The 57,671-nt window shown below is 45.5% G+C and carries 47 protein-coding genes and 3 tRNA genes (2 of these 50 running past the window's edge); 23 read left to right on the forward strand and 27 right to left on the reverse strand.

What is annotated here, in order from left to right; genetic code table 11:
• A protein-coding gene (locus tag P0M28_RS13595) for a S41 family peptidase (RefSeq protein WP_302210450.1) crosses the window boundary here: on the reverse strand, positions 1 to 72 show its start. 1,560 nt of this gene lie to the left of the window's left edge; 72 of the gene's 1,632 nt are visible here — the first part of the coding sequence; the start codon lies at positions 70 to 72; the stop codon falls past the left edge of the window.
• A gap of 209 nt (positions 73 to 281) precedes the next feature.
• On the opposite strand from P0M28_RS13595, the gene P0M28_RS13600 reads away from it, so the two are divergent.
• Genes P0M28_RS13600 through P0M28_RS13615 form a run of 4 tightly spaced genes read left to right on the forward strand, consistent with a single transcriptional unit; the run spans position 282 to position 2,800 of the window.
• Positions 282 to 1,028, forward strand: coding sequence for a hemerythrin domain-containing protein (locus P0M28_RS13600; RefSeq protein WP_302210451.1), 747 nt, complete (start codon positions 282 to 284; stop codon positions 1,026 to 1,028).
• 5 nt (positions 1,029 to 1,033) lie between these two features.
• A complete protein-coding gene (ruvX, locus tag P0M28_RS13605; protein ID WP_302210452.1) occupies positions 1,034 to 1,441 on the forward strand; it encodes a Holliday junction resolvase RuvX in 408 nt (135 codons plus the stop codon).
• Positions 1,438 to 2,007: a peptide deformylase gene (gene def / locus P0M28_RS13610; protein WP_302210453.1), complete on the forward strand. Its 570-nt coding sequence runs from the start codon at positions 1,438 to 1,440 to the stop codon at positions 2,005 to 2,007. Before ruvX ends, def begins: the two co-directional genes overlap by 4 nt.
• Positions 2,000 to 2,800: an amidohydrolase gene (locus P0M28_RS13615; protein ID WP_302210454.1), complete on the forward strand. Its 801-nt coding sequence runs from the start codon at positions 2,000 to 2,002 to the stop codon at positions 2,798 to 2,800. The genes def and P0M28_RS13615 overlap by 8 nt, the downstream gene beginning before the upstream one ends.
• 14 nt (positions 2,801 to 2,814) lie before the next feature.
• Here P0M28_RS13615 and P0M28_RS13620 read toward each other — a convergent pair whose 3' ends face one another.
• From P0M28_RS13620 to rpmH, 5 genes are all read right to left on the reverse strand, one after another.
• On the reverse strand, positions 2,815 to 5,115 hold the full coding sequence (locus P0M28_RS13620; RefSeq protein ID WP_302210455.1) for a T9SS type A sorting domain-containing protein: 2,301 nt from the start codon (positions 5,113 to 5,115) through the stop codon (positions 2,815 to 2,817).
• Positions 5,112 to 5,942 carry a sulfite exporter TauE/SafE family protein gene (locus P0M28_RS13625; protein WP_302210456.1) on the reverse strand — a complete coding sequence of 277 codons (831 nt, stop codon included), beginning with the start codon at positions 5,940 to 5,942 and terminating at the stop codon, positions 5,112 to 5,114. Before P0M28_RS13625 ends, P0M28_RS13620 begins: the two co-directional genes overlap by 4 nt.
• Before the next feature lie 4 nt (positions 5,943 to 5,946).
• The gene (locus tag P0M28_RS13630; RefSeq protein ID WP_302210457.1) at positions 5,947 to 7,605 is read right to left on the reverse strand and encodes a S41 family peptidase; all 1,659 of its coding nucleotides are present in this window, start codon (positions 7,603 to 7,605) and stop codon (positions 5,947 to 5,949) included.
• Between the two features lie 22 nt (positions 7,606 to 7,627).
• The gene (rnpA, locus tag P0M28_RS13635; RefSeq protein ID WP_302210458.1) at positions 7,628 to 7,993 is read right to left on the reverse strand and encodes a ribonuclease P protein component; all 366 of its coding nucleotides are present in this window, start codon (positions 7,991 to 7,993) and stop codon (positions 7,628 to 7,630) included.
• A 102-nt stretch (positions 7,994 to 8,095) separates the two neighbouring features.
• Positions 8,096 to 8,254: a 50S ribosomal protein L34 gene (rpmH, locus tag P0M28_RS13640; RefSeq protein WP_302210459.1), complete on the reverse strand. Its 159-nt coding sequence runs from the start codon at positions 8,252 to 8,254 to the stop codon at positions 8,096 to 8,098.
• Positions 8,255 to 8,643: 389 nt separating this feature from the next.
• Here rpmH and P0M28_RS13645 point away from each other — a divergent pair, with 389 nt between their 5' ends.
• Together P0M28_RS13645 and P0M28_RS13650 are read left to right on the forward strand one after the other, a co-directional pair.
• Entirely contained in the window at positions 8,644 to 9,906 is a 1,263-nt protein-coding gene (locus tag P0M28_RS13645; protein WP_302210460.1) for a serine hydrolase domain-containing protein, read from the forward strand.
• A gap of 399 nt (positions 9,907 to 10,305) precedes the next feature.
• A complete protein-coding gene (locus tag P0M28_RS13650; RefSeq protein ID WP_302210461.1) occupies positions 10,306 to 11,418 on the forward strand; it encodes a WD40 repeat domain-containing protein in 1,113 nt (370 codons plus the stop codon).
• Positions 11,419 to 11,442: 24 nt separating this feature from the next.
• Here the strand turns inward: P0M28_RS13650 and P0M28_RS13655 are convergent, their stop codons facing one another.
• The 8 genes from P0M28_RS13655 to P0M28_RS13690 form a co-directional block, all read right to left on the reverse strand.
• Positions 11,443 to 12,735: a Kelch repeat-containing protein gene (locus P0M28_RS13655; RefSeq protein ID WP_302210462.1), complete on the reverse strand. Its 1,293-nt coding sequence runs from the start codon at positions 12,733 to 12,735 to the stop codon at positions 11,443 to 11,445.
• Positions 12,736 to 12,996: 261 nt separating this feature from the next.
• Positions 12,997 to 14,412 (reverse strand): RtcB family protein, encoded by a 1,416-nt coding sequence (locus P0M28_RS13660; protein ID WP_302210463.1) that lies wholly within the window; start codon positions 14,410 to 14,412, stop codon positions 12,997 to 12,999.
• 3 nt (positions 14,413 to 14,415) lie between these two features.
• Positions 14,416 to 14,973: a DinB family protein gene (locus P0M28_RS13665; protein ID WP_302210464.1), complete on the reverse strand. Its 558-nt coding sequence runs from the start codon at positions 14,971 to 14,973 to the stop codon at positions 14,416 to 14,418.
• Between the two features lie 105 nt (positions 14,974 to 15,078).
• Positions 15,079 to 16,026, reverse strand: coding sequence for a hypothetical protein (locus P0M28_RS13670; RefSeq protein WP_302210465.1), 948 nt, complete (start codon positions 16,024 to 16,026; stop codon positions 15,079 to 15,081).
• A 252-nt stretch (positions 16,027 to 16,278) separates the two neighbouring features.
• The gene (locus P0M28_RS13675) at positions 16,279 to 17,001 is read right to left on the reverse strand and encodes a slipin family protein (protein ID WP_302210466.1); all 723 of its coding nucleotides are present in this window, start codon (positions 16,999 to 17,001) and stop codon (positions 16,279 to 16,281) included.
• Positions 17,002 to 17,322: 321 nt separating this feature from the next.
• Positions 17,323 to 17,407 (reverse strand) — tRNA-Phe (locus tag P0M28_RS13680).
• A 12-nt stretch (positions 17,408 to 17,419) separates the two neighbouring features.
• Positions 17,420 to 17,506: transfer RNA gene (locus P0M28_RS13685), tRNA-Asn, on the reverse strand.
• 172 nt (positions 17,507 to 17,678) lie between these two features.
• Positions 17,679 to 17,766 (reverse strand) — tRNA-Asp (locus P0M28_RS13690).
• Positions 17,767 to 18,642: 876 nt separating this feature from the next.
• On the opposite strand from P0M28_RS13690, the gene P0M28_RS13695 reads away from it, so the two are divergent.
• Entirely contained in the window at positions 18,643 to 19,689 is a 1,047-nt protein-coding gene (locus tag P0M28_RS13695) for an aldo/keto reductase (RefSeq protein WP_302210467.1), read from the forward strand.
• A gap of 77 nt (positions 19,690 to 19,766) precedes the next feature.
• On the opposite strand, the gene P0M28_RS13700 is transcribed toward P0M28_RS13695, so the two are convergent.
• Both P0M28_RS13700 and P0M28_RS13705 read right to left on the reverse strand, forming a co-directional pair.
• Positions 19,767 to 21,134: an aldehyde dehydrogenase family protein gene (locus P0M28_RS13700; protein ID WP_302210468.1), complete on the reverse strand. Its 1,368-nt coding sequence runs from the start codon at positions 21,132 to 21,134 to the stop codon at positions 19,767 to 19,769.
• Positions 21,135 to 21,252: 118 nt separating this feature from the next.
• Complete coding sequence (locus P0M28_RS13705; protein ID WP_302210469.1) at positions 21,253 to 21,579, reverse strand: hypothetical protein; 327 nt, start codon at positions 21,577 to 21,579, stop codon at positions 21,253 to 21,255.
• Positions 21,580 to 21,670: 91 nt separating this feature from the next.
• Here P0M28_RS13705 and thrA point away from each other — a divergent pair, with 91 nt between their 5' ends.
• The 3 genes from thrA to P0M28_RS13720 are packed head-to-tail and all read left to right on the forward strand — an operon-like array spanning position 21,671 to position 25,194.
• Complete coding sequence (gene thrA / locus P0M28_RS13710; protein ID WP_302210470.1) at positions 21,671 to 24,160, forward strand: bifunctional aspartate kinase/homoserine dehydrogenase I; 2,490 nt, start codon at positions 21,671 to 21,673, stop codon at positions 24,158 to 24,160.
• A gap of 30 nt (positions 24,161 to 24,190) precedes the next feature.
• On the forward strand, positions 24,191 to 24,856 hold the full coding sequence (gene deoC / locus P0M28_RS13715; RefSeq protein WP_302210471.1) for a deoxyribose-phosphate aldolase: 666 nt from the start codon (positions 24,191 to 24,193) through the stop codon (positions 24,854 to 24,856).
• Entirely contained in the window at positions 24,853 to 25,194 is a 342-nt protein-coding gene (locus P0M28_RS13720; protein ID WP_302210472.1) for an acylphosphatase, read from the forward strand. The genes deoC and P0M28_RS13720 overlap by 4 nt, the downstream gene beginning before the upstream one ends.
• A 7-nt stretch (positions 25,195 to 25,201) precedes the next feature.
• On the opposite strand, the gene P0M28_RS13725 is transcribed toward P0M28_RS13720, so the two are convergent.
• Positions 25,202 to 30,178 carry a translocation/assembly module TamB domain-containing protein gene (locus tag P0M28_RS13725; protein ID WP_302210473.1) on the reverse strand — a complete coding sequence of 1,659 codons (4,977 nt, stop codon included), beginning with the start codon at positions 30,176 to 30,178 and terminating at the stop codon, positions 25,202 to 25,204.
• Between the two features lie 312 nt (positions 30,179 to 30,490).
• Between P0M28_RS13725 and P0M28_RS13730 the strand changes: the two genes are divergently transcribed.
• From P0M28_RS13730 to P0M28_RS13740, 3 genes are all read left to right on the forward strand, one after another.
• Entirely contained in the window at positions 30,491 to 31,384 is an 894-nt protein-coding gene (locus tag P0M28_RS13730; protein WP_302210474.1) for a DUF58 domain-containing protein, read from the forward strand.
• A 218-nt stretch (positions 31,385 to 31,602) separates the two neighbouring features.
• A complete protein-coding gene (locus P0M28_RS13735; RefSeq protein ID WP_302210475.1) occupies positions 31,603 to 32,469 on the forward strand; it encodes a hypothetical protein in 867 nt (288 codons plus the stop codon).
• A complete protein-coding gene (locus P0M28_RS13740; RefSeq protein ID WP_302210476.1) occupies positions 32,453 to 33,508 on the forward strand; it encodes a VWA domain-containing protein in 1,056 nt (351 codons plus the stop codon). The genes P0M28_RS13735 and P0M28_RS13740 overlap by 17 nt, the downstream gene beginning before the upstream one ends.
• Here the strand turns inward: P0M28_RS13740 and P0M28_RS13745 are convergent.
• Positions 33,505 to 34,704 carry an ATP-binding protein gene (locus P0M28_RS13745; protein ID WP_302210477.1) on the reverse strand — a complete coding sequence of 400 codons (1,200 nt, stop codon included), beginning with the start codon at positions 34,702 to 34,704 and terminating at the stop codon, positions 33,505 to 33,507. The genes P0M28_RS13740 and P0M28_RS13745 overlap by 4 nt on opposite strands.
• A gap of 218 nt (positions 34,705 to 34,922) precedes the next feature.
• On the opposite strand from P0M28_RS13745, the gene P0M28_RS13750 reads away from it, so the two are divergent.
• The gene (locus P0M28_RS13750) at positions 34,923 to 36,098 is read left to right on the forward strand and encodes a thiolase family protein (protein ID WP_302210478.1); all 1,176 of its coding nucleotides are present in this window, start codon (positions 34,923 to 34,925) and stop codon (positions 36,096 to 36,098) included.
• 103 nt (positions 36,099 to 36,201) lie between these two features.
• On the opposite strand, the gene P0M28_RS13755 is transcribed toward P0M28_RS13750, so the two are convergent.
• The 7 genes from P0M28_RS13755 to P0M28_RS13785 form a co-directional block, all read right to left on the reverse strand.
• The gene (locus P0M28_RS13755; protein ID WP_302210479.1) at positions 36,202 to 37,686 is read right to left on the reverse strand and encodes a TolC family protein; all 1,485 of its coding nucleotides are present in this window, start codon (positions 37,684 to 37,686) and stop codon (positions 36,202 to 36,204) included.
• Positions 37,679 to 39,034 carry an ABC transporter permease gene (locus tag P0M28_RS13760; protein ID WP_302210480.1) on the reverse strand — a complete coding sequence of 452 codons (1,356 nt, stop codon included), beginning with the start codon at positions 39,032 to 39,034 and terminating at the stop codon, positions 37,679 to 37,681. Before P0M28_RS13760 ends, P0M28_RS13755 begins: the two co-directional genes overlap by 8 nt.
• Positions 39,027 to 40,313, reverse strand: a complete 1,287-nt coding sequence (locus tag P0M28_RS13765; RefSeq protein WP_302210481.1) for an efflux RND transporter periplasmic adaptor subunit — start codon at positions 40,311 to 40,313, stop codon at positions 39,027 to 39,029. The genes P0M28_RS13760 and P0M28_RS13765 overlap by 8 nt, the downstream gene beginning before the upstream one ends.
• A 122-nt stretch (positions 40,314 to 40,435) precedes the next feature.
• On the reverse strand, positions 40,436 to 41,164 hold the full coding sequence (locus tag P0M28_RS13770; protein ID WP_302210482.1) for an ABC transporter ATP-binding protein: 729 nt from the start codon (positions 41,162 to 41,164) through the stop codon (positions 40,436 to 40,438).
• Between the two features lie 204 nt (positions 41,165 to 41,368).
• On the reverse strand, positions 41,369 to 42,370 hold the full coding sequence (locus tag P0M28_RS13775) for a multidrug DMT transporter permease (RefSeq protein ID WP_302210483.1): 1,002 nt from the start codon (positions 42,368 to 42,370) through the stop codon (positions 41,369 to 41,371).
• Positions 42,371 to 42,378: 8 nt separating this feature from the next.
• Positions 42,379 to 43,377 (reverse strand): nucleoside hydrolase, encoded by a 999-nt coding sequence (locus P0M28_RS13780; protein WP_302210484.1) that lies wholly within the window; start codon positions 43,375 to 43,377, stop codon positions 42,379 to 42,381.
• A gap of 128 nt (positions 43,378 to 43,505) precedes the next feature.
• On the reverse strand, positions 43,506 to 44,861 hold the full coding sequence (locus P0M28_RS13785) for a peptidoglycan DD-metalloendopeptidase family protein (RefSeq protein WP_302210485.1): 1,356 nt from the start codon (positions 44,859 to 44,861) through the stop codon (positions 43,506 to 43,508).
• 367 nt (positions 44,862 to 45,228) lie between these two features.
• On the opposite strand from P0M28_RS13785, the gene P0M28_RS13790 reads away from it, so the two are divergent.
• The 3 genes from P0M28_RS13790 (at position 45,229) to P0M28_RS13800 (ending at position 50,036) form a co-directional block, all read left to right on the forward strand.
• Positions 45,229 to 47,967 (forward strand): 2-oxoglutarate dehydrogenase E1 component, encoded by a 2,739-nt coding sequence (locus P0M28_RS13790; RefSeq protein ID WP_302210486.1) that lies wholly within the window; start codon positions 45,229 to 45,231, stop codon positions 47,965 to 47,967.
• Between the two features lie 12 nt (positions 47,968 to 47,979).
• Positions 47,980 to 49,599, forward strand: a complete 1,620-nt coding sequence (odhB, locus tag P0M28_RS13795) for a 2-oxoglutarate dehydrogenase complex dihydrolipoyllysine-residue succinyltransferase (protein WP_302210487.1) — start codon at positions 47,980 to 47,982, stop codon at positions 49,597 to 49,599.
• Positions 49,600 to 49,667: 68 nt separating this feature from the next.
• Positions 49,668 to 50,036: a nuclear transport factor 2 family protein gene (locus P0M28_RS13800; protein WP_302210488.1), complete on the forward strand. Its 369-nt coding sequence runs from the start codon at positions 49,668 to 49,670 to the stop codon at positions 50,034 to 50,036.
• A gap of 19 nt (positions 50,037 to 50,055) precedes the next feature.
• Here P0M28_RS13800 and P0M28_RS13805 read toward each other — a convergent pair whose 3' ends face one another.
• Entirely contained in the window at positions 50,056 to 50,742 is a 687-nt protein-coding gene (locus tag P0M28_RS13805) for a DUF2490 domain-containing protein (RefSeq protein WP_302210489.1), read from the reverse strand.
• The gene (locus tag P0M28_RS13810; RefSeq protein ID WP_302210490.1) at positions 50,743 to 51,363 is read right to left on the reverse strand and encodes a hypothetical protein; all 621 of its coding nucleotides are present in this window, start codon (positions 51,361 to 51,363) and stop codon (positions 50,743 to 50,745) included.
• A gap of 215 nt (positions 51,364 to 51,578) precedes the next feature.
• Between P0M28_RS13810 and lpdA the strand changes: the two genes are divergently transcribed.
• The 6 genes from lpdA to P0M28_RS13840 form a co-directional block, all read left to right on the forward strand.
• Positions 51,579 to 52,982: a dihydrolipoyl dehydrogenase gene (gene lpdA, locus P0M28_RS13815; protein WP_302210491.1), complete on the forward strand. Its 1,404-nt coding sequence runs from the start codon at positions 51,579 to 51,581 to the stop codon at positions 52,980 to 52,982.
• 278 nt (positions 52,983 to 53,260) lie between these two features.
• On the forward strand, positions 53,261 to 54,130 hold the full coding sequence (locus P0M28_RS13820) for a sigma factor-like helix-turn-helix DNA-binding protein (protein WP_302210492.1): 870 nt from the start codon (positions 53,261 to 53,263) through the stop codon (positions 54,128 to 54,130).
• A 99-nt stretch (positions 54,131 to 54,229) separates the two neighbouring features.
• Positions 54,230 to 54,832 carry a hypothetical protein gene (locus P0M28_RS13825; RefSeq protein WP_302210493.1) on the forward strand — a complete coding sequence of 201 codons (603 nt, stop codon included), beginning with the start codon at positions 54,230 to 54,232 and terminating at the stop codon, positions 54,830 to 54,832.
• A 59-nt stretch (positions 54,833 to 54,891) separates the two neighbouring features.
• Positions 54,892 to 56,223 carry a serine hydrolase gene (locus P0M28_RS13830; protein WP_302210494.1) on the forward strand — a complete coding sequence of 444 codons (1,332 nt, stop codon included), beginning with the start codon at positions 54,892 to 54,894 and terminating at the stop codon, positions 56,221 to 56,223.
• A 115-nt stretch (positions 56,224 to 56,338) separates the two neighbouring features.
• Positions 56,339 to 57,484, forward strand: a complete 1,146-nt coding sequence (locus P0M28_RS13835) for a C40 family peptidase (RefSeq protein ID WP_302210495.1) — start codon at positions 56,339 to 56,341, stop codon at positions 57,482 to 57,484.
• Positions 57,485 to 57,502: 18 nt separating this feature from the next.
• Positions 57,503 to 57,671: the 5' portion of a hypothetical protein gene (locus tag P0M28_RS13840; RefSeq protein ID WP_302210496.1), read on the forward strand. 83 nt of this gene lie beyond the right edge of the window; the window shows 169 of its 252 coding nt (coding positions 1-169); the start codon lies at positions 57,503 to 57,505; its stop codon lies off the right edge, out of view.

Raw genomic sequence — 57,671 nt, forward strand, 5'->3', positions numbered from 1 at the left:
TCCGGCAGCTACGGCAATGGTAAGTAAGATGGGTAGACGGATTTGAAATTTTGAATTGCTGGTTTTACTCACGGCTCTTCATTTAATGATACACAGATAATAACTCGAGGGTTAACTAGTAATTTTGGGTTGTATTAGAAAAAATAGTGGAGGTCAATATAGCGATTTGCGTACTAAAATAACATAAATAGGTGGCTTTCGTTCTTCAAAGTTGAATATAATGTTACAATACGCTAATTTTATATATTTAAAACGGTAGATTATTCTCGATATTGGAACAGATGAATATTCATACGCACAAACGTATTGCTGAGTTGGTTGACGAGAATTATGCCTACGCATCTGTTCTCTACTATTTCGGTATTAAATTCTATGATTACGACGAAAAAACCCTCGAGCAGGTTTGTCGGGAACGGGGGCTCAATGTGCTTGAAGTAATTCAAGACTTAGAAGCAATATACGAACAAGAGGAAGATCAGGTAGTAGGTCTATCCGCACTTCCGGTTGATGTTATTATTGCTTATCTTAAGCATACTCACTTTCAGTTTATTAAAGCGCGCTTACCTTACCTCAGCAAATTAATTCATCATCTGCCTACTCATCAGTATCCGGCTATCGTAGAAGATTTACAGTTCGTTTTTCCACTATTTGTAGAAGAGCTTATTCATCATATTTACGAGGAAGAAGATGATTTTTTTTCCTACGTGCTTGACTTACAGTCAGCTTATTACACCGAAAAGCCTAGCTCTGGTCTTTACTTAAACATGGAGAAACGCTCCATTCAGGAGTTTGCCATCCACCACGATATGGATGATGACGAAATGGAGGGCATCCGGCAAATTACCAATGGCTATACTACGGAAGGTATTGACAGTTTACACCTGCGAGTGGTATACGCTGAACTGCAAAAATTTGAACGTGAGCTTTGCATCCACGCCAGTGTAGAAAACGAAATTTTATTTCCAAAAGCCCTAATGCTGGAGAAGCAGGTACAGAAGATTATGCGATCTAAGGTTCGCCTCAACTAACTGGTATGGGCCGTTTAGTAGGAATTGACTACGGTTTAAAACGAGTAGGCTTAGCCGTAACCGATCCGCTTCGCATTATCGCCACTCCACTAGAAACTGTACCTACCTCCCAAACCATAGCATTTCTTAAAAAGTACTGCACCAACGAAGAAGTAGATGCCTTTGTGGTAGGCTTACCCAAACAATTAGATAACTCCGATACTCACGCTACCAAGCCTACTCAAAATTTTGTAAAGCAACTACAAAAGCAGTTTTCTCAGCCGATCTATTGGGAAGATGAACGCTTTACCTCCAAAATGGCTTTAGATGCTATGATTGCCGCTGGCACCACCAAAAAATATCGGCGGCAAAAAGGAAATATTGACAAAGTGAGTGCCACTATTATTTTGCAATCGTATTTAGAGAAAGCATGATTTATCCTGTAGTACTGTACGGCGACCCCGTACTGAAGAAACCGGCCGAAACCGTTGACTTCGAGCAAATTGACGTGAAGCAACTTAGCGAAGATATGTTTGAGACCATGTATCAGGCCAGTGGCGTAGGGTTGGCCGCTCCCCAAATTGGCAAAAGCCTTCGGATATTTGTTATTGACAGCACTCCACTGGATGAAGACGAAGGCAACGAAGGTATTCGCCGAGTGTTCGTTAACCCCGAGATTGTGGAAACGGAGGGTGATAACTGGGCTTTTGAAGAAGGTTGCTTGAGTATACCCGGAATTCGGGCTGAGGTACAACGGCCACCAAAAATTACCATTGAGTATCAGGATGAAAATGGTAAAGAGCACACGGAGACCCTAAAAGGGATGCCCGCGCGTATTGTGCTGCACGAATACGACCATATTGAAGGTGTACTGTTTGTTGACCATGTAAAAGGTCTGAAGAAAAGACTGATGAAAGGTAAACTGGCCAACATTAGCAAAGGCCAAGTAGAAGCTAACTATCGGGTAAAACTTCCTGCAAAGGCTACCCGCCGTGCCTGATAATACGCTCACCGTTTCGCTAATTCAAACTTCGCTCTACTGGCACGAAGTGGAGGCGAATTTGGCAATGCTAGAAGAAAAAATCTGGCAGATTGACCAACCCACCGACCTCATTATTCTTCCTGAGATGTTTTCTACCGGATTTACGCAGCAAGCCGATAGCTTGGCTGAACCGATGAACAGCAAAACATTTCGGTGGATGAAGCAACAAGCCGCCCAAACTAAAGCAGTAGTTACCGGTAGCTACATTGTGCGGGAACAGCAAAACTTCTACAATCGCTTATTGTGGGTGAGGCCCGATGGTACTTTTTCGTATTACGACAAACGGCACTTGTTTCGGATGGCAGGTGAAGATCGGGTATTTTCCGCTGGAGACTCTCTTCTAATCGAAGAGCTCAAAGGATGGCGCGTTTGCCCATTAATCTGTTACGACCTTCGCTTTCCGGTCTGGAGCCGCAATGTTGTACAAGCGGATGGTGCCCTCAACTACGATCTGCTTATCTACGTAGCCAATTGGCCTGCTGCCCGTCGCTCCGCCTGGGAAACACTGCTTAAAGCCCGAGCTATCGAGAATGCTTGCTACGTAGCTGGAGTCAATCGGGTAGGTGAAGATGGAAACCAAGTTTCGTACTTAGGTAATTCAGTAGCTGTTGATTTCAAGGGTGATATTGTAGCTGATTTAGAAGAGCAGGAGCAGATTATTACTATTCCGCTATCATACCAAGATTTGGAAGCCTACCGCCAGAAGTTTCCAGTACATTTGGATGCTGATAAATTTTTACTTGGCTCTTAGCTACTCAAAGAAGATTAATTTCCTACCAGTAGCTTAGCACTTGCTACTCCGCCCTGCTCAAAAAATGCGCGCATAACGTAGAGTCCCGGAGGCAGCACCCGAGTATCCACATTGAGTCGGCTAAGCGGCTGAGGCAGTGAACGTTCGTATACAACTTGACCGGCCACCGAAATTACCTGCACCTGCTTCACTGCTCGGTTAGCCTGTACGGTGGTTACGTCTGAATCAGTAGCCGGGTTAGGAAAAATACGCAGCGTAATTTCCTCCCCTGAGGCACCTTCACGGTTTAGGTTTAGTAGCGAAACCCCGCCCCGTTGACGACCAATAACTACCGTGGTGCTTCCTCCCAGAATCTGCCCGACAGCCAACCAGCTCTGTCGGTCTAGCTGAACGGCTACCGTTTCGGATAAAATAGCGTTTCGTACTACCACCGTATCAATGGATTCTGTGTTTTCTTCTAATGGCCGCAGCAGCAGGTTCCCACTAGAATTGGCACTCAATATCCCCACCGTTCCATCCGTATTGATAATGGCGGGAGCTAAAAACAAGCCTCGCGCACTTCGGTCTATTCCGGCGAATGCATCATTTTCCCGAGTCCACTGCGGAGGAAAGTCAGTGCCAGTGTCCCGATAGTAAATTAGATTACCGCTCTGCTTGCCTACCAACACATCCACGCGCTGGTCTTGGTCTACATCGTAGAAAGCCAAATTATCCTCCGACCGAAACGGCAGCGTGAGTAATTGGCGCTGTTCGGGCTGAAATTCCCAAGCATCGCCTGAGGAAGCCTGATTTAGTAACGCATACAAGCGGGTTTCCCGCGATTCCGATTCGCGCCCACTAATTAGTAAGTCCGTTCTTCCATCCTGATTAATATCCGTGAAGTACGGTTTTACTTCCTGAAGCTGCCAGTTGGCTAAGCTCAAAAAATCACTGGTAACAAACTGAAATGAAGGCTGAGCTGGACTTCCCACATTTTCGTAAAGATACAGTCCGGCGTAAAATCCATTCTCCTGTAAATTTCCTCGGTTTCCAATGAACAAATCCAGATCACCATCGGCATCGTAATCGGCCAGGGCAGGAGCTGCATTTTCGCCTACGTCGATCATCTCCTCCTGCAAAAAGCCGGAGGTTTGCCACTGCCAGTTAGGGTTTTGCGCTGTTCCGTCATTGCGGTACTGCCAACTGGAGTTTTCGAAATCGATGCTATTGCCTACGTTGGTGCTAGCGTTAGGGGAAAGTAGTAAATCGTTTATCCCGTCGGCATCAGTATCGGCTAGATAGGCTCCCGGAAAGAATACCGAAGAGGCAGGCTGGGTATTTTCAGGATAATTGGTATTTAATTGCCCAAACAAGGGTTGATTGTTCGCCGATTGATTTTCCAGAAAAGCAATTCCGTAGCAGCCTTCATCGCCCGACAATGCATCTAAGTCCTGATCGCCATCGGCATCCAATACTAACAGGGCTTTCCCTCCTACGTGCGCTAACTTCGCTTCAGTAAGCTGACGAGATTCGTCATTCCAGGAATCGCCATTCCGGGAATCGACATTCCGGGAATCTCCACTCCGGGAACCACTGTTTAGATCATCGCAAGTTTGACCGTTGAAGGCGAATATTCCGCAGTTACATTCCTCTACATCACCCCAGCGGATGTTGGTCGTTTGGTATACCAATGAATCAGCTCGGCCGAATTGCTCTACACTTTGGTTCTGATGCAGAATAAGCGTGCCACTGCCAATCACACTGTAGTTGATAACATCTAGGTCGCCATCGCCATCAACATCAACAATTGCCGGAACATCAGTAGAATTGACTTGAAGCGTCACCGTAGCTCCCGAAGCAAATGCCACCGTTCGCAAAGTTTCAGTCACCAACGTCCAGCCTAGCCCATCGCCACCATCTCGATTATTCTGATAAACAGAAATGCCTCTTCCGCCTGATGCAGTAAATAAATCCTGATCGCCATCTTGGTCGTAGTCCTTCAGCAAAACCCAGCTTTGCAGACCAGCCGGAAACAACGGCACGTATTCGGGGGCGTATACCCACTGACCGTTTTGTCGCAGAAACGGATGAAGGGTACCGGAGGATCGGTCGAACAGCAGCAAGTCATTTTGATTATCACCATTGAGTCGAATATTGTTGTACTGCACGGCGTTCAAGCCACCCACCCAGGGCATAGTAAGCTCATCTTTTCCCCTTGAAACTGGGGTAGTAAAATCCCACTCAGCTATCTCTTGACTCCAGCTTGCTACCGAAATGCCGAGCAGTAAAACTACAGTTAATAAAATAGATTTATCAGGATAGAGAAGTTGAGTCATGCAGCGCTTATCAGTTCTATTGTCTTGCGTAGAATTACTAGTATAAGAAATCCTACAAAGATATAACTGATGGTGCGAGAAGATATTTTATTAGCCACCCATACTCCGAGCGGACTACCTACCAACACTCCTAGCGACAATGGAATTGAAACCGGGAAAATAATGTACCCAATACGACCCAAGTCTACCGGATGAGCGGGCTGGTCGATCACATTGAATACCGTAATTGCCAGCGAAGCAATAAAAATCACTCCTAAAGAAATAGACTTGGCCCGCTTAATATCCATGCGTAAACCCGAATGGAGCAACGGAACAGTGATAGTTCCTCCCCCCAATCCGGACAAAGCCGAGAAAGCACCCGCTACACTTCCCGTAAATATGTACCACGCTCGCTCATTCCTTACCGGCCGATTAAACATAAGGGTAGTGCGGTTTTGTAAGTACGTAATCAAGACGATGAGGCTCAGAAAAATGATAACCGCCCCGTTGAAAAATTGCTTAGAATAAAGTGGAGTATTCACGAAGGTAAATAGGAGCAGGTAGGATGCCGCAATGGCAAATAGCCCCACTAATGCCACTTCTTTCCAGTAAAAATCTTTATTGCTAATTAGCGTGATACTGCCGAAAAGAGCCGCTGCCGCCGTTCCAAAAATAGAGTTAGCAATTACGTATTGCGCCATTTCGGTTGTGGGAATTCCTACGTACTCTAGGGCAATGGGGAGAATAAGAATGTAGATAACGCCTCCACCAATACCTAAAAAGCCGGCCAGGAATCCACCTCCCAAGCCGGCTAAAGCTATCCAGAAATATAGTGTGTTAGTGAGCAACTACTTATTGTCCCCGAAGTATTTCCGCATAACGGTCTTTGTCGTTTAACACGTCAATGGCAGCCTGCAACACATCATCATCATCAAACGAAGCTTCTATTTTTCCTTCTGATAGATGATAGTGTGCGGCAATTTCCTCTTCTAACACCTCTTTAATTTCGCTCTTGAACTTCTGCAAGTCCTGTTCTTTATTGTGCTGTACCTGCTTCCGAAGTTGAGCAATCTGCTCTTTAATATCTTGGTAGTACTGTTCATCTTTAGCAATCTCAGTTAAATCGTCAATGGTCTGCTCCACTTCGGTTACATAATCGTAATCTTTATCCGATAACCAAGCAATGAACTCATTGTATTCAGCATCACTCATTTCAAATTCTTTAGCATTTGGAGCTTCCTTATGCTCGTAAAAGTATTTGGTGGCGTAATCAAACGTTAGATTTTTAGTAAATAAACTTACCGTGATGGGTGCTAACCGCCCGGCTTTGGCTTTTATATCAGGGTTGACCCCGCCGCCATCGTAAACAATACGTCCGTTCTGCGTCTCGAAAGCGGTGCGGAGCGAATCGGGCACCCGGCCTACGCTACCGTCTTCTCCTCGGTGACTGTAGTCAATTGCCTGAATACAGCGCCCGCTGGGAGTGTAGTACTTAGCAGTAGTTACTTTCAGTTGAGAGTTGTAGGTAAGAGGGCGAGTTGCCTGTACCAGTCCCTTACCGAATGTTTTCTCTCCTACTAGCACTCCTCGATCGTAATCTTGCACCACACCCGACACAATTTCAGCCGCCGAAGCACTGCGCCCACTGGTGAGTACCGCAAGCGGAATTTCGGTATCTACCGGGCTGTGCGGAGCGCGGTATACTTTGTTCCAATCTTTCACTTTGCCTTTGGTACTTACAATCTCGGAGCCTTTAGGCACGAATACGTTAGACACGTTTACCGATTCGCTTAACAGACCACCGGGGTTTCCGCGTAAATCAAATACAATCTTTTTGGCTCCTTTTTCCTTTAGCTTAGTTAGGGCTTTCTCAACTTCCCGGCCTGCTCCCGTAGTGAAGTTACTCAATTTAATGTACCCAACGTCTTTGGTGACCATACCTGAGTAGGGCACATTGTTTACGGTGATACGCTCTCGCTTTAAGGTTACGGGTAACGTATATTCTTCGCCGTACCGCTTTATAGTTACTGTCAGATCCGTATTCGCCTGACCTTTTAGCAGTTTACTAATTTCGCTTACATTTTTATCAGTCACATCCACTCCGTCTACCTCCAGCAGTTCGTCACCAATTTTAAGCCCGCTTTTCTCCGCCGGAAAACCCCGGTAAGGCATTAGCACTAAATTTTTTCCGTTGCGCTTGCCAATTATGGCTCCAATACCGCCGTACTGTCCGGTAGTCATGGTGCGGTAATCTTCAATATCGTCTTCGGGTATGTAATTAGTGTAAGGGTCAAGCGATTTTAGCATGGCATCAATACCAATTTTCATCAGCTTGTTCGGGTTTACCTCGTCTACATAATACGTGTTCACTTCTTTATAAAGTGTAGCGAAAATATCGAGGTTCTTAGCAATGGCAAAATACTGATCACCCGGACCACGGAAGGCAACCAATCCAACAAATGCAAGGGCAACAACGGCAACTGATAGCTTGCCTACTTTTTTGGTACTCATAAGCGAAAGACGTGAGAGGGTTCTATACTTTTTTTAAACGGGTGATTGACTCTTTTATTTTGGTTTCAATGCGCTGGTACAGCGTCTTTTGTTTACCAATATAAATATACCCGAGCAAAAAATGAACATTATCTGGTGAGTTGTAAGGAATTAGATGTTTATGCAGCCGATAGGCTTCACGCATCTGTCGCTTAATCCGGTTACGGTCTACCGCTTTCTTAAAATTACGCTTGGGCACGCTAAACAAAACCTGATGGTGGCCTTGATCAGAAATCGGCAGATATATAAATCGAATAGGGTAGAGTACTACTGATTGCCCCTCGCGAAAAAGTTCTCCGATTCGCTTCTTATGCGTTAGCTTTTCCCGCTTCGGAAACGTTTTTCGCACATTGAGAAATAATTAGGCAAAGAAAAAAAATATAAAGTAAGCTCTGAGAAGAAGAAAAAAAGGGGGGCATATTCAGAGCAAGAGCAGAAAAGAAAGAAGGACTTAGTGTTTATGCCTTCTTTCGTCAGAAACCGAAAGCTTTTTCCGACCTTTAGCCCGGCGACGAGCTAATACGGCTCGACCATTGGCACTAGCCATTCTCTCTCTAAACCCGTGCTTGTTGCGCCGCTTCCGCTGCGATGGTTGAAATGTTCTTTTCATGACTGATTTTATTTGGGCTGCAAATATAATTTTCTTTTGCTGAAGTTCCAACCCTCATTCGGAAGAATAGGTTTCTTAAAGTGTTGAATTGTTGGAAACTAGAAGTCGGAGGGACGGAGCCGGAGGATTAAACTATTCATTTATTAGCTTCATTCGTATTGCCCTATTATCTACTTTATGGTGGGCTAGCTCGGTGCAGGAGTAATGGGTCTGTGTACTAAATAGGTAGCTGGTATACTCGTGTTTATTTACCATCCGAATAATATCGCTGTCTTTATTTAAAAGCGAAAGTCTCATATACCATTGGTTGATAACTCTATATGGAAGAATTCAAGTAGTCGGTACTTCACCTATAATTCCTTATTTTGCTCGCAAATAACCTACACGTTATGCTTCGTCACGTTTTCATCTTTTCTTTTTTAGTCGCTGTTTATATTTCAAATTTTTCGGTACAGGCACAAGTAACTGGCTCGTCGCTACATTTTTCATCCAAACGGCTTAACCGAGTTGATTCCTTCTTACAATCTTGGGTAGATGAAGGAAAAATTCCGCACGCGGTGTCCATGATTATTCATCGGGGCGAAACAGTTCATCATAAAGCTTACGGTTGGGCAGATGCTGAAAAGCAGAAACCAATAGCGACCGATGCTATTTTCCGCATTGCTTCTCAAACTAAACTAGTCACTTCCATTGCGGTAATGATGCTTTATGAGCAAGGGCATTTTCTGTTAGAAGACCCTATCTCTAAATACATCCCTGCCTTTGCTAATCCGAAAGTGCTGGAGAGTTACGACTCGACTACGCTAGAGTACGAAACTATTTCGGCCAACCGTGAGGTGATGATTCGCGACCTGCTTACCCATACTGCGGGAATTCCCTATGAGCACCCACTCTGGGCACGTACCGATTTTGAAATCCCATTTCTGGCTTCACTAGAAAATGTAGTATTGGAAGATGCCATTAATCAATTAGCTAACCGTCCGCTGGTGCATCAGCCGGGTGAGCGCTTTTCCTATGGGCCAAATACTGATATTCTAGGGCGATTGGTGGAAGTCATTTCGGGACAATCTTTGGCTGAGTATTTCCAAGAGCATATTTTTACTCCGCTGGGAATGAACGACACCTACTTTTATCTGCCACCGGAGAAAGCCGATCGTTTAGTGACCCTTTTCCAAAAAGAATCAGCCGATGCTTTGCTGGAAGTTAGTACCGAAGAAACTTACCAGAATTTTCCCCGCAGTGGCGAGCAATCCTACTATTTGGGCGGAGCCGGGCTGGTCAGCACTGCCGCCGATTACGCGAAGGTTTGTCAGATTATTCTAAATAAAGGAGTCTACAACAACCTTCGTTTACTCAGTCCGCTTACCGTAGAGTTGATGGCTCGCAACCACATTGGCGACTCAGAAGTGTGGGATCGGCGCGATAAGTTTGGCTACGGCCTGATGGTAATTACCGAAAATAGCCACTACGGCGACCAAGCCCCAGTAGGTTCGGTAAAATGGGGCGGAGCTTACTGCTCCGAATATACCATTGACTTTGAGAATGATCTGGTAATGCAAGTTTACACCAATGTAATGCCCATTCATAACTACAGTGAGTTTGTGCGTAAATATCGGGTGCTGGTGTATCAGGCCTTGGTGAATGAAGATTAGGTATAGTTATTCTCAAAACTTTATTCTAGTTTTTGAGTATTTTGAAGTCTGGGATAATCTTTTTATTAGCATTATTACCTACGGCGAAGTATTAGTTGAAGCCAAAAAGGGGAGGTACGAAGGACGAAAGCTTTTCTTAAATCTTTTGGTATCATTGAGCTAGAGTCCGCAATCTCGCTGCGGTTTACGTCAAATTTTTAATGAGACTTACTACCACAAGAACTTACTGGCTGATGCTTTAATTACGGCTACCGCAGTTACTTATAACTTACCACTTTGGACAGCAAATAAGGTTGATTTTCAGTACGTAGAAGGCATTCGCTTTATTAATCTCTAGTTTGTGTTTTCCTCAAATCTGCGCTATTATTACAGAACCAGAATGATAAAAAACCTAATGATATGTTTAAAAGAATAATTCTTGCCACGACGATTCTTACTTTACTTTTCCAAACCGGATACGGCCAGCAATTTCTTGATTATCAACTGCGATTAGAACCGGTTTGGTCGCGGATTGCCGATGCGCTGGGAGAACCAGGCTCAGTAGAAAGTGTGGAGTTCTCGCCGGATGGCAAATACATTATCAGCGGTACCAAGTACGATAATTCAGTAATTATGTGGCGCACTTCTGATGGTACTGAACTCTGGCGACAGTACGCCGCTGAAGAAATTGAACGGGTAGGATGGTCAGCCGATGGTAAATACGTGGCAGCCGGAAGCGAAGATTATTTGGTAACGGTCTACGATGCTACCAGTGGTGAAGTAGTAAAAATCCTCAAGCAAAACCGGGGCATCGACGGACTCACTTGGTCGCAGCAGGGTAGTTTGTTAGCAATTGGAGAAGAGAAAATTGAGGAGGAAGGCAAGCCTACCAAGGGATTTGTCCGTATTTACGAAATGCCTTCCGGCGAGGAAATAGCCTCGATGGATTTTGGTAGTACGGTGAATGAGCTATTCTTCTCGCAGGACGACCAGTACTTGTTGGCGGTAGGACACGGAGCGGTGAAAGTATACAAAACCCAAGACTGGTCGCTAGCGCAAACGCTAAAGCCTGACTACTACGTAACTTTTACCAGTGGCGTATTTTCACCCGATGACAAGTATGTGTTCGCCGTAGGCCAATCCGACCAGAACCGGGGCAATGGTTACATTTGGGAGTGGAAAGAAGGAAAGTTAAAAAAGACGTTCAATCATTTAGGTAAGAAAATCGAGTCAGTTACCTGGCACCCTGACGGTCAGTATATTGCCTACGCTGGGCATGATCCGCATATTTTCATATACCGGGCGGATGATATTTTAGAAAAGAAGAATGACCGAATTCCGGTAGCCGCTAAAATCTGGGCGGGCGACCACGCCGAGTACTTGGACTTTAACGCTGATGGCAGCTTTTTAGCTAGTGCCCACCAAAATGGCCTGATCAAAGTTTGGGCCTGGATGGGCGAAGACCCCGAACTCAACGACCGCCGCCACCGAAATGTCTCAGCTACTCAGACCGATGCGAAGTCGGAGGAATAAGATACTTATCTTTATTATGCCAAATTAAGGCACATATTCCATCATATCGAAATCAAAGGCATAGCCTCGGTTATTGACCGAAAAGCTAAGCTCTGCTCCGCTGGCTTCGGCTTTGGGTGTCCATTCCTTAGTGATTGGATCATATTCCCAGAAGTCGGTATGATCGCGGCCTCCGCCCATATAGCCTTTACCATTGGCACTAAAGGCGACGGTTTGTTCGCGAGGCTCACCCGGAAAGCGGCCTTCGGCTATCCAGGTGTCATTCGGAGTATCGTAACGCCATAGTTGCTTCTTTGTGGCTAGACTGTCTGCACTTACCACAGTTTGAGCATCTAAGCCGATATACACTTGGTCATCAATAATAAATAAAGCGGCATTGCGGTGTTCTCGTCCAGGAAAATCATTCTTTTGAGTCCACGAGCCCATCGGGTTACCGTGCTCATCGGTACCATTCGTAGCGTCTTGCGGATCGAACTCCCATACCGACGAAGATTTACCACCATACCCTCCGCTCAGGTACCCCTTACCGTTAATCCCGAAGCTAAAAGCAGCAATACCTTCCCGTCCGTAGTCCGGGAAATCAGTTTTACGAGTCCATCGGTCTTTTTGCGGATCATACTCCCAGCATTCTACATTCTGCTGGTTCTGATCAGCTACTACATACCCTTTATCATCAACTGCAAAAGCCTGAGGGTTGATACTAAGACCTCCCGGAAAATCAGCCTTCTGCATCCACTGCTGAGTGGAAACATCATATTGCCACCACTCTCGGGATGCACCTATGCTACCAGAACCTTTAGACTCTAAACTTAGGCCTACGTAGATCGCCTCATCAATGGCAAAACCTACAGGCCACTGTCCGGTATTGCCGGGAAAGCCATTTCCAACTGGGCTCCAAGCACTACCCGCTAAGGTAGTGAAAGTAGTTTCAGGACCGTACATCAAATCGTTCTTTTCGTCGACGAAGTACGGGCGTATATAATAGGTGGTATTTAGCTGTAAACCTGACATAATATCAAATATCGGGAATGGGCTAGATGAAATTGTACCTACTCCTCTAGTGCCCCACGACTGCTGTACCGAGTCAGAAGGTACGGCTCCCGGAGACGTTGACCATACTAACCCGAAATCTACATTCCTGACTTCTTCTACTTCGCTGAAAGTAATTTGAGCTTCAGCCTGAGCCGAATAAAGCCCAATTTCGCGCATTTCAGGTGAAGATAGTGCAAAGCTATCAGGGAGTGTGGGAGCTTCGGGTTCTTCTTGGCAAGCCGTCAAAAGTATAATTATGGCTAATTGAGGAATAATTTTTTTCATAGATTCTTTCTATTGATAGAATCCAAAAGATACTAGTTGCTATTCTTTGGCAGATAGCAATATCATAGCGAATCTTAGCTATGTAATATCTTGGCGAAATACGCTGGCGTAGGATTTCTACTGCGAGGGTTTCTCAAACATTCGCACCAGCGAGGTAAGTTGATTGCGGTTTCTCACTTCGGTTTTCTGATAGATTCGGCTAGTGTGGTCTTTATAGAAAAAGACCTGCTAGGTAATTACTACCCAACAGGTCTTCCTTTTTCACCTCCAAACTTCATTAGGACCGCACATTCGAACAATTCGGGGTTGGAATGTGCCAACAATATCCACCAGGTCTTCCTGCTGACGCATTACCTCCCGGATGTCTTTGTAAGCCATTGGGGCTTCGTCCAGGCCGGAGCCAATCAGCGTCACTTTCGCCTGCTTCAAGGCATTGGTCACCTCTTGCTGGGTAATCGACTGCTTGGCCTTTCGCCGCGACATCACCCGCCCGGCCCCGTGAGAAGCCGAGTTGATGGATGCCACTCCACCTCGTCCTCGCACAATAAAACCGGGGGCAGTCATGGAGCCCGGAATAATTCCCAGCACACCTTTACCTGCTGGAGTTGCTCCCTTCCTATGGACGATGATCTCGTTGCCATCTGCATCCTGCTCTTTCCAGGCAAAGTTATGGTGGTTTTCCACCATCGCCAGCGGAGCTTCGCCCAGAGCTTTTCCAAGCCGTTCGTGAATTTGGTGATGACAGGCTGAAGCGTAGTCGCCCGCCAGATTCATCGCTCGCCAGTACTCTTGTCCGGCTTCCGAATCCAAATCGAGCCAAGCGAGGTGTTTAGCCTCATCGGGCAGTTTGCACACTGATTTGGCAATTCGGGTGTAGTGCGCCGCAATGTTAGCACCCAGCCCTCGCGACCCTGAGTGCGACAACACCGCTAGGTATTTCCCGACGGGTACGCCAAACTCATTATCAGTATCCACCACATCAACTACTCCGAATTCTACGAAGTGATTACCTCCACCGGAAGAACCAATTTGCTTGTAGGCTCGGTCTTTTAGATCCCGCACTACTTTAATCTCCTGAAACTCGGGTCGCTCCAGCACCCCATCATCTTTCGGTCGCTGAAACGTAGCCTGCCCAAAGCGAGTGTTATCGATCAGCATCTTTCTGAGTTGATCGTTCCGCTCGGTTAGGTGCGCTGTTGGCAGGTCATAGAAAGTCATGCACATTCGGCAACCAATGTCTACGCCCACGCCGTAGGGAATCACTGCGTTTTCTGTCGCCAGCACCCCGCCAATGGGAAGCCCGTAACCCTGGTGAGCATCGGGCATCAACGCTCCGCCCACTGTAACCGGAAGCTTCATCGCTACGTTCATCTGGTGCTTGGCTCCTTCTTCAATTCCGGCCTCACCGTAAATTGGATAATCTTTCCGCTGCTTATTCAGTGCAATTCTGCCTGAGTCTTCAGCAGGAGTGAGCAAAGCTTGAGCCACGGCACCTACTACCTGATCCTTCACATAGTTGTGCGGGTATTGGTAGACTTTTTTCAGCAAGTCCAGTTTCACTTTTCGGTTCTTGCCTTTGTATCCATCTTCAATAGCTTGCAGGGCCAACCCGATAATTTTTCCTTCGGGGTAGCCTATATGTCGCAAGTCTTTACCGGTCAATTTATTTGTTGCCATGATTTATTCATTCAGAAATTCTCTTTTGTTCTTTTCCATTTGTTCTACATGCCGTCTTGCATGTTGCGCTAAGAAGTAGATGTATTCGTATACATTTAACTTTCCCAGGTTATCCACACTCATCATTGTCTTGTACAATAGCCCTTCGCCATTTGCAAGAGACTGGAGCACATCAACACACTGCTGTACCTGAGTCTTCATAATATGCCTCACTTCTGACAAATTCTTGTGCCTCTGCGGCTCCATATGCTCAGGCCTTACCCACAAAAATGACTGATGCCTACCTATGTTTTCAAACTTCGCCGAACTGAAAGTATAATCTTCCAGTACGCTTTGTAGATCAACTTCATTTACTCTTTTTGATGCTTTCCGCTTTCCTTTTTCAATCAAAATCAATAGATAGCGATTCGTGAGTGTAATATGCTCAAGTATTTCGTCAATTGTCCAACCATTGTCTTGAGGTTTATAGGTACGCAGTTTTTCATCTCGATCAAACCACCCATCAACTTCTTGAAATGTGTTAGGAAGCCAAGACTGTATGTTTTCTGCTAATGGGATCATATTTCTTTACTTTTAATAAGGTCACACATCTTATCACATATCGTAGGAACATGATTAGTCGCCCGGCGAACTGTCATGTTCCTACCCAACAATGGTCGATATCTCCTATCCACTATTTTCAAGATTGAGATAAAACCAAGTTAGGTTTTTGTGTTTTCTAAACGTTCTTTTCAAATATTTATCCTGCCGTAGAAACTTCGGAGCCTCATCGATTTCTTGGAAACCAAACCTTCGGGGAAGCTTGGTGTACAGCGAACGAGGTGGCTGACTGTACGTTAGCTGTTTCATAATGTTTCCCGTCTCGAACGTGTGGTAATAGATTTGAGAAATACCTAGCTCGTGTCTGATAAACCATACCGCAGCAGCCAGTATTGCTTCGTCCCAGACCCGCTCGTGCCGCTTGACCTCTCCGTGATAGTAGCGAATAAGCTTCTCCTTGGTAGTCCCAGTGTACTGAAATACCCAATGTTTACCTTTCTGCTCTACTAACTTTACAACCTCCTTGACAGTACGTAACCAGTCGTTCTGAATCTCCTCAATAAGCACTTCTCCGGTTTCTAAATCTATGTCCATCCGCGCCCAAGCTAGCGTATGCCCCTTTTCAGCGATAGGGTGGCAATTACTCTCAAAAGGGTGATCGTGCTTTTTCGGGCGGATCAGTTGGTAGTAACAATTATTGTGTTCTTTCCCAAAATTAAGCTGAAGCACCAGGTTTATTCCCGGACGCGAAGTTTGGTACCAATCGTCATTACGGTGCTTACTATTCTTGCCCCACTGACCGATACTCAACGTATAATGCTGACTGTCGGCTGCCCAGAAGTAGCGTAACTGCTCCCGGTTCAATCGTTGATTAGAAAGATGACTGGTGACTTTTTGCAAAACTTCCTTCTGCAACAGAAATCCCCACTTACTTTTTTTCAACTGATGAATGGACATCTCTTCTGCTAACGTATACGATAGTAAATCGATAGCATACTTATCTTTGAAGTAGTAATAAGCAAGATGATTCACATCTACAGTTTTCTTGATAAGATTCAGTAATGATGTATTCATGATTAGGTTCACTTGATGATAATTACCTTATTAATGGCGGATTACCATCACTGCTACCCATCGTGAATACTGATGCTATTCCGCGTTCATAGGTAATTTCCGCCGATCCGTTGACAGTGACTTTTTGCTCTCATAGCTCTATTTTTATTTCTCAGTTTATAATTCTTGTTGATTTCTCTTTTACTTACTAGCGCTGGACTCCATCTTATTTGAATCCAGCGCACCGCTACCCATTGTTGACTTGGAGAAGTATTATTTACTCCAGCCGTTGGTGTTTTCTCCGATGAAGAAGGTATGCTTACCATTTTCAGCAATTTTACCGAGCGTCTCCATCCACTGGATGAATTTGATATGCTCGTGGTTCTTCATCAGCTCCGAGGCATTTTTCAACGCCCGGGTAGTAGCTACAGCCGTTCGGGCATTTTCCAAGTCGGCTTTAGCTCGAACCTTAGCCTCCAGTTGCTTAGCAAACAGGTTCTGAACATTCTTCGGAAAAGTAATATCCCGCAGCAATAGTTTATCGATACTGATTCCATACTCCTCTACTACTTCTTTCAGGGAGGTTGGTACCTCTCGCATCAGTTCAGAACGTTGCTCATTGAGCTGTTCGCTATCAATTTGAGCAATCTCTTCCCGCCAGGTAACCTGGGTATATTGATGAACTACCTGCTCTACCTCGTATAAACTATGGTAGTGATTATGCTTGTTCAGTAAATCAAAATGCGCCAGAACCTTTCGCCCATCGTTGATGTAGTACTCTACGAAGTACGAAAAGCGCAACGCTACCTGATCTCGAGTAAGCACCTCCTGGTTAGTGACGACAAACAACCGCCGATTGGTAGGTAGCATCACTACCGCCAGTTCATTTTGCCAGTCCCAGAATTTGTAGATACCAGGTTGTAACACTCTAACCAATTGGTTTTTCTTGTACAAAAACCCTTGATGGTTTGGGGTTACTGAGATAATCTTTCTCATGATTCACTGTATTATTTATTGGTTTTGACTTTGTTAAAACTTCGTTAGATTAAGAAGAAAGAACCCGACACCTTGGGGAGCCTCAATTAAGTAGTACTCTCATACTACGGTATCCTTAAGGCCACAAACCTTAGTATCGGTGAAACTATCCGTAAGAACAGCTTCTGTCTTTCTTCGATTCTGCCAGAGCAGCAGTCTGGTGGTTTTGAGCCACAAGCACCCATTGCTTAGCGAGGATTCGAACCCCTTGGGTTGGCTCATCCGCAATACTCTATACCCGAGCCAACCCAGATATTTGTATAGATGGCGGTTATTTTTTTGTGGATGAGGCAGGAATCGAATCGTGCCACGACGGCCTACGCCACCAGTACTTCACACTGGCACTCTACCTCTGAGTTACCCATCCAATTAAAGTTAGCGGGAAAAGCAGGAATCGAATCGCGCCACGACGGCCTGCACCCACTCGCTTAACAGGCGAGTGCTCTACCAGTTGAGCTATTTTCCCGTTGAGGTTACCTCTTTTTACTGATGTATAATTCATACGCCAGTACAAGAGGATAACCTGCTGATTTACCTCGGAGCTTTTTCTGAACATTGCAGAACAAACGGAATTCTGCGTAAGGCCTTTAACCCCTCTCCGATTTTAAGGAGGCACCCGTTTTGCCCCTCCTTCAGCGCGGTGCAAACGAGACTCGAATCGCGCCACGACGGCTCGCATCCTCCCCGGAGACAACGGGGTGTTCCACGCAATTGAACTATTGCACCATAATTAGTCGACCCATCAATACTCGAGTTGCGTCACGATAACTCGAGACCTTCTGCGTTATTTTGTGGGAGTGGTAAGAACGGTTCGCCGTCGCGGTCGAACCTACTTAGCATTTAAGCAACAGTTTTACAGCCACCGTGGCGCGAACTGTCCTGACTCTCCAATTTCAGCGCACTCCCAGAAAGGGCATAAAAAAACCCGGTCTGGTGTAGATCGGGTTTAGATATTTTGGGTGATATAGTTTCACCTACAAATCTTTTCCGATCTACCGTACTGAATTAGATAATTGTCATCAAACCGTAGCTCTCCCTGACGTTCATTGAACATCGGTGCGCAGCCCAGCCAGTGTATGTATAAATTTGTCGTTTTCATACGCGTTATTTCATAATAATCGAAACAAAAAACCCGAACTTTTCAGCTCGGGCTTCAATTGTAATAGCTTAAGATATTACTATTTATGCCCGAGCATACAGTCTTCCTCCTTATCACTTTCCTGCCGAAAGCTATTAAGGTTTGTAATCATATGTATGCTTAGATATAACATTTTCTCTTTTTTATTTGTACGCAACAAAGGTAGGGTTTTACTAAAATATAAAGCAAGTGTTTATCCAAATTTTTTGCAAATATTTATTAATATATACTTAAACTTCTGATTATCAGAATACTAAATTTTTATCAGTATTACTAATCTTTGCGAAGATGGTTATTACATAAACTCAACCTAAAATAACTTCGTATGACAGAAAGGTTGGCAAGTTTATATTGATCTTCCTGAATACTTACCGATTGAAAAAGAACCGTAAGTCACTCTTGGAGCTAAACAAAAATCAATCACAACCAAAAAATACAATTTATCACTATCAATCTACACCACCATGAAGTACAATATTTTAGGAAACACCGGACTACTGGTTTCGGAATTATGTCTAGGCACAATGACCTTCGGCGGGCGAGGTTACTGGACTGCCATCGGTACCCTGGAACAAGAACCAGTAAACCAACTCGTGAAGCGTTCGATAGACGCTGGAATTAATTTTATTGACACGGCTAACGTGTACTCTGAAGGTCTGTCGGAAGAGATGACCGGGCGAGCTATTCGTAATCTGGGTCTTGACCGCCATAGCCTGGTCTTAGCAACCAAGGTTCGGGGCGCAATGGGTAATGGGCCTAACCAAACTGGTTTGAGCCGAGGCCACATCATGTGGCAGATTGACGAAAGTCTACGTCGTCTGGATACAGATTATATTGATCTCTACCAGATCCACGGTTTTGACACCTTTGTTCCGCTAGAAGAAACAATGCGAGCGTTAGACGACATAGTTCGTAGCGGAAAGGTGCGCTATATTGGCTGTAGTAATCTAGCCGCTTGGCAAATTATGAAGGCACAAGGCTACGCCGAATTTCGTAATCTTACCAAATTTGTTTCGTTGCAAGCTTACTACACTATTGCTGGGCGCGACCTGGAGCGAGAATTGGTGCCGATGATGCTCGATCAGAAAATAGGTTTGATGGTCTGGAGTCCGTTGGCGGGAGGGCTATTAAGCGGAAAATACAAGCGCGGTGAAGATGGACCAGAAGGATCACGTCGGATAGATTTTGACTTTCCGCCCGTAAATAAAGAGCGAGCGTTTGATATTCTGGATGTGATGCACCCGATGGCCGAAGAGAAAGGTATTTCGGTAGCCCGCCTTGCTTTGGCTTGGCTGCTGCATCAGGAGGCGGTTACCACGGTGATTATCGGAGCGAAAAAGACGGAACAGTTGGAGGATAACCTGAAGGCAGTGGATGTAAAATTATCCGAAGACGATCTTCACAAGCTGGATGAAGTCAGCCAGCTTGCTCCTGAATATCCAGGCTGGATGTTTGAACGACAGGGTCGAGACCGGGTGAAGCAGATGGAAGAGTTGAAGGTGAGAAATTGATGAGATGATGAGTAATGATTGATGATTAATACTGAGTCATTAGTCATCAATCATTATTCATTCAGAGATTGGATAGTTTACCCCTTTCGCAAATGGTATGCTTTGGGTTTGGTAAAGATGCGAATTCCGTGATACGAAAGGGTAGTGCCAATTCCTGACTTTTTTCGGCCTGACCAGGGAAGAGTGGCACTTACGCGATCGCAGCAATTCCAGTAGGCGGTGCCGCTGTCAATCTTCGCCAGAATGGTTTCAGCTTTCGCCTGAGTATCGCAGTAGACGGCGGCAGTGAGTCCGTAATCGGTATCTTGCATTAAAGCAATAGCTTCATTATCGTCGGCTACCCGTTGGATACCAATGATAGGGCCAAAGGATTCTTCCCGCATAATCTGCATCTGGTGATTAACATCAGTAAAAACCGTTGGTTCAAAATAATAACCGGTACGGTTGGCTTTTTTACCTCCAGTAAGTAGCTGAGCTTCTTTATCTAATGCATCTTGAACCTGCTGCTCTAGTACCGCAATCTGCTCTTGGCGAGCCAATGGGCCAATAAATACACCTTCTTCTTCCGGGTTGCCTAGTTTGAGCTGCTGCACTTCCTGAGTGAAAGCTTCCAGAAACTCATCGTAAATAGCCTGATGGACGTAGATACGCTCTACGGCGCAGCAACTTTGCCCGTTGTTATAAAACGCTCCTTCAGCAGCAGCCTGGGCTACTTTCGCGACGTTAACATTATCGTTGGGAACGTAGAGTGGGTCTTTCCCACCTAATTCCATCTGGCAGAGCACCATCTTGGGAGCTACCGTTTCATAGATACGTTGACCGGTACGATTTGATCCGGTAAAGAAGTAACCATTCAGTGGTAGCTCGAGCAGTGCTTTTCCTATCTCACCATCACCAATTACTACTTGGAATACATCTTCAGGAATACCCGCTTGGTGCAGCAGTTTACCAATTTTCAGTCCGGTAAGGATGGTATATTCTGAAGGTTTATAGAGTACTCCGTTACCAGCGATTAACGCGGGAATAAATACATTGACTCCCACCAGATAGGGGTAATTCCAGGCCGAGATATTGGCGATGACTCCTAGCGGCTCGTACGCAATTTTCTCAACTAAACCCTCTTCCTCCGTAACTAATTCTTCAGCTAGCCACTTCTCAGAATTTTCTACGAAGTACTGGATGCGTCCTCTTGCTCCGTTCAATTCGTTATGCGCTTGGTTTAATGGCTTTCCCATCTCCTGCGTAAGTGTTTTAGCCAGTTCGTCCGCCTGGCTCTGTAGTAGCTCGGAAAACTGAGCAATCGCTGCAATTCGTTCTGCAATCGGAGTCTGATACCAAGTTGGTTGGCCTTGCCGAACTCGTTCGTATTTCTCTTGAGCCGAAGCAGCTGTATCTTCCTGAACTGTAGTAATTGTGGCTTCGGTAGCTGGGTTGATAATGACCATATTGAAAATAGGTGAGTGGTGTCTTTTTGCGAAAATAGATTATTATAGCTTTCGCTCTATTGGTTACAAAGCAGGAATAGTTGGGGAGTAACGCTGATGGAGCATATAATCCCGGGGGCTATACTTGCGCTGATACACCGGGGATACGCCACCGTTCAGCCCCTACTTTTACGGAAACTCCGTGGCCACTACTGGCTAAATAATTGTGCTGCAAACACGCCTTGTGACATAGGCATATCCCCCAACCCGTTACCTGCTTAACACCCCAATCAACGCCCTCTACCGCAGCAACGGTAACCGCTAAATTACCCACTCCCATACTACTAGTATGCTCGGTACCTGAATACTGACCGGTAACGGCTGCTTTATAGTGGGCTAGCTCGGTGCGGGAGTAGTGGTTCTGTGTACTAAGTAGGTAGCTGGTGTACTCGTGTTTGTTTACCATCTGAATAAGATACGCTGTCTTTATTTAAAAGCGAAAGTCCTACAACTATAAAACCATATTTTCTTACCTTTGTCCGCTTATTTATTCAACTATGAAAGTTCTGAAGTTTGGCGGCACTTCGGTAGGCTCGGCCAAAAGTATCAAAATTGTGGCAGATATCATTTTGCAGTACCAGCAGCAACAGATGCACTGCGCCACAGTAGTTTCGGCAATGGGAGGAGTAACTGACCGCTTACTAGATATTAGTCAAGAAGCGGCTCAGGGAAATGAAGAGTATAAAGAGCGACTATCAGAACTGGAGAAACACCATTTTACGGCAGCCCGAGAGCTGATTGGAGTACATGCCCAAAGCAAAGTATTTGCCCGATTAAAAACATTGTTTAACGAGCTCGACGACTTAGTACACGGAGTATACCTACTGCGAGAACGCTCACCTCGCACCATGGACTTAGTGCTCAGCTTTGGCGAACGCCTCTCAGCCTACCTAATTAGCCAGTACCTGAACGAGTTAGGGGCGCGTGCCGAATTTTTAGATGCTCGCGAAATTATTGTTACCGACAAAACCTTCAATAACGCTAAGGTAGACTTTACCGCTACCAATCAGAAGATTCAGGACTATTTTCGCGACCACGAAGCCTTGCAAATTGTGACTGGATTTGTGGCCGCCACTCCCGAGCAGGAAACCACTACGCTGGGACGAGGTGGGTCAGATTATACCGCTTCCATTCTGGGAGCAGCCCTCAACGCTGAGGAAATTGAAATCTGGACGGACGTAGACGGCGTGATGACCGCCGATCCGCGCCAAGTTAGCACGGCCTTTTCGCTAGATGCCATCTCCTATATTGAAGCAATGGAAATGTCGCACTTTGGAGCCAAAGTTATTTACCCTCCTACCCTACTGCCCGTACTGGGAGCCAACATTCCGTTACGGATTCGCAATACATTTCACCGGGAGTTTCCAGGTACGCTGGTTAGCAAGAATCCGTATGCCTCAACGGTTCATCAGGCTTTGAACAATGCGAAAGCCCCCGCCGTAAAGGGTATTTCTTCTATTAAAGAAGTAGCCATGCTCACCCTGGAAGGAAGTGGTATGGTAGGAACACCTGGTATCTCGTCCCGCTTGTTTGGAGCCTTGGCGCAGCGAGGCATCAACATCATTATTATTACCCAAGCTTCTTCGGAGCACACAATCACCTTTGCGGTTAGCCCTGCGGATGCAGAAGCAGCTCAACGGACAATGAGCGAAGAGTTTGCCAACGAGATCGCTGCCGGAAAAATTATTCCCCCGGTAGCTGAGCGCAACCTGTCTATTGTGGCGATTGTGGGTGAGAATATGCGGCAGACCCCGGGTATCTCTGGACGGTTATTTATTGCCCTAGGTCGGAATGGAGTAAACGTGCGAGCCATTGCTCAGGGTTCATCAGAAGCAAATCTATCGGTAGTTATCGCCCAGCGCAATTTGCATAAAGCACTCAATACTGTACACGAGGCGTTCTTTCTCTCCGAAAAGAAAACCCTTAACGTATTTTTAGTAGGTATAGGGCTAATCGGAAAAACGCTACTTCAGCAAATTGCTCAGCAGCGAGAGTATCTCCAAAAAAATCGTATTCTGGAAATTTCGGTCATCGGCATTGCCAATAGCAAACGCATGGCTTTTTCGGAAACCGGATTGAATCCAGGAGAATGGCAAAGCACGCTGGAACAAGTCGGCGAAGAAGCTGACATGCAAGCCTTCGTGCAGCGAATGAAAGAAATGAATATGCCCAATAGCGTATTTGTTGACTGCACCGCCAGCCAAGATGTAACCGAGTATTACGCCGAAGTTTTACAGTCGGCTATATCGATTGTCACCCCTAATAAGTTAGCCAACTCCGGTTCGCATCAAGCGTATCAGCAACTGCAAATGGCGGCTCGTCAGGCAGGGGTACAATTTCTGTACGAAACCAATGTGGGAGCCAGCCTACCCGTTATTCGGGTCATTCAGGATTTGAAGGATAGCGGAGATAAAATTTATAAAATTGAAGGAATTCTATCGGGTACTCTATCGTACCTGTTTAACACCTTTACTTCGGAAAAACGCTTTAGCGATATTGTGCGCCAAGCCAAAGAGCTGGGCTATACTGAACCGAACCCGCGCGAAGATTTGTTAGGCACCGACGTAGCGCGTAAAATCCTTATTTTAGCCCGAGAGGTGGGCATTCCGCTAGAACTACAAGATGTAGAAGTAGAAAACATGCTACCCCCAGCCTGTATGGAAGCCAACTCGCCCGAAGAGTTTCTAAAAGCACTGGAAGCTGCCGACGGTGATTTTACTCAACGGCTACGCCAAGCCGAAGAACAAAGCGAAAAGCTACGGTTTGTGGCTACGCTAGAAGATGAGCGAGCCACGGTGCGTTTACTATCAGTGGGAGCCGACCATCCATTTTACGCGCTTTCTGGTAGTGATAATATTATTTCGTTTACTACATCTCGTTACCGCGATCGTCCTTTGGTAGTGAAAGGCTCAGGCGCTGGGGCGGAAGTAACAGCAGCAGGGGTGTTTGCTGATTTGATTAGTGTGAGCAATTATTTATATCAGTAACCAGATACCCCCTTAGACAGTTAACATCATATGACTCAACTGTCTCTTTCTTCTAAACTGCATCGCTATCTGGAATACACCAAGCTTTCGGCTACCCTAACTTACGCTGAGGTAGATCAGATGATTCTGGATACTAAACAGCATAACTTCGTAGGTATCTGTGTGCCGCCGTTTTGGGTAAAAAAAGTCAGTCGTGGTTTGGGCGATACCAACGTGCAGGTAGTAACCGTCATTGGGTTTCCACTGGGTTACCAGATGACGGAAACCAAAGTTCAGGAGATGGAATTGGCTATTCAGAATGGGGCGAATGAACTGGATATAGTGATGAACCTCTCGGCTTTTAAATCGGGCATGCCCTGGGTGAAGATTGAGATTGCCAAGTGCGCCTCGCTGGCTCACGAACACGGCTGTTTACTTAAAGTAATTCTAGAAACAACCTATCTGACCGACGATGAGATTGTCACGGCTTGTAAGATTTGTGCCGATGCTGGAGCCGATTTTGTAAAAACCTCAACTGGATTTGCTGATGCGGGAGCTAGCGTTCATCACGTACAACTGATGCGAAAAACATTGCCTTCTAATGTAGGTATCAAAGCCTCCGGTGGAATTAAAACTGCTCAACAAGCTATTACCTTAATAGAGGTCGGTGCCGACCGAATTGGCGCATCTACTGCTTTAATAATAATTAATGAATGATGAGGGATGATGAATTACTATTCATCAGCTATCAATCATTTGTCATCAATCACTTCATCGTTATACAGATGCCAGCTTATTCAATACAAGTGATCGGTAAAGTACAGGGGGTATTCTTTCGGGTTAGTACGCAAGAAAAGGCCCGTGCGCTGAGTATTTGGGGTTGGGTACGCAATGAACCAGACAGTTCAGTAAGAATTCGGGCAGAAGGAAATACGAAAGCGTTGGAAAAGTTTGTGGCTTGGTGCCACCGTGGACCGGCTCATGCCCAAGTGCGGCAGGTAATTGTAGATGAAATTACTGAAGAAGGCTTTTCTGATTTTCTGATTCACCGATAAACATTTGCTATCTTCTCTCCCGACGTCGGCGCTCAGGCTGAATGGCATCGTCCTGACTTATCTGCGGATTATCCTCTGGCTGCTCTTCCGGTTCAGTCGGAAGTGGGGTTTGTGAAGAACTACCTTTGAGCAGTCGGTTGAAGGCTTTTTTATACAGTATTGAAGCTCCCTGCCGCTGTAGTATCTGGCTTAGTACTTGATCGCGGTTACTGGTCTGGAAGATACGAATCATGAGATCGCCGCTTTTGGTGAGTTCGTAGAGCACTTCAAACTCTCCGTAAATATTCTGGCTGCCCGAAGAAGCCTGTTGCTGCTCCGTAGTGGTCATTCCGCCTACTTTCACCGTCAGCCGATCATCAAACAGCTGCTTGGATAGACCAACACTCACATCACGGTCGGCCAGTAGTGATCCTTGCGACTGCTGTTGGTCACTGTTTTCTAAATCTACGTTCAAGGCAACGCCCCCCAGATACTCTTCGGTGATTTTGCTGAGCTGATCGGTTAGTAATTCGCTCACGCTACCATTAATCTGATCGTTAACTGAAGTGAGACCTCCACCACCGGAACCTAGCCCGCCACTGATAGGAATAAATCGGTTTAGAACAATGAGGCCAAATACTTGCTTGTAGAGCTGAGTCTCGTTTTGCTCAATTACATTTAATCGGTCATTGATAGCATCGGCGGCCAATCCGCCCGCCGAGATTTCTGGTAGCTCCAGATTAAAAGCTAGCTGCGGATTAGTGAGCGTTCCGTTAATTAATAATTCTACAAATACCGGACGATCAACCGTAGCTAGCTGTCGTAGTTGGGCATCCGCCCCATCTTTGATAATATCCTGGAAGAGCGGTTCCAAATCAGTTTCTACCTCATAAGCCGCTATCAGTTCCATTTCAGCGTTGGCGGGGTCGCCCGACCAGGTGATTGTGCTTCCTTCGCGAATAGAAAATTCTTTTTTAACTACCTGAGCAAAGTTAAGTACGTACTGGCCTTGGCTTAGCGTGTACGTTCCCTGAAGATTTAAGTCGCCATTAGGGTTCATATTCACCTGTAAGTCAGCTTCACCAGCAGCGGTAATTTTATCACCTCGTATTGGGTCTACAATAATGGTGAACACTGCTTCTGGGTCTAGATGTATGTTGCTGCTTAGTGCGAATCCGCTAATGGATACAGTATCTTCAGACGATGCGTTGTCTAGCACAGTGAGAGAATCGCGACTTACGGTATCAGCCTTCAAGAAGGCATTGCTATCTACAAATTCTATAAAGCCCGCTCGTTGCACTTCTTCTGGTTCTGATACCAGTGCAATAGTCATGTTGGTTCCTTCATTCACGCCTACATCACCGTCAATCATCAGATCACTCACCGGACCGCTAATGGTGGCATCAGCCGAAGCAATGGCTCTACCGTAGAATGCTTCATTCTCGTAGCTCTCGCTATTTACAAAAATGAACTCTGTAGTATTAAAACTCAGATCAAACACTGGGTTGGTTATATCAGCGAAAGAGACAGTACCATTTAGTACCGCCGGAGTTCGGGCTGAATCTAAAATGGTAAATTCATTCAACACCAACGTTTCTCCTTGAAAATTTAGTTGTTGATCCTCAAAGTAATAGCGTGCGCCGGAAACTGTAGGGGCTAACACTACTTGATTACCAAACCCAAAGGTTCCCGCAACATTAGGCTTAGCAGGGCTTCCGGTGATCGCAAGGTCAGCGAATAACTCGCCAGATAGCTCGTTCACTTGTCCTTCTAAAAACCCTTGCCAGGGGTCGAGTAAGAACCGATCTAGCGTTAGCGAAAGATCAATCGGCGATTCTGCTCCTTCAGCTAAATTATAGGTTCCGTCAATGTTGAGTTTTCCGTTTGGACCTCCGAGCGAAGTAAGCAAGTTGAGTAAATCAGCCTCGCTATCGCCCACAGCAGCCTTACTGGCCTTCAGTTTAAGGTCGCCCACTAGTGTGTCTTGTACGGTAAGATGAGAAACGTTAAGATTGACAGTAATCGGTCCTGACTGAAATAGATCTTCCAAAGTGGCTTTCCCCTGTAGAGTTCCCTCTATTTCGTAGCTTTCCAAATCGATACTGTTCAAGAAGGGTTGTATTTCAAACTGCTCAATGGCTACCTGAAGATCACTGCGATTATTTTCATTTTTAGTAGAGATAAACAGCTCCTGATCGCCCCGCTTTAGAAATACCCGATTAATATCCAGATGGTTGGGAGCATACTTAATTTGCCCCTGGTTAGAGAAATTCCACTTTGCACTATCCAGCACAATTTCTGAATTGTCCATCAATACGGTGATGGTATCATTACCGGAGCGTACGCGGGTGTTTAAGTCCAGGCGGTAGGGCGATTCGTCCTCTCCCATTTTTACATTTAAGTCTAATTCGGTGGTAGCTAACCGCTTTTTATCTTCTGCCTGCTGTTCGGAAGGTACTCCCGAAAGTTTTCCGGCAATCAGAAATTGAGGAATGTTCAGCCCTCCGGCTTGCACGTAATTGGTAGAAAGATCAATATTGATTTGTCGCTCGGTAGTAATAGCGTAGAGGTAGAGGCTATCAATTCGGTTGGTGCCGTAATCAATGTGGGGAGCTTTTAGATCGACCCGCAAGCTTTTTTTCTGACTATTGAAAGCTGCTTCCAGGCTGAGTGTATCGGGAATATTCAACGCTGGCACCAGTGCCTGCGCCAGCAGCGGAGTTTCTTTAACGTGCAGCTCTAATTCCAATTGCTGTCCACCCGCTTCAAAGGTAGAAACGGTATCAGTATTGATGTAAGGGGATTGATAGCTGGTGAAATAGTACTGCTGAAAATCTTCAATGGCTTTGGCCAGTTTGTCTACCGAAAACTCACCGCGCACGGCAGCATCCACGTAATCTGAATAGAGACTGATATTTCGTTCGTTACCGCTACGGCCTGCGGTTAGGGCTAAAGAATCTAGCTCATAGCTTTCTCGTCCTTTAATAACCTGAGCCGAAGGGATACGGACACTGCCGACGATAGAATCAGGATGAGTTCCTTTTAGATCCGCCTTCAGGCGAAAGTCCTGCACAATTACACTGTCTCCGATCAGATTGAGCCGGAACAGGTTGGCGTTAGGCAACTGTAAGTCTAGTTGGTAGGCCAGATCAGGTTGTCGCATATCCAGACTTGCATCGGCACTTAGGTTGAGCAAACTGTCTTCGTAGCTAATTGCGTTAGTCACTTGCTCATCGGTCAAATATCCTTCAATATTCCAGCCTTCGTAGCGGTAATTCTTGTAATCAACCTGATTGATTTTTACATCCCACTTCGCCTGGCTAAACGAAGTATCGGTAGGCGTTGCGGTCTGCTGAGCCGATAGCCGGGCTTGAAGCGTTAACTGATTAAAATCCTGGGCGAGCGTATCCTGCCCGAGTGCCTGCAATAGCTTCTTTACTTGAAGTTGCTGCCCTTGCACCGAAGCATCAATATCCATTCCTCCCTCAGCCAATTGCTGATAGCTCCCTTCGGCTAGTAGCCGGCCTACGGATGACTGAAGCTGTAGATCTCCCGCAATATCGTTAAACCGCCCTTCGGCTGAGGCTTGTAACGTTAGCTGGTCATTAGCTAGTTGCGGCAATCCGGCATCGTTCCCCACAATTTCCCGAATAAACCCTAAATTAGTTTGTAGCGGTTCTACCGTAAGTTTTACGAATGGGCTACCCGCCTGAGTGTCATCCAATTTAGCTAGTTGCTCAAACTGGGCTTCGGCCTTTAGGTACACATTTTCGCCGAAGCGTAAGGCTAGGTTCTGAATACCGCCTGCTCCTTCATCAATATCCACCTGCCAATCTAGCTGGGCTGTCGCATCTTTCAGCGTAGGCATACTATCTAGTGCATTGGTGAAGTAAGTGGCATCCTTCATACTGAGCACAGCCTGATCTAGTTCCGATTTAAAAGTCAGGCTATTAATCAAATCTGCCATTTGATCTTCCAGCGACAGACTGACAGCTACTTTACCGTTCAAATTCGAGTGTCCGGTTTCTAGCTTCTTCAATGTAGCCTGCACCCGGGGCATGTCTACGGCTGCATCTAGTGCGAGTTCTTCCAGAGAAAACCCACTTCGCTGTTCGGTAAAAGTGAACTGTTCTAAATTGAGTGAAGCATTAGTTCGCCCTACTTCAATATCTTCTATTTGTACGCCTAGATTCGCAATGAGCAGGTTTTCAAAATCCAATTGAGGCGTAGGTTCCTTGCCCGACCCTACCTGATAATCAACCTGACTAGCATTAATAGAGAAATCCGCCAGCGAAAAAGCGTAGCCCGAGGGATTAATCACATTTTTCAGGCTATCGGGAGCGGGCGGTGGGGTTTCGGTTTGCGTAGTGCTATCGGGAGCAGTAGTGCGGGGTAACTGTAGGGCTACCTCCAGTTGGTCGATAGATAGCTCATCGGCTCGAATATGCTGTTCTTCCAGCCCTAATTTGTCGAGTATCAGTGAGAGTTCGCCTAGTGTGGCGTGAGCTTCAGTACTATCGGCTACAAAATCGGTACGGATATTACTTAACAATAATTGTCGCGCCTCTACGGTAAAACTAGACGAAGTAGTATCGGTGGGCTGCGCAGTGGTGTCAGCAGAAGATAAGGCCTCAGGAATGTAGGCAAAATTTAGGCTATCGGTTCCCTCCACCTGATAAATATTAGCGTAGGTATTCTGTACGCGCAACTGTTTTACCACTAATGTTTTGTTCAGCAGTGCCCAAGGTTCAATTTCTACGCGCAGCAGACCCAGGTACAGCAGCGTATCCTGCTGCTGATCTTCTACGTACAAACCGGTAATCTCTACAGCATCAAGCCAGTCTATATCAATACCTTCTAGGGCTACGGGCGTACCGATCTTCTTCTCTAAAATACCCGCTATTTTTCCGGTAATAAAGTCTTGTACCGGAGGCAAGCGGAGTGCAATGTAGACGATTACCCACAATCCGAAGAAGATTCCGGCAATGAGTAACAGGCGTTGCACCCAAGTTGGTAAATGTCCGGTATTTTGCGTTGAAGAACTGATAGATTCGGCGTTTTCGTAAAAAATGCAATCCCAACTACTCGTAAAAATGGGAATTAGCTAGTAGATCGTTGGGTAAAAAGTGTAGCTTAGTTTACTAATTCTTTGAGCGCGGCACGTAAATTATTCCCTGTATAATAACAATATTTGTAGCAAATGTTCCTTAACCGAACGGAGTTACTTTCGTTTGGTTTTAAATAAACGTTACCTTTACCCGTTAATTGCTACCCAGACTACTCACGTATGCTGGCTCAATCTACCTGAATCAGTTAGATGAATAAAGAAGAAGTTCGGAAGCTCCTTAAAAAGCTACGCAAATACGAGATTGCTATTCGTAAGGCAATTACTACCCAAATGCAGGGTGATTTTCACTCGGTGTTTAAGGGATCAGGTATTACCTTCGACGATGTACGTCCTTACCAGTACGGCGATGATATTCGGTCTATTGACTGGAATGCCACCGCTAAGGGGCATGAAGTGTACATGAAGACCTACCGGGAAGAGCGGGAACAGATTGTGTATTTGGTGCTAGACGTAAGTGCTTCTCAGGAAATTGGCAGTCAGGGCAACCAAAAAGTAGATATCGGAAAAGAAATCAGTGGCGTACTGGCACTGTCAGCCATTAAGGAAGGAAGTCAGGTAGGCATGTTCTGCTTTTCGGAGCATAAGGAAGTGTACGTAAAGCCTAGCAAGGGCGATAAGCACGCCTACCAGATTATCTCTAAGCTTTATAATTTACGACCGACCTCTACCCGAACTGATCTTCATCACGCTATTCGTTACCTACTCAACGTTATCAAGCGCCGCAGCATTGTAATTTTCATCTCTGATTTTATTGATGAAGGCTACGACGATAGCCTCCGCGCACTCGCCCGTAAGCACGACCTGATCGTAATTCATCTATCCGATCGGCGCGAAACCCAGTTACCTAGCTTGGGCATTGTGCCAGTCTACGACAAGGAGAGCCAAAAGACCCTGTGGGTTAATTCTTCGTCTTCCTTTTTTCGCAGCCGAATTAGCAATACTTACGGAAATACTCGCCAGAAGCTCGAAGAATTTTGTCGTAAATACCAAGCTGATTATCTTCCGGTTAATACTGAAGAAGACTACGTTTCCAAACTCATCCGACTGTTCCGGGTGCGTAGCCGAATTCGCAAAAACCCGTAATAATGACTAGTGATTGATGATGCACGAATAATGTCACGAATAAATTCGGTAGTAGAAGAGTTTTTAAGAACTACAAATTTACTTCATTAATGAAAACGATAGCTAAGAATCCTACTCATCATCAGTCATTAATCATCAGTCATTAATCATTACAATATCACGTGAAATTAGTATATCACATATTTTTCTATTGCTTATGGTTATTGATAGGGCTGGAAATGGCTCACGCTCAGGAACTAAGGCCTAGCGGGAAGTTTGTGCAAGATACCGTTAAGATTGGTGAGCCGCTCCAATACGCTTTTTCGTTCCATTATCCGGCGGAGTTGGAAGTGGTTTTTCCCGATGAGAATTATTCGTTTCTACCTTTTGAGTACGTCGACCGCACCTTCGTTCCTACTCAAACCGATAGCGTTACTAGCCGGGATAGCGTAGTCTATACCATAACGACATTTGAGTTAGACACTTTTCAGTCGTTAGCACTACCAATCTACATCATCAGTACCAATGAAGAAGGGGAGGCCGATAGTATTGTTATTTACGCTGACTCTGATTCGGTATACTTGCAGCAACTCATTGCTCAACTGCCCGACTCCCTGGATTTAAAGGAAAATACAGCTTACCTGGATACTCCCCTCCAGTTTAATTATCCGTATTTTCTGATTGGTCTGGGAATTTTAGTTGCCTTGCTGTTGATTGTTTACCTACTTTTTGGTGAGAAAATCCGCCGGCAGTGGCAGCTCCGTCGGCTTCGTAAAAACCATGAGCAATTTCAGGAGAAATTTGCCCGACAATTGGAGCAACTTCGGCAGTCGCCGGGCAAGGAACAGTCGGAAGAAACGTTGGTACTTTGGAAGCGTTACATGGAACGCTTAGAACGCGCGCCCTACACTAAAATGACGACCAAAGAAATTACTAAACTGCCCGAAGAGCAAGCACTGAAAGACGACTTGCGTGCTATTGACCGCAGCATTTACGGGCAGCACCTTAATGGTGAACTAATCGGCCATTTTCAACATTTAGAAAAACATACCCACCACCGCTACGAACAACGATACCGAAATATAAAACATGGAAGCAACCGCTAGTTGGTTTTCGTTACAATGGTTTTCCCCCCTTATTATCAGAAGCTTCGAGTTTCAGAACGGTCTATTCCTGTACTTGCTTCCGCTAATTCCGCTGTTCTTTATTCTGCGTTGGCTCATCGGGCTACGCTCCAGCCAAAAGCTGCCCGTCGCCTTTCCTAAAACAGCCCTGAAATCGAATCCACTTACTTGGTTGCGCTTCGTTCCGTTTTTGCTATTGGCCTTAACGTTAGCTCTACTGCTGTTTGCTCTGGCTCGGCCGCAGCGTACTAATGAGCAGGTAGAACAATGGAGCGAAGGTATTGACATTGTACTAACCATTGATATTTCCGAATCGATGCGGATTCAGGATTTTACCCCCAATCGGCTGGAAGCAGCGAAGGATGTAGCCCGGAATTTTATTAGCGGTCGAATGCAAGACCGCATTGGTTTGGTGGTATTTTCCGGCGATGCGTATTCGCTCTCGCCCTTGACTACCGACTACGAACTGCTGTACGACTTTATTGAGCAGATTGATTTTGATATGATTGAGAGCCGAGGAACTGCCATTGGTAGTGCTCTAGCGGTAGCCACCAACCGAATGCGTGATGCCGACGAAGGCCGCGAGGATAAAGCTTCTAAAGTGATGGTACTGCTCAGCGACGGAGATAACACTGCCGGAAATCTAGACCCAATCACTGCTGCCGAATTAGCTCACGCCTACGGAATTAAGATGTATTCTATCGCCATTGGAAAGGAAGGAAAGGTGCCGTTTGGTAAAGACTTCTTCGGCAACACTCGCTACGTAGAAAACTCCCTAGACGAAACCACCCTCCGCGAAATTGCCCGCATTGGCGAGGGAGAATTCTACCGCGTATCTAACAAACAGGCTCTACAGGAAGTATTTGATCTGATTGATACCTACGAAAAAGCTGAGATTAAAGAAAGCCGTTACCGCGATACCACTGATTTTTACCATATTTATCTGGCTTGGGCTATTGCGTTATTCCTGGTTTGGCTGATTCTAAAATCTACTTTTATCAGCAACGTACTGGTGGATTAATACAAAAACCCAAATAGCCACAACGGAATCTTATTTTGGTAACCTATTTCCAGGTGATCGGCCGCAATAAACCCATTTTCTATTCCTTTCAATTGTTGCTTTCCTTTACCCGAGCCACCAATTTCTGCCACCCAATAATCATCAATCAAAAAACCTCCCTGTTTAGGATACTGCACGGTGTGCTTTTGCTGTAGCTGATTTAAAAAGAAGGTTTCCCGCAAACTACCTACGTTTACATTATTAGAAGCAAGAGCATGAAATAAATTGGGGTTTTGCAAATATACTTTTTCGGGTTTTTGCATAGCACTAATGCTTTTGGTAGCACTGTATAACAAGCTTATAATTTCCTTTTCTTGCAGATATTGAAGGTACGCAATAACGGTATTACGGGCGACTCCTACCCGCTCGCTTAACTTTTGGATATTGGGTTTAAAGGGGGAAAATTCTACCAATAGGTATAACAACTTCCTTATTTTCTCTATACTGCTAAGATTGATATTTACCACATGGGGTAAATCAACCTCCAATATTAAATTAAGAATCTCGGCCAGCTTGATGTGATACGTATTTTTATTTTCAGTAAAAAAAGGATAATAACCCAACGAAAGATACTCACGAAATACAGGTAGTGGCTTGAACTGATGAGTTAGCGAAAGACAAATATCGGTATGGTTTTCTATAATATCTGACAAAGAAACTGGCGGCAAGCTAATTCCATAGCTGGCATCTAATCGTAAAAATTCCCGAAGCGACAGACCGGGCATATGGTATATTACTACTCGCCGACTCAGATCGGCTTTGGCTCGATGAAGGTGTAAAGCCGAAGAACCAGTAAAGATTACTTTTAGTACCGGATAATCATCGTATATATTCTTCAGCTCAACCGACCAGGTAGCATATCGGTGCACTTCATCTAAGATTAGGAATTCGCCCCCGTTTTTAACGAACTGATCTGCTAACTCTAATAAGGTATTGTTGGCAAAGTAAATATCATCCAAGCTAACATAAAGCGTTCGGTTCCCTAGTGGAAGCTCTAAGCGAGCATATTGGAGCAATAGCGTAGTTTTTCCTACTCCCCTCGCCCCCCTGATGCCAATCATACGGTCTTGCCAATCAACCTTACGGATAAAATCACGAACAAAGTTGGTAGATATTCCCGATATTTTTCTTAGAAATTTTTCAAAAAGTTGTTCCATATGCTTTCCCTATAAAGCAAAATTAGCTAAAAAATGCTTTTTACAAAAAGCACTTTTAATCCCTCGGTACCGAAAAGCAACTATCCTATCATCGTTGATTACTAAAACCATAACACAATAGCACCCCAGCACGATAACCCCAAAAGTAGTATGCATGACGAACATTTTCTTTGTATATTGCGTCATTCCGTTAGTAGAAACTTTTAATCCGTAAGCATATGGACGCATATATTGTAGGTGGCTATCGTACCGCCGTAGGAAAAGCTAAAAAAGGCGGTTTCCGCTTCACTCGCCCTGATGATTTGGCCGTCGAAGTTATAAATCACCTAGTTGGCTCAGTAGAAGGGCTCACACCTGAGATGATCGATGATTTAATTGTGGGAAATGCTGTTCCCGAAGCAGAGCAGGGGATGCAGATGGGCCGACTAATTTCACTAATGGCTCTAGGACGCGAAGTACCCGGTATGATTATTAATCGTTACTGTGGCTCGGGAGTAGAAGCCATCAACATTGCTTCGGCTCGGGTACACGCGGGTATGGCCGATTGTATCATTGCCGGAGGCACCGAGTCGATGTCGATGGTACCCATGATGGGACATAAAACTGCTCTGAACTTTAAGATTGCTAAAGAGCATCCCGAGTACTACACCAGTATGGGCTTAACTGCTGAAGAAGTAGCGAAGGATTATAGCGTATCCCGCGAGGATATGGATGAGTTTGCCTACCACTCGCACATGCGAGCGATGGACGCCATTAAAGAAGGTCGCTTTAAAGATGAGATTATTCCGGTGACTGTACACGAAACCTACGTAGACGAAAGCGGAGAACGCAAGCAGCGCGAGTTTACGGTAGATACCGACGAAGGCCCCCGTCCCGACACCAACCAAGAGGCTTTAGCCAAATTGAGACCAGTCTTTCGTCAAGGCGGCACCGTTACGGCGGGCAACTCCTCGCAGACTTCCGATGGAGCAGCTTTTGTGCTAGTGATGTCGGAGAAAATGGTGAACCAATTAGGTTTACAACCCCAAGCCCGAATGATGAGCTACTGCGTAGCCGGAGTTGATCCGCGCATTATGGGCATTGGTCCAGTAAAAGCCATTCCGAAGGCGCTAGACCGTGCCGGATTAAAACTAGCGGATATTGATCAGATTGAACTGAATGAAGCCTTTGCTGCTCAAGCATTAGCAGTAGGCCGGGAGTTGGATATTGATATGGAGAAGTTGAACGTGAACGGCGGAGCTATCGCTCTCGGTCATCCACTCGGTTGCACCGGAGCCAAATTGACTATTCAGTTGATTAATGAGATGCGCCGCCGTAAGCAGAAGTACGGTATGGTAACGGCTTGCGTAGGGGGTGGCCAAGGCGTGGCTGGTGTGTTTGAGTTTTTGAATTGATTTTTCAAGACATCCGAAGTTTTGGAAACTTCGGATGTCTTTCTTCTTTGAAATATCTTAGAAGATTATAAGTTAGCTCAGTAGATTTTCCTGCCAGGCTTTTTTATTGCATACCCGACTCTCCTTCTTCTACATAAAGCGGTTCGTTACGGGCAAAATCGTAAAGGGTAAGCTGGCGGAGCGTGTAGTAAGCCGCCCAAAAATCACTCAATGACTGGATGTACTGCTGGCGAGCGTTATCTTTCTTCTCCAGGGCTTGATTCAAATCGGTAATATCAACCTTACCAATCAGGTAGCGTTGCTTGGCAATTTCGTAACTGCGGTTGGCAATGTCATCGGCAGTCTCAGCTATCTCTACTTGGTTACGCAGCATATCAAAAGTACGTACTTGGGTATATACCTCTTGCTCAAAGTTTATTTTTTCCTGCTCTACGGTGTATTGCGCTAATTTATAGCTAGCTTGTGCCTGTTTCACTTGTGATTTGGTTCTGCCCCAATCTAGTATTGGAATACTAAACTCAACCTGTAACCGCTGTTGATTTTCCGGATCATTGTACAAATCTATGAATTCATCAGAACGTTGCGTTAAGCCGTAAGAAGCTGATATATCTACACTTAGCCCACTTTCTCCCTTAGCTAAAGCAACACGGCTTTCAGCTTCTTTAAGTCGGCGAACGTAGGCTACTGCATCGCTTCGGTTGTTTAAAGCTTCCTGAATAGCTACCTCCGAGTCTACTGTAAATACTGGAATATCATTGGGTAATGTTAGCACAACATCTTGTTTATCATTGAGTCCAATAAACGTTTTGAGCGACAGGCTTGAGGTCTCTAAATCTAACTCAGCTTGGGCGAACTGTTGGCGGGCCTCCATCACGTTTAGCTCCGATTGTAGCAGTAAATTCTCACCAATCTTACCTAGATTGAATCGCCCTTGAGCTATCTGAAAGATCGTATCGTTATTAGCTAAGTTAGTTTGGGCTAATTCTAGGGTAACTTGCGCTAACAATACATCGAAATATAGATCGGTAGCATCAATGGCAATTTGCTCTAAGTCTTCCGAATACACTTTACGCGACTCTTCGTAGCGTAAAGGCTCAATCAAATTATTCCACTTGAATGGGTTGTATTGAAATATCTGCTGATTGATACCGATGCGAGCCGGTTCTCCGGTATAACGGGTCACATCCCGTTCGTAATCATCAAATCGCTGAGCGTTAGAATTTAGAAATATCTCAGTTCCAGTATATCCAATAACCTGTCGGGCAAATAAATTGACCCTGGCTAGATTTTGCCGTACCGGGCGAAATTCTATCGTTCCGTCTTCTTGCGTAATAGGTTCATTCGCCCGATTAAAATCGGGTAATGTGCCGCTTAGAAATACATTGGGCATGTAGTCAGCTCGGAAGTCTCGCCACTCCCAGTAGCGATTCTCCTTTCTGGTCTCAGCCAGTAGCGCGTCGGGCGAACGACCCAAAGCAATATCTACGATTTCGGGCAAATTATATTGTCGGGCAAGCGAGTCCTGGGCTACGGCTGGTTTTAGGGTGAGCAGTAGCAAGAAAAGTGAAAACCAATATGATTTATTCATAGCGAAGCGAGGTGATAGGGTCTTGGTTGGCTGCTCGGCGAGCCGGGGCAATACCGAAGATTAAACCTACGGTAGCGGCTACACCAAACGATAGTATAATGGAAAATGGAGTAATTACCGTAGGAATATCGGCCACCTGGGAAATTCCCATTGCAATGGTAATACCTAGAATTATTCCAATTAGTCCGCCACTGATACTGATTAATATGGCCTCAAACAGAAACTGCCAGATAATGTCGGTTTTTTGTGCTCCGACGGCCAATCGCAATCCAATCTCCTTGATGCGCTCCATTACCGAGGCTAACATGATATTCATAATACCGATACCTCCGACTAGCAGCGAGATTCCGGCTAGTGCCCCTAACACAATGTTGAAAATTTGATTAGTGCGCTGCTGCTGCTTAATCAGCATTTCGGGGATGGTTACCTCAAAATCGACCATGCCGAAGTGCCGTCGTTCTAACATGCGCGATGACACCTCCGCAATCCGGCTGAGTGCATTAGTTTCTTCCGCTTGTACTACTAAACGGTCAATTTGGTGATAGTTACGCTGCTCCGTCAACTCCGCAGTGGTAGCCTCTTCATTATCCCCTCGACTTCTATTACGAGCCTTGGCCGCTTCAATTTGTGCTTGGGTAATTAGTGATCGATCTCGGTAACGAATGAGGACGGTATTGATGGGTACGTAAACATCCATATTATAATCGCGAATACCCAACCGACTAATATTCTCATCCGTAATTAACCGAGGTTCCAGTACTCCCACAATCCGTAACCACTGGTTCCCTACTTTAATGTGCTTATCAATCGGCTCCTGTTCACTAAAGAACCGAGATTGAATTCCTTTCCCAATAATGCATACCCGATCGCCCTCCCGTATCTGGCGTTCACTAAATAGCTCTCCTTCAGCCAACTGGAAATTAGCAATGTCAAAGTAATAATTGTTTACTCCCACCAGCTTAGCCGAACGACGTATGCCATTGGTAATTAGATATTTATCAAGAATAATCTCAGGGCTAATTTTGGCAATACCAGGAATAATATTTTGAATACTTTGGGCATCAGCCAGGGAAAGTCCGGGAGAGAATTTTGGTTTATTGGCTGATACGGTAGTCGCCTGCAAATCTTCTTCGGTTTGCTCAATAACTGGGCTAATCACAATATTATTCACCCCGATTAGGCGAATCTGATCCAGTATTTCCTGTTGAGCTCCGGCTCCGATGCCTAGCATTGCAATGACGGCAGCTACCCCGAAAATAATGCCCAGCGCGGTAAGCATAGAGCGCAGCTTGTTAGCCAAAACTGCCTCCAAGGCCAATGAGAAATTAGCGAGTATTTTCTCAGTCATTACCCCGATCAGTTAGTGGCTGGGGGCCTTCTTCCAGATAAGCAATAGGCTTGTCTTCGGCGTTGTTCGGGATAGACAAAAACACTTCATCGTTTTCTTCTAACCCCTGAGCCACCACAACCATATCGTTACCTTTGGTTCCCAGATTAATTTGCTGCTTTACGGTAGACAGACCAGTTTTCTTGAAAACGTAGGTAAGTGAATCCCCCTGACTATGAATAGCTTCTAATGGAACTAGCAACACATCTTCAATATAGTTGGTGATAATAGCATTACTGGTAGTCATAGCCGGGCGAAGGGTTGTATCATTCTCGTTCACCTCTACGGTTACCTCAAATACCTTAGCATCACTATTCGGTCGCTGCTCTCCGATATTTGCCACTTGGGTTACCTTACCGGTTAATTTTTTATCCGGAAAAGCATCTAACCCAATTTCTACTTCTTGTCCAGTTGTTACCCGACTAATATCTACTTCGTTCACGTAGGTACGGGAAATCATAGAAGTAAGATCGGGCAACGTAGCGACCCGGGGATCCCAAGTGCGAATTTGTGATCCTTTTCCCTTTTTACTCCCATCCCAATCCCGAACGTAGATAACCATACCATTTTCGGGAGCAGTGATGGTAAGTTCTCGTAACAACCTTTGTAGTTTCTCTAAGTCTCGCTTATCGTCGAGGAGCTTGGTAGAGGATTGTGCCATTTCAGACACGCTCTTTCGGCGTAATAATTGATATTCCTGCTTGCCCTGTTCCAGTGCCCGCTCGGCCTTTTCAGAGTCTAGTTCATTTTGTTTGATGGTGGCCGGAGGCTCAAATTTAGACTGTTCTAGTATCAGTTGCTTCTGCTCCAGATCATACTGAAGATTAACAATTTTGTCTCGTTGTTCGCGTAAAGTAATCGCCGTATCAATTTGAGTCTGCTCATACTTGTTCATACTTTCTTCCACTTCTAACTCTTCTTCTCGAATTTTATCCATCAGTTCAGAGGCATCAAGTCGAGCGACCATATCTCCCTTTTTCACCACTGTACCTTCAGATACAATATCGTCGATATTTACCTGATATATACGAGCCTGAGGTAACCCATTGGGCCCCATAATTTGTACTGAATTCTTAGCTTCCAGTTCTCCGGTAACGGTTACATCAACTTGTAGATCGTCGCGTTTCACTTTAGTGGTGAGGTCAATTCCTTCTTCAGAACTTGATCCACTAAAGAAAATGAAGTAGCCCGCAATTAGCACGACTACGATGGCCAGGGGAATTCCAACTTTTTTCAACATAGATATGAGTATGAGAGGTTATTGTTCTTAATACTTCGGTTGAATAGTTCAACTAATCGATTGTTCAACTATTGAGCTTATCATTCTTCACTATCCATCAGTCACCAATCACTATGCATTGCTCATTGCACATTGTTCATTGTTTCCACCTGATTGCGCGTAATGTTCTCATTAATCTTATCTGTCTCAATCAATCCGTCCTTTAGGCGAATAATCCGATGGGAGTAATGGGCGATGTCATCTTCGTGGGTTACCATAATGATGGTGTTCCCCTGATCGTGTAAGTCCTGAAACAAATCCATTACGTCGTAAGATGTTTTGGTGTCGAGATTCCCCGTTGGCTCATCTGCCAGAATGATACTGGGATTGTTAATCAGTGCCCGCGCAATAGCGACTCGCTGCCGTTGCCCTCCCGAAAGTTCGTTAGGCTTATGGTAGGCTCGGTCGCCTAAACCCACGCTGCTCAGTACTTCCATCGCGCGATCGTGCCGATCGGCTTTACCTACTCCGGCGTAAATCAATGGTAAGGCTACATTATCTAGGGCAGAAGAGCGGGGCAGTAGATTAAACGTCTGGAAGACGAAGCCAATTTCCTTATTCCGGATCGTAGCTAAGTCACTTTCAGAAAGATCACTTACGTTATTATTATTCAGAATGTAGGTGCCCGAAGTAGGAGTATCCAAACAACCCACTATATTCATCAACGTAGATTTTCCCGAGCCAGAAGGCCCCATGAAAGCCACGTACTCCCCCTGGTTTACTTGAATGGAAATATCTTTGAGTGCGTGTACTTTTTCCCCACCCATGCGGTAGGTTTTCGCAATGTGCTGGGTCTCAATAATTGAGCTCATAGGTAGGAACGGGTAAAAGTGTAATTTTGGCGACGTTTGAAAAAATAATATAATTGAGTAACGGTCGTTGACGCTTACTATTTCTTGGTACTACAGAAATTTACAACTTTTTTATTCTCCTCAGACTCTTTTCACATTATTTAACATTTAATGAGAAGGGTTTAGGCAGAATACTTAAACATTCTTAAGTACACGTTACACCTTTCAGATAATTCGAGCCATAATCACTAATGCCAGACCCACGATAAAAAATGTAAACATCGCGTAGATCAATCGTTGGGTTTTGGACGGAGCTTCGGCAAACTCCCGCCAGACAAATACTCCCCAGGCCGCGGCAACCATGGTAGCGCCTTGCCCTAATCCGTAGGAGATGGCAAATCCGGCTTGCTCGGAAGTTAGCATACTGAATGACATGCCTACGCACCAGATAGCTCCACCCAAAATTCCAATCAAGTGCAGACGGAGGTTACCTTGGGAAAAATAGTCGGCGTAACTTACCTTCTCACCTTTGAGGGGGCGGTACATAAAGAAGGTGTTCCAAAGGAAGTTAGACAGAAATATCCCGATAGAAAATACAAATACTGCAGTGTACGGAGTCATCAGTCCGGCTTGAGGATACTCAAAATCGGTAGCGACCGAAGCAGCTACAAACCGAAAGAAAAAGCCCATAAGCACTCCAGCAACAATTGATAACCACAGCCCTTTGTTAGAAACTGATGCTCCTTGTTCTTTCTGCCGATAAGCCATTGCATCTAGCACAACAGCGACTGTGACCAACAACACTCCCCCGAACAGAATCCACGGGTTACCGACCGGCACCGCTACGTAGTTAACGATCACTCCTAGTACTAACGCCAGACCAATTCCCACTGGAAAGGCAACGGCCATTCCGGCAATATCGATAGCAGCTACTAGTAGCAAATTCGCAATATTAAATACTACTCCACCAATAAAAGCGGACTGAAGGGCTGAACCTTCGGCCTGTTGTAAATCCTCCCAAAAGCTACGACCTAGTTCTCCGTTGCTTCCTATCGTAAGACTAAAAATCAGTGATAGTAGTACAATACCTAAGGTATAATCCCAGTAGAATAATTGAAACGGCCACTTTTGCGTTGCCAGCTTCTGCGTATTTGCCCAGGAACCCCAGCATAGCATGGTGATGATCAGCAGAATCACAGCTGTGGTATATGATTCAATAATAAGCATCTCGGAATTTATTTATTGCCCTTCGCTACTTGCACCTCAATTTTCCGAAACATGTCACCAAAGATTTTGTCTCGGTTCAGGTGAGTTACTACCCGATAAAGGTGACGACGATTATCAAAGCTGTAGGTTTTTTCATTGGTCAAAATAGGAGCAGGGCGTAGCTCAGTCTGAAACCAGTCGGGATTAACGGCGTAAGCGATGGCTGATATATCCCATACTACCTTTGACCAAGCGTATTCATCGGCATTGACTTCTTTAGGGTATTGGCTAAAGATTTCTAGCAAATAATCCCCAATGGCACCCTGTCCTTTTAAGTATTTCTCGGCTTCAGGAATTGACAGCAAGAGGTGCGAAGTGACGGGTTGGGTAGGGATCTGCACCAGCGGCACACCTGAATCAAACATCACCTTAGAAGATAGTACATCTTGCTGTAGGTTAAACTCGCTGGCGAACGGCCAATTTAGGCCTTTTCCACCGAGCCAAACTACCACGATTTTTTCTACGATACTAGGCTCCAGTAAAATAGCGGAAGCTACATTGGTGGGTGCGCCTAGTGTGAGAACATACAACGGCTCATCCGAACTTTTAGCCCGGTCAATTAGGTCTCGCGCGGCATCGCTTTCTACCGGCTCGTTATAATCAGTTAAAAACCGCTCAGAACCTCGGTAAACAAAACCATCAGCCGAAGTTTCGGTACGTTCCAGTAAGCGAAGAATTTCTTCGTAGCTTTTCTCCATACCTTCTCCGGCACTCTCAGACCGATGGTTTTTGAAGGGAGCCGCATAGATGGCTTCTACATTGAGTTGCTCCGGCGAGAAAAGAGCGTACACCACGGCAAATTGATCGTCAATTTCATTGTAGGTATCGGTATCAATCACCACCCGGAGGGGAGTCTCGGGAGGTGAAAGTCGTTCAATGCGCTGTTCTGCGGGAAGGTTTGAGTACTGCTGAGCGAAGATAGGAACACTTAGAAATAGCAGCCCTATCAATAGGCGAGAATATAACATTAGGGTTGTGTATTACGGGTAAACTCCAGCAATATACAAAAAAGACCGAAAGGAAGCTCTCATGAAGCTTTTCGGCCTTATTACTTTACTATTTATGAGCTCCCTCAAATAAGAAAGCCATCCGCTCCTTACAAACTTTGATCTCCCAGGTCTACGACTTGCAGGTTATTTTTAGCGTTAGCCAGGATAAACTGACGCTTAGGATAAGAAAGCTGATTGAGCCGATCTAGTAGCTCTAACATGTAGATATTGTAGTCTTCACGAAGCTCATCCCGGATAGGTTCCGAGGAAGGCATTTCTAAAGAAAGAGCGTCTACCGCTTTGCCGTTTTTCCAGATGCGATAATCGAGGTGAGGTCCGGTAGAGATTCCGGTGCTGCCTACGTAGCCAATTATATCTCCTTGTTGTACTCTTTTACCCGGACGAATCTCTTCACCGTATTTAGATAAGTGCATGTACCCGGTAGTGTAGGTTCCATTATGCTTAATTTTTACAAAATGCCCCGCGCCACCGCTGTAGTTTGCTTTGGTAACTACCCCATCTCCTACTGCTCGTACGGGGGTTCCGGTAGGTGCGGCGTAGTCAATACCGTAGTGAGGTCGCCGTACTTTCAGCACTGGGTGTAGGCGATTGTGAGAAAAGCGAGAGCTGATTCGGGAGTAGCGGAGCGGAGCTTTCAAAAAGGCTTTCCGCAGACTGTTTCCTTCTTCATCAAAATATTCTTCCTTCCCTTGCTGATCGTAGTAGAAAGCGTAGTAGTCTTCATCCGTTCGCTCGAAGTGAGCTGCCAGAATCTTACCTACCCCCACTTGTTCACCCCTAATCTGCACTTCTTCGTAAATTAGTTTGAAGCGATCTCCCTTCTGCACTTTAAATAAGTCGAGTTGCCAAGCGTATAGTTCGGCCATTGTAGCAGCTAACTCGGGCGAAGCTCCTCCATCCTGAAGAGTTTGATAAAGCGAATAATCGATAATACCCGTAAACTCTTTTACCAACGTATCAATTTCATGCTGCCCTTTGTAGATATTCACCGAGTCGGTCAGATCAAAGACTATGTACTCCAGATTCGACGGTTCATAGATAAAATATTGGGCTGTTGAAGCTGAATCTTCACTGCACAATAGTGTATAGTCCCGATTTTCCCGAATCTTCCGCACATCAAACACCTGACGGGATCGTTTGGCTAAGCGGTCAATAATTCCGTAAGATACGTTGTAGTTACGTAGTATCTGCGACAAAAACTGGTTTGGCTTGACGGTGGCTTCAACTACTTTAAAGCTATCTACCTCAATTCCGTACAGGAGATGGGGCTCAGATTTCACTGGCTCAGGAGGCACTATAGTTGCCTGTACCGCAACTGTGTCGGGCAATGCTGAAGATTCATCAGGAATTATTTCATCGGCAAAAAAGTAGTACACTCCCAGTACTCCCAGCGTGGGAACCAGCAGAGCCGATAGCTTTAGTAGGTACGCTCTTATTTTCAATTTATCCGTTATTTACAATTTCTAATTGAAATTATTATAAATTATCAGCATTCTATTAGCAGTTTTACAAAATGCGGTGAAAACTACGATTATTAAAATAATAATTCTTGAAAATTTTTATTATTTCCTACAAGGTCAGGAATATCTAAAAACTGTTTACTTATTCATATGGTTATTTTTTCTTTAGACTATTTTTTCTTCAACATTCATTCACAGAATATCTTAATAGCTGTTGGTTATCATACATCATCAATATCGACAAAAGAATCGTCGTAATTATCTGACATTCAATGATATTTGCATATGCAAATATGCGGTTTTTTCTCATCCTTTATATCTTCTATCTTTGACCAAATGAATTGACCCTATGGATAAATATTCGTACATCTCCAACGCGCACGCTAGCTACATTGACGAACTCTACCAGTCGTACCAACAAGACCCCGAGTCAGTAGATGAAAGCTGGCAGAAATTTTTTGAGGGTTTTAATTTTTCTCTGGAACGCTTCGGTAAAAATGGTGCTTCCTCTACTAATGGTACTGCTGTATCTCAGACTCCGGCTAATAAGGAGATTGGCGTAAAAAAACTAATTAGAAATTATCGCCGTCGGGGACACTTAGAGTCCGACACCAACCCAGTTCGTACTCGGCGCGATCGTCAGGCGCAACTTGGTATTGAGTACTACGGCCTTACTGAAGGTGACCTAAGTACTACCTTCGTGGCAGGTGAAGAAATAGGCATTGGCCCGGCCACGCTCCAAGAAATTATTGATACGCTTCGTAAGGCATACGTAAGCACCATTGGCTTTGAATATACCTACATTCGCGACCGGGAAGCAGTAGAATGGATGAAGAAACAAGCGGAGCAAACTCTGCTCACTCACTCTACTTCTGCCGAGGAGAAAAAGCGTACGCTTACGAAGCTTAACGAAGCGGTAGTCTTCGAAAACTTTTTGCATACCAAGTATCTCGGGCAAAAGCGATTTTCGCTGGAAGGAGGAGAAACGACCATTCCGGCACTAGACGGAATCATCAACCATGCTGCTGAATTTGGAGTAGAAGAAGTTGCTATCGGTATGGCTCACCGGGGGCGGCTAAATGTGCTTGCCAACATTATGGGTAAGACCTACGAGCAGATTTTTAATGAATTTGAGGGAGCGGCTGATCCGGATCAGTCGCACGGCGATGGCGATGTAAAGTATCACTTGGGGTACTCTAGCGACGTCACTACTCCCAGTGGAAAACACGTAAACTTAAAGCTAAACCCTAACCCTTCGCATTTGGAGGCGGTTGACCCGGTAGTAGAAGGGTTTGTTCGGGCAAAGGCCGATCGGCACTACGATAGTGACTATGACCGTATCTTACCCATCCTTATTCACGGTGATGCAGCCGTAGCTGGTCAAGGCATTGTGTATGAAGTAGCGCAAATGTCGCAACTGGAAGGATACTACACCGGAGGAACCATTCACTTTGTAATTAACAACCAAGTGGGTTTTACTACCGACTTTGACGATGCGCGTACCAGTGTTTACTGTACCGATGTAGCAAAGGTAATTGACAGTCCGGTAATGCACGTTAATGGCGATGATCCGGAAGCAGTATTATTCTGCGTGAAAACGGCGGTAGAGTTTCGGCAGAAATTTAACCGTGACGTGTTTATCGATATGGTATGCTACCGAAGGCACGGACACAACGAGAGCGATGAGCCTAAGTTTACCCAGCCATCGCTGTACAGCGTAATCTCTAAGCACCCTAACCCTCGCGAGGTGTACAACAAAAAACTGATTGAGCGGGGTGATGTAGATGCTGAGTTAGCTGAAAATATGGATAAAGAATTCCGCGGCCTGCTGCAAGATCGGCTTGATATGGTGAAGCAGCAACCATTGCCTTACACCTATCAGGCGGTAGAGCAAGAGTGGCGCGACTTACGAAGGGCTACGGCGGATGACTTTCACGAGTCGCCCTCAACCGGCATTTCTGCCGATGTAATCAACCAAGTAGCCGAAGCATTAACTACGCTGCCAGAAGGCTTTAAACCAATCCGCCAGATTGATAAGCAGTTTAAGCAGCGCAAAGAAATCTTCTTTAAGAAGAAAGAACTCAACTGGGCGGCAGCTGAGCTACTGGCTTATGGTTCTATTCTGGCCGAAGGAAAGATTGTACGTTTAGCCGGGCAAGACACCCAACGCGGTACATTTTCGCACCGCCACGCCGTAATTAACGATGCTGAAACCAACGAACCCTACAGCAGCTTAGACCATATTTCAGAAAATCAGGCTGACTTTCATATCTATAATTCGCTACTATCGGAGTACGGAGCACTGGGTTTTGAATTTGGGTACGCCATGACTAACCCCAACGCTTTGGTAATTTGGGAAGCCCAATTTGGTGATTTTGTCAATGGTGCTCAGGTGATGATTGACCAATTCATTACCACCTCCGAAACTAAGTGGCGAAGAATGACCGGTTTAGTCATGCTGCTGCCCCACGGCTACGAAGGCCAGGGTCCCGAGCATTCCAATGCGCGTCCCGAACGCTTCCTGCAACTCAGTGCTGACCTGAACATTGTGGTAGCCAATATCACTGAGCCGTCTAACTTCTTCCACGCATTACGCCGACAACTGGCTTGGCCGTTTCGTAAGCCACTTATCATTATGTCGCCTAAATCGTTGCTGCGTCACCCAAAAGTGGTATCACCGATAAAAGAATTTACCGAGGGCTCTTTCCGCGAAGTAATTGATGACCCTAACATCAAAACGCTGAAGTCCGTTAAAAAGGTGTTGGTCTGTACTGGTAAGGTTTACTACGATTTGCTGGAGCGTCAGGAACGTGAAAAGCGAAAAGACGTAGCCATTGTCCGGTTGGAGCAACTTCATCCGTTCCCAGAGAAGCAGTTTACCAAAGTGCTGATGCGTTACAAGAATGCTAAAGCGTACTGGGTGCAAGAAGAACCCGAAAATATGGGAGCATGGTCGTACTTATTACGTACGTATCGTCAAACTGAAATTGAACTAATATCTCGCAAGCCTAGCGCATCTCCGGCTACGGGCTACGGAAAGCTTCATACTAAAGAGCAAGAAGAAATTATTAACAAAGCATTCGCTTAGAAAACAAGTATTATGAGCCAGGAAATTAAAGTACCCACGGTAGGGGAGTCCATCACCGAGGTCACCATTGCCGAGTGGGTAAAGAATGATGGGGATTATGTGGAGATGGACGAAGTAATCGCCGAGTTAGAATCGGATAAGGCTACGTTTGAACTGAACGCGCCCCACGCCGGTACGCTTCAAACCAAAGCTAACGAAGGCGATACATTAGAGGTCGGAGCCATCATTTGCGAAATTGACCCCGACGGAAAATCTAACGGAAAATCCTCTGAGCCAAAAGAAGAGCAAAGCACCTCGGCTTCTGCCGAAGAGCCAGCTTCTGATAAAAGCGATAGCCCAAGTGCCACATCTTCTTCATCGGAAGCAAAAGCAACCGGGGAGGTAGTAGAAATGAAAATTCCGGCGGTAGGTGAGTCAATCACTGAGGTAGCTATCTCAGAGTGGCTGAAGAAGGATGGTGACTACGTAGGAATGGACGAAGTAATTGCTGAGATAGAATCAGATAAAGCCACGTTTGAGCTAACCGCCGAAGCCGCCGGCACCTTACAAATTGTAGCTGAAACCGGACAGACGCTGGAAATTGGTGCACTAGCTTGCCGTATTGAAGTAGGTGAGCCAGCGGCTACTGAGGCAAGCCCTTCCACGAACGATTCAGCAAGTACCGATAAGCCAGACGAAAAGTCTTCGTCAGCAGCAGCAGCTCCCAGTAATGGTCAGAGCTACGCTACAGGACATGCTTCTCCGGCGGCAGCCAAAATCCTCGCTGAAAAAGGGATTGATCCCAACGATGTGCAAGGCTCCGGTCGTGATGGCCGTATTACCAAAGAGGACGCAGTAGAAGCTAAGAAGGCCTCCCCTAAACCTGCTGACAAATCTCTTTCTAAACAGGAATCATCCGAAGAATCAGGTACTTCGTCCGCCCCTCAGGGTGAACGACAGCAACGTCGGGAGAAAATGTCTTCACTACGGAAAACCATTTCCCGCCGACTAGTAGCTGCCAAGAACGAAACCGCCATGCTTACCACTTTTAACGAAGTGGATATGAAGCCCGTGATGGACTTGCGGAAGAAGTACAAGGAAATGTTTAAGGAGAAGTACGAAGTTGGCTTAGGCTTTATGTCGTTCTTCACCAAGGCGGCTTGTCAGGCATTGCAAGAGTGGCCCGCTGTAAACGCCATGCTCGACGAAAATGAAATTGTCTACAACGACTACTGCGATGTATCCATTGCGGTTTCTTCCCCCAAAGGTTTAGTGGTTCCGGTAATTCGCAATGCCGAACAGCTTTCCTTTGACCAGGTGGAGAAAGAAGTAGTTCGCTTAGCCGTGAAGGCGCGTGACGGAAAATTGAGTATCGACGAAATGACCGGGGGAACGTTTACCATCACCAACGGTGGAATCTTCGGCTCTATGCTTTCTACCCCAATCATCAACCAACCACAGTCGGCTATTCTGGGTATGCACAATATTGTGCAACGTCCGGTAGCCGTCAATGGCGAGGTAGTAATTCGCCCGGTAATGTACGTAGCCCTATCTTACGATCACCGCATCGTCGATGGCCGGGAATCGGTGAGCTTTCTGTACCGGATTAAAGAACTGATTGAAGACCCAAATCGGTTGCTGTTGGGAATTTGATGGCAAAATTTGTTTGTATTATTGCGTTGTTTGCGCCTATCATTAGTTGTCAGACAAATCGTGAATCTATGGAGAAAGTTATTAACGACTATATCGAGGCGTACAATAGTTTTAATGTCCCAGGCATGACCGAACATCTAAGCGACGATGTAGTTTTCCAGAACGTTTCTGGGGGTGAATCAATACTAGAACTCACTGGAAAAGAAGCCTTTAAGGCGCAAGCAGAACAGGCCAAGAATCTATTCAAAAGTCGGAAGCAAACAATAGAAGACGTTCAAATTGTCGGCGATACCGCTGAAGTAACTGTTGACTATTTAGGCGTGCTAGCCCAAGACTTACCGAATGGACTATCTGCCGGGGATACGATACAGCTATCGGGGAAATCTATTTTTCACTTTGAAGATGGAAAAATCACCAAACTTCGGGACGAAAGTTGAGGCACTGTATCAATCACTCTTACAAATTAAAGTACCCTCCCACCTTGAACCACAAGCGCGTACGGAAACCCTCCGCAATATAGCGGTCGGTGCGGTAGTCGAATCCTGCTTCCAGCTTGGCTTTCCGGCTAAAGTAATGCCCTAGCGAAGTCACCAGCCGATTTTCAAATTCGCTATCGCCCCCCTGATACGCGTAAATTACCTCGTCCGACAGCAGTAAGTAGAACTCACCCGGCTCTAACGACTGACCGGAGAGCGGGATCTCGAACGACAGTCGATAGCGAGCGCGCAGTTCGGTGGCTTCGCTTGGGTGGTAGGTCTGGTCGGTACGCAGACGGTGGCCCAGACGAGAACTTCTCAGTCGCTGAACGTAGGCAATCTGCTGGATAGATCGATGGGTGTTAACTCCATCGCCGCCCTCGAGCCGATATTGGTAACCAACCGAGGCTTTCCAGAAGGGGTTGAAGGATGTGGTAACGAATCCCTGCAAATCAGTGCGATAGTGAAAATATTCCCAGCGTTCGTCTTCCGGGTTGCGGTTGTCGTAGCTTCGGTGCTGTGACTCTACCTTGAAGGTGAGCTTTACCCAATCGCTTACCGAACCAGTAAGGGACGCTTCAGGAAAGAAGCCAGTATTGACCACATTTTCCTGAGCCAAAGTACGAAGGGAAAGACACATCAATGTGCCCAGCAGTAGCCACTTCATCTAATATAGTAAGTTATCGGTTGGTCGCAGTATGATTCTTTTTCGCTCCTGCAACTGCCCTTGGCCATCAAATAGTCCTTCCCACAAAGCCTTACTTTGGCGGTTCTTACCGTAAAATTCTATTTCGTAACGATACGTCACTTCTTCGGCAGGCTCGCCTTGCACCACCGCACGTACTACCTCGGGCGAACCGGTAAGTTGTTGCTGAATTTTTCGGATGCGGTGCTTAATGTAAGTGGTATCAAGATAAGCTACTATTCCCTGGTGAGCAGCTTTCGGTAAGTCGCGCATCCTAACAATTATTTCAATGTCCTGAAGCACCCCGTCTTCGCCAAACTCCACACTGTGCCACGCCCCACGATGCCGCAATTTGGCCTCATAGCTGGTTTCACCCGATGACTTTTCCAGATACCAGCGAAGCCGAGGGGTTTGGCTATACGTTTCGTGAAGCCACGCTCGGGCTGCTGACGGCACCTGGGAAGAACTAACAGTGCGTTCTACCTCTATCTTGTCTTGAGCGAAAAGCGTAACATTAGCCAGTAGCAATAGAACACCGATGCTGTATTTTGCGAATAAGAATAGTAGGCTGGTCTTTACATAGAAATAGCCAAAAATTACCATGATTAAAAAATTCCGGTGAAGGTGTTAACGGTAGTGAAAAAAGCAAACGCTAAAAAATCGATTTAAGAGCAATAACATGATTTTTCGGGTTCTTTAAAAACCAAATGACCGGAAGGACTACTAAAAATGCGTTTACCCTTTCTAAACCTAGCATAATCATCCTCGTTTACTATCTTTGACACTGTTCGTAATCAACATTTAACCAAAAAACAGATATGGATTTTGATGTAACCGTTATCGGTTCTGGTCCGGGCGGATACGTAGCGGCCATTCGCTGTGCCCAACTCGGCATGAAAACCGCTATTGTAGAAAAGTATAAAGCATTGGGTGGTACCTGCCTCAATGTGGGATGTATTCCCTCCAAAGCTCTGTTAGACTCTACTGAGCATTTTCATAATGCCCAAGCGCATTTTGAGGAACACGGTATTGACCTAAAAGATTTGAAAGTAGATATGCCTCGCATGATTGATCGTAAGCGAGGAGTGGTGAAACAGACAACGGATGGCATTGATTTCTTGATGAAAAAAAACAAAATCACCGTCTACCACGGGATGGGTTCATTCAAGGATAAAACCACCATTGAGGTAAGGAAAGACGACGGAAAAACCGAAACCTTTACTTCTAAAAACACCATTATTGCGACCGGTTCCAAACCTTCTAGCTTACCGTCTGTTGAAATTGACAAAAAGCGGGTAATCACCAGCACCGAAGCATTAGAATTACAGAAGGTGCCTAAACACATGATTATTATCGGCGGAGGTTATATTGGTCTGGAACTAGGCTCGGTCTACGCCCGCTTGGGTTCCAAAATCACCGTGTTTGAATACATGGATCGAATTACTCCGCTTATTGATAAAACCCTTTCTAAAGAACTCACCAAAGTGCTGAAGAAACTGGACTTTGACTTTAAGCTCAAACATAAAGTGAGTTCCGTAAATAGTACATCTCGTCAGGTAACCGTTACGGCGGAAGACAGCAAGGGCGAAACGATAGAAGTGAAAGGCGATATTTGTTTAGTGAGTGTCGGTCGTCGTCCGTATACCGATGGATTAGGTTTGGATAATATTGGATTAGAAGTGAATAAGCAGGGCAAGGTTGAAGTAGACGATCATCTGAAGACCAAACTAGACAACATCTACGCTATTGGCGATGTAATTGATAAAGGCCCCATGTTGGCTCACAAAGCGGAAGAGGAAGGTGTATACGTAGCTGAACTGCTCGCCGGACAAAAGCCTCACCTGAATTACCTCCTAATCCCCAGTGTAATTTATACCTGGCCCGAAGTAGCCAGCGTAGGCTATACCGAAGAGCAGCTAAAGGAAGAAGGAAAGAAGTACAAAACCGGAACATTTCCCTTCAAAGCTTCCGGACGGGCTCGCGCCAGCATGGATACCGACGGACTAGTAAAAGTACTAGCCGATGCCGAAACCGACGAAATACTCGGAGTACACATGATTGGCCCCCGCGCCGCCGATATGATCGCCGAAGCTGTGGTTGCTATGGAATATCGTGCTTCCGCCGAGGACATCGCTCGCATGTCACACGCTCACCCAACATTCACTGAAGCAATGAAAGAAGCCAGCTTGGCTGCTACTGAGAATCGGGCGTTGCATATTTAGATTGTGTTAGGGTGTTCTAGTGTTTAGGTATTCTTGTGTTTAAGTGAGTACCATGATTTACTAGTTTGTTATCGGACAATGTAGAGGCATGTGACAAAAGGGGAGATTCAGAAAACTATAGATCTGTTAGTTTTGGAAAGACACAGTTTTCAAAATCGGATGTCTTAGTTTGATTGGGCTTTTTTTAGTATCAGTTATTATCGGAATTATCAGTATTGTGGGTTGGATAATAAACTGATAGACCTTGCCTCTACTTTAACACTGTCATACCACACACCATGTCGCCCGAGCAAACCAATAATCTATCTCACGTAGAGAACTATCGTCCGCAGCTGCTTAGCATCGCTTACAAACTACTGGGTAGTGTAGCCGATGCAGAAGATGTGGTACAGGATGCATTGCTAGATGTTGTGCAAAAAGTGCAGCAAGGAAAAGAAATAGAAAACATGGGAGGATACCTGGCAACCGCTACGGTACATACCTCCCTCAATCTGCTTAAAAAGCAACGGCGAGATCAGTATCCCGGCGTTTGGTTACCGGAACCCTACGAATGGTCGCATACTTTGGTAGAAGCCCAGCTAGATGTCCCCTACTCTTTTGTGTATTTGCTATCGGAGCTCAACCCTAAAGAGCGAGCGGTTTATCTATTACGCAAAAGCTTTGATTTGCCTTACGCTGACATTGCTGAGCAGTTGGATTTATCCGAATCGGCCTGCCGCAAACTGGAGCAACGCGCCCGCAAAAAGTTAGTTGAGACTGAGAAATTACAGATTGTCTCGCTAGAGCAGAAGCAACAACTGGTAGCCGCCTTTTTGCAGGCCACCCAGCAAGGCGATGTGTCAGCCCTAACCCGTTTGCTAAGGGAAGACATTGTGATTTACTCCGATGGAGGAGGGAAGAAAGTAGCAGCTACGCGCCCAATTATGGGACTCGATCGTTGTATCAAATTTATATTAGGCATCTATCAGAAGGAATCGTCAGCCACTTCGGTGCAATTTCGGTCTACTTCTCACGAGATCCGATTGCATATTTTTCAGCGGGGTCAGCTAGACACAGTTATCTTACTGGCCACTAAAAGCAACCAAATTCAGACGGTGTACTTACAACGTAATCCTGACAAGCTTTCCCGACTTACTGCCAATAAATGACATAGATGTATTGCGACAGCAGGTATATTGAGAAAAAGAAATTCTCTCTTTTGTCCCAAAACACCTTGCTGAATTGTCATAACTATAAACAAAATAGCTATGATCAAACGCATTCACTACATTTCAGGACTCACTATCGCCTCATTTGTGGGGATACACTTGCTTAATCACGTCTTGATTTTATTCGGCGAGACGGTTCATATCGCCTTTATGGAAGCTACTCGAGTGGTTTATCGCCACTGGCTGATAGAAAGTTTACTGTTGTTGGCCGTACTTACGCAAATCATATCTGGCCTCCGGTTGGCTACCGGTAAGCGTAAATCATTGATTGACTCCTACGATCGTTGGCAGGTGTACAGTGGTGGGTACCTGTCCTTCTTTTTGCTGATCCATGTAAGTGCTGTACTGGTGGGTCGCTATTATTTTACGGTAGACACCAATTTGTACTACGGTGCGGCCGGACTTAATACCTATCCCGATTGGTTGTTTTTCGTCCCCTACTACGGCTTGGCCATCGTTGCCTTCTTTATCCACGTTGCCACCATTCACTACCGTAAAATGCGACAGCTTCGTTCTCACCACGACCCCTCTCGGCAAGCACTAGTAATTATAATGTTAGGGGTACTACTAGCAATTATTATTCTGGTCGGGATGATTGGCATTACTATTCCGTCGGAGTATCAGAAATTGGGTGTACGATAATTTATGTCAACTTTATCTAAAATATACTAGCTTTGAGGCATCGCTCACTTAATAGGGTTATGATGCAAACACCTCTAGCGAAGTTTTGGGTATTTTTTTACTTAAGTCTACTATTTTTTGGCTGCCAATCATCGGAAACTGCTGAAACTGTAGAAGAATTGGCTCCTTCCCAGTACGTAGATTCGGCCAATTTAATTTACCAAATTCTGGCCGAGCGGGAAAACCCAATTCTTGACTCAGTCATCAATCATCCAGAAAATTTTGAGTTGCAGATTTTTTATACCCAGATTGATCGTGATTCGGCTAACCAACCCTCATTTACTTCGCACTACTACGGTATTGATACCAATAATTACTTTTATCCGGCGAGCACAGTGAAGATGCCCGCTGCCTTTCTGGCATTGGAAAAACTGAATGAGCTGGAAGTCGACGGGCTGACCAAATACTCCACCATGCTTACCGATAGCGCGTCGGATGGGCAAACGAGAGTGACAGAAGACACTACTTCCGAAAGTGGAATGCCATCGGTAGCGCACTACATCAAGAAGATATTTTTGGTGAGTGATAATGATGCTTTCAATCGGCTGTACGAATTTCTGGGACAAGAATACCTCAATGACCAACTGCACGAAAAGGGCTACGATCAGTTACACATCATTCATCGGTTAGCGATTTTCAATACTCCCGAACAGAATCGCCGGACGAATCCAGTTTCCTTTTACAATAACGCGAACATTCTGTACCAGCAAGATCTCACCGAGAGCAGTCGCGACTTCCGGGTGCAGACTCAGAACCTCCGCAAAGGTGTGGGTTTTATGCGGAACGATTCGCTGATTAACGAACCGAAGGATTTCAGTCAGAATAACTTCATCGCAGCGCGCACTTTGCAGGATATGCTGAAAGCCGTCATCTTTCCTGATGCCGTGCCCGAAGGTCAGCAATTTAATCTTACCGAAGACGACTACCAATTCTTGTACCGCTATATGTCGCAATTGCCGTCCGAGACTACCTTTCCCAACTACGTTGCCGATACCACCGAAGATTACTACGACAGTTACGTCAAATTCTTTTTATTCGGCGATACCAAAGAATCACTACCTAAAAACATTCGCATCTTCAATAAAATTGGGATGGCCTACGGCTACCTGACTGATAATGCCTACGTGGTAGACTTTGAGAGCAAGACCGAGTTTTTGCTGACGGCGGTAATTTATGTGAACGAGAACCAGATTCTGAACGACGGTGTTTACGAGTACGACGAAGTGGGCATCCCATTTCTGGCCGAACTAGGCCGAGCCGTCTTTGAGTATGAACTCGCCCGCGAACGACCCAACCTTCCCAATTTAAGTAGATACCAAGTGACGTATGATAAAAGTAACGAAGCTATGTAGTTATCTCTCTGCTGGGGGTTACACTTTCTCGTCATCGCGAACAAATGTGAAGCGATCTCACACTTCGATAACAGTTGTCAGAACCCACCTGCTTACTTCTGTGGTTCTCTGTAGCATGATAGCCGCCTGCTCTGAACCTGGACCATCTCTGAGTGAACGTGCTCTTCCTATCATCGACAGCGTTAAGACTAAGTACGCTCCAGATAAGCGGGTAGCATTGTTTGCTATCGAACCAATAGAAAAAGGCAACACGCTCATTCTGCGGGGTGAAACCGATCAGCCTACAGCTAAACAACAACTATTCGCGGCCTTAGATACTACCGAAATTATATATCAAGATAGTATTAATATGCTGCCTGAAACGTCGCTAGACGATGATACTTTGGGCGTAGTTTCCATTTCAGTCGCCAATATCCGTTCTCAACCCAAACATTCGGGTGAGTTGGCTACTCAGGCTACGATGGGCACCCCGCTGCGAATCTTGAAAAAACAGGGTGATTGGCACTTGGTGCAGACTCCTGATAAGTACATTAGTTGGATGCAAGGCAGTTTTCGACCCATGAATGCCGATACTTTTCAGACTTGGCAGGAAGCCGATAAAATTATTTACACTAATCCCTACGGATTTGCCTATCTGGATGAAAACATGGAGCATACCGTTGCTGACCTGGTGATGGGCAATATCATGGAGGTAAAAGATGAAAACCAAAGCGTGTACTGGGTGGAATTACCCGACGGACGGGAAGCCTACGTGAAACGAAATGAAGCAGTTATGCTGGATGACTGGCTCGCCGAGGTCAAAGCTACGGAAGAGTCGGTAGTGGAAACCGCCTTTCAGTTGATGGGCGTACCTTACCTCTGGGGTGGCACTTCAGCTAAAGGAGTGGATTGTAGCGGCTATACCAAAACCATCTACTTTATGAACGGTAAAGTGCTTCCCCGCGATGCTTCCCAGCAGGTACATGCCGGAGAATTAGTTGACGAAAACAAAAGCTTTAAAAACCTCCTTCCCGGCGATTTACTCTTCTTCGGACGGGCGGCTACCGATAGCACTCGCGAACGAGTGACTCACGTAGGTATGTGGATTGGCAACGATGAGTTCATTCACGCCCCCGGTCTAGAAGCTCACGTAAAAATTAGCAGTATCGATCCCGCATCAGACCACTACGACGAATTTAACCTAAACCGCTACCTCCGCACCAAACGTATGCTCACCAGCGACCGCGACATTCTGACCCTAAAGGATGTGAAGTTGTTCTAGTTTTTGTATCTTTCTTATATGGAACCTCTTGATACGTTAGATAAAAAGCTTAAAGACCTTCCCGAAGAAGCTCATTTAGAATTATTGGAATACGTCGATTATCTGTCGTACAAATATGCCGACAGATCAGAAGATAAGAGCAATTATGATGAATTGCTGGAAGAGTTACTGACTAATAGATACAAAA

Origin of the sequence: Tunicatimonas pelagia, assembly GCF_030506325.1 — a bacterium.
GTDB classification, from domain to species: domain Bacteria; phylum Bacteroidota; class Bacteroidia; order Cytophagales; family Cyclobacteriaceae; genus Tunicatimonas; species Tunicatimonas pelagia.

Bases quoted from the DNA above. Each gene is read 5' to 3' on its own strand.
- P0M28_RS13600 (WP_302210451.1), top strand. From the start codon at position 282: ATGAATATTCATACGCACAAACGTATTGCTGAGTTGGTTGACGAGAAT.
- ruvX (WP_302210452.1), top strand. From the start codon at position 1,034: ATGGGCCGTTTAGTAGGAATTGACTACGGTTTAAAACGAGTAGGCTTA.
- def (WP_302210453.1), top strand. From the start codon at position 1,438: ATGATTTATCCTGTAGTACTGTACGGCGACCCCGTACTGAAGAAACCG.
- P0M28_RS13620 (WP_302210455.1), bottom strand. From the start codon at position 5,115: ATGACTCAACTTCTCTATCCTGATAAATCTATTTTATTAACTGTAGTT.
- P0M28_RS13630 (WP_302210457.1), bottom strand. From the start codon at position 7,605: ATGAGTACCAAAAAAGTAGGCAAGCTATCAGTTGCCGTTGTTGCCCTT.
- rpmH (WP_302210459.1), bottom strand. From the start codon at position 8,254: ATGAAAAGAACATTTCAACCATCGCAGCGGAAGCGGCGCAACAAGCAC.
- P0M28_RS13645 (WP_302210460.1), top strand. From the start codon at position 8,644: ATGCTTCGTCACGTTTTCATCTTTTCTTTTTTAGTCGCTGTTTATATT.
- P0M28_RS13650 (WP_302210461.1), top strand. From the start codon at position 10,306: ATGTTTAAAAGAATAATTCTTGCCACGACGATTCTTACTTTACTTTTC.
- P0M28_RS13655 (WP_302210462.1), bottom strand. From the start codon at position 12,735: ATGAAAAAAATTATTCCTCAATTAGCCATAATTATACTTTTGACGGCT.
- P0M28_RS13660 (WP_302210463.1), bottom strand. From the start codon at position 14,412: ATGGCAACAAATAAATTGACCGGTAAAGACTTGCGACATATAGGCTAC.
- P0M28_RS13665 (WP_302210464.1), bottom strand. From the start codon at position 14,973: ATGATCCCATTAGCAGAAAACATACAGTCTTGGCTTCCTAACACATTT.
- P0M28_RS13670 (WP_302210465.1), bottom strand. From the start codon at position 16,026: ATGAATACATCATTACTGAATCTTATCAAGAAAACTGTAGATGTGAAT.
- P0M28_RS13675 (WP_302210466.1), bottom strand. From the start codon at position 17,001: ATGAGAAAGATTATCTCAGTAACCCCAAACCATCAAGGGTTTTTGTAC.
- P0M28_RS13695 (WP_302210467.1), top strand. From the start codon at position 18,643: ATGAAGTACAATATTTTAGGAAACACCGGACTACTGGTTTCGGAATTA.
- P0M28_RS13700 (WP_302210468.1), bottom strand. From the start codon at position 21,134: ATGGTCATTATCAACCCAGCTACCGAAGCCACAATTACTACAGTTCAG.
- P0M28_RS13705 (WP_302210469.1), bottom strand. From the start codon at position 21,579: ATGGTAAACAAACACGAGTACACCAGCTACCTACTTAGTACACAGAAC.
- thrA (WP_302210470.1), top strand. From the start codon at position 21,671: ATGAAAGTTCTGAAGTTTGGCGGCACTTCGGTAGGCTCGGCCAAAAGT.
- deoC (WP_302210471.1), top strand. From the start codon at position 24,191: ATGACTCAACTGTCTCTTTCTTCTAAACTGCATCGCTATCTGGAATAC.
- P0M28_RS13720 (WP_302210472.1), top strand. From the start codon at position 24,853: ATGATGAGGGATGATGAATTACTATTCATCAGCTATCAATCATTTGTC.
- P0M28_RS13730 (WP_302210474.1), top strand. From the start codon at position 30,491: ATGAATAAAGAAGAAGTTCGGAAGCTCCTTAAAAAGCTACGCAAATAC.
- P0M28_RS13735 (WP_302210475.1), top strand. From the start codon at position 31,603: ATGGCTCACGCTCAGGAACTAAGGCCTAGCGGGAAGTTTGTGCAAGAT.
- P0M28_RS13740 (WP_302210476.1), top strand. From the start codon at position 32,453: ATGGAAGCAACCGCTAGTTGGTTTTCGTTACAATGGTTTTCCCCCCTT.
- P0M28_RS13745 (WP_302210477.1), bottom strand. From the start codon at position 34,704: ATGGAACAACTTTTTGAAAAATTTCTAAGAAAAATATCGGGAATATCT.
- P0M28_RS13750 (WP_302210478.1), top strand. From the start codon at position 34,923: ATGGACGCATATATTGTAGGTGGCTATCGTACCGCCGTAGGAAAAGCT.
- P0M28_RS13755 (WP_302210479.1), bottom strand. From the start codon at position 37,686: ATGAATAAATCATATTGGTTTTCACTTTTCTTGCTACTGCTCACCCTA.
- P0M28_RS13760 (WP_302210480.1), bottom strand. From the start codon at position 39,034: ATGACTGAGAAAATACTCGCTAATTTCTCATTGGCCTTGGAGGCAGTT.
- P0M28_RS13765 (WP_302210481.1), bottom strand. From the start codon at position 40,313: ATGTTGAAAAAAGTTGGAATTCCCCTGGCCATCGTAGTCGTGCTAATT.
- P0M28_RS13770 (WP_302210482.1), bottom strand. From the start codon at position 41,164: ATGAGCTCAATTATTGAGACCCAGCACATTGCGAAAACCTACCGCATG.
- P0M28_RS13775 (WP_302210483.1), bottom strand. From the start codon at position 42,370: ATGCTTATTATTGAATCATATACCACAGCTGTGATTCTGCTGATCATC.
- P0M28_RS13780 (WP_302210484.1), bottom strand. From the start codon at position 43,377: ATGTTATATTCTCGCCTATTGATAGGGCTGCTATTTCTAAGTGTTCCT.
- P0M28_RS13790 (WP_302210486.1), top strand. From the start codon at position 45,229: ATGGATAAATATTCGTACATCTCCAACGCGCACGCTAGCTACATTGAC.
- odhB (WP_302210487.1), top strand. From the start codon at position 47,980: ATGAGCCAGGAAATTAAAGTACCCACGGTAGGGGAGTCCATCACCGAG.
- P0M28_RS13800 (WP_302210488.1), top strand. From the start codon at position 49,668: ATGGAGAAAGTTATTAACGACTATATCGAGGCGTACAATAGTTTTAAT.
- P0M28_RS13805 (WP_302210489.1), bottom strand. From the start codon at position 50,742: ATGAAGTGGCTACTGCTGGGCACATTGATGTGTCTTTCCCTTCGTACT.
- P0M28_RS13810 (WP_302210490.1), bottom strand. From the start codon at position 51,363: ATGGTAATTTTTGGCTATTTCTATGTAAAGACCAGCCTACTATTCTTA.
- lpdA (WP_302210491.1), top strand. From the start codon at position 51,579: ATGGATTTTGATGTAACCGTTATCGGTTCTGGTCCGGGCGGATACGTA.
- P0M28_RS13820 (WP_302210492.1), top strand. From the start codon at position 53,261: ATGTCGCCCGAGCAAACCAATAATCTATCTCACGTAGAGAACTATCGT.
- P0M28_RS13825 (WP_302210493.1), top strand. From the start codon at position 54,230: ATGATCAAACGCATTCACTACATTTCAGGACTCACTATCGCCTCATTT.
- P0M28_RS13830 (WP_302210494.1), top strand. From the start codon at position 54,892: ATGATGCAAACACCTCTAGCGAAGTTTTGGGTATTTTTTTACTTAAGT.
- P0M28_RS13835 (WP_302210495.1), top strand. From the start codon at position 56,339: ATGATAGCCGCCTGCTCTGAACCTGGACCATCTCTGAGTGAACGTGCT.